Origin of the sequence: Billgrantia campisalis, assembly GCF_022341425.1 — a bacterium.
In the GTDB taxonomy this organism is placed as follows: Bacteria; Pseudomonadota; Gammaproteobacteria; order Pseudomonadales; family Halomonadaceae; genus Halomonas; species Halomonas campisalis.
The window spans coordinates 57,672-113,647 of record NZ_JABFUC010000015.1; the positions used below are offsets into that span (position 1 = coordinate 57,672).

At 66.2% G+C, this 55,976-nt stretch carries 51 protein-coding genes (2 of these 51 cut by a window edge); 34 read left to right on the forward strand and 17 right to left on the reverse strand.

Translation table 11 applies throughout. From position 1 onward, the window contains the following. A protein-coding gene (katG, locus tag HOP52_RS16420; RefSeq protein ID WP_238978492.1) for a catalase/peroxidase HPI crosses the window boundary here: on the forward strand, positions 1–302 show its end. Its footprint begins 1,888 nt before the window's first position; only the last 302 of its 2,190 coding nucleotides appear in the window; its start codon lies off the left edge, out of view; it ends in the stop codon at positions 300–302. A gap of 160 nt (positions 303–462) precedes the next feature. Here katG and HOP52_RS16425 read toward each other — a convergent pair whose 3' ends face one another. After that, positions 463–753: a gamma-glutamylcyclotransferase family protein gene (locus HOP52_RS16425; RefSeq protein ID WP_238978493.1), complete on the reverse strand. Its 291-nt coding sequence runs from the start codon at positions 751–753 to the stop codon at positions 463–465. A gap of 204 nt (positions 754–957) precedes the next feature. Between HOP52_RS16425 and HOP52_RS16430 the strand changes: the two genes are divergently transcribed. Continuing rightward, positions 958–1,284: a nucleotidyltransferase family protein gene (locus HOP52_RS16430; protein WP_238978494.1), complete on the forward strand. Its 327-nt coding sequence runs from the start codon at positions 958–960 to the stop codon at positions 1,282–1,284. Further along, positions 1,277–1,624 (forward strand): HepT-like ribonuclease domain-containing protein, encoded by a 348-nt coding sequence (locus tag HOP52_RS16435; RefSeq protein WP_238978495.1) that lies wholly within the window; start codon positions 1,277–1,279, stop codon positions 1,622–1,624. Before HOP52_RS16430 ends, HOP52_RS16435 begins: the two co-directional genes overlap by 8 nt. Here the strand turns inward: HOP52_RS16435 and HOP52_RS16440 are convergent. Next, on the reverse strand, positions 1,614–4,910 hold the full coding sequence (locus HOP52_RS16440) for an AAA family ATPase (RefSeq protein ID WP_238978496.1): 3,297 nt from the start codon (positions 4,908–4,910) through the stop codon (positions 1,614–1,616). The genes HOP52_RS16435 and HOP52_RS16440 overlap by 11 nt on opposite strands. Continuing rightward, positions 4,907–6,199 (reverse strand): exonuclease SbcCD subunit D, encoded by a 1,293-nt coding sequence (locus tag HOP52_RS16445; protein WP_238978497.1) that lies wholly within the window; start codon positions 6,197–6,199, stop codon positions 4,907–4,909. Before HOP52_RS16445 ends, HOP52_RS16440 begins: the two co-directional genes overlap by 4 nt. An 80-nt stretch (positions 6,200–6,279) precedes the next feature. Here HOP52_RS16445 and nfi point away from each other — a divergent pair, with 80 nt between their 5' ends. From nfi to HOP52_RS16460, 3 genes are all read left to right on the forward strand, one after another. Beyond that, positions 6,280–6,978, forward strand: a complete 699-nt coding sequence (gene nfi / locus HOP52_RS16450; RefSeq protein WP_238978498.1) for a deoxyribonuclease V — start codon at positions 6,280–6,282, stop codon at positions 6,976–6,978. A 72-nt stretch (positions 6,979–7,050) separates the two neighbouring features. Next, positions 7,051–7,611, forward strand: coding sequence for a DUF1415 domain-containing protein (locus HOP52_RS16455; protein WP_238978499.1), 561 nt, complete (start codon positions 7,051–7,053; stop codon positions 7,609–7,611). Between the two features lie 161 nt (positions 7,612–7,772). Continuing rightward, the gene (locus HOP52_RS16460; RefSeq protein ID WP_238978500.1) at positions 7,773–8,204 is read left to right on the forward strand and encodes an OsmC family protein; all 432 of its coding nucleotides are present in this window, start codon (positions 7,773–7,775) and stop codon (positions 8,202–8,204) included. Positions 8,205–8,265: 61 nt separating this feature from the next. Here the strand turns inward: HOP52_RS16460 and HOP52_RS16465 are convergent, their stop codons facing one another. Further along, a complete protein-coding gene (locus tag HOP52_RS16465; RefSeq protein ID WP_238978501.1) occupies positions 8,266–8,964 on the reverse strand; it encodes a gamma-glutamyl-gamma-aminobutyrate hydrolase family protein in 699 nt (232 codons plus the stop codon). Continuing rightward, entirely contained in the window at positions 8,961–9,980 is a 1,020-nt protein-coding gene (locus HOP52_RS16470; protein WP_238978502.1) for an amidoligase family protein, read from the reverse strand. The genes HOP52_RS16465 and HOP52_RS16470 overlap by 4 nt, the downstream gene beginning before the upstream one ends. Before the next feature lie 157 nt (positions 9,981–10,137). On the opposite strand from HOP52_RS16470, the gene HOP52_RS16475 reads away from it, so the two are divergent. From HOP52_RS16475 to HOP52_RS16505, 7 genes are all read left to right on the forward strand, one after another. Beyond that, complete coding sequence (locus tag HOP52_RS16475; RefSeq protein WP_238978503.1) at positions 10,138–12,456, forward strand: mechanosensitive ion channel domain-containing protein; 2,319 nt, start codon at positions 10,138–10,140, stop codon at positions 12,454–12,456. 222 nt (positions 12,457–12,678) lie between these two features. Next, positions 12,679–13,458, forward strand: a complete 780-nt coding sequence (locus tag HOP52_RS16480) for a ThuA domain-containing protein (protein ID WP_238978504.1) — start codon at positions 12,679–12,681, stop codon at positions 13,456–13,458. Further along, positions 13,455–14,504, forward strand: a complete 1,050-nt coding sequence (locus HOP52_RS16485) for a Gfo/Idh/MocA family protein (protein ID WP_238978505.1) — start codon at positions 13,455–13,457, stop codon at positions 14,502–14,504. The genes HOP52_RS16480 and HOP52_RS16485 overlap by 4 nt, the downstream gene beginning before the upstream one ends. Positions 14,505–14,548: 44 nt before the next feature. Beyond that, a complete protein-coding gene (locus tag HOP52_RS16490; protein WP_238978506.1) occupies positions 14,549–15,829 on the forward strand; it encodes an ABC transporter substrate-binding protein in 1,281 nt (426 codons plus the stop codon). 103 nt (positions 15,830–15,932) lie between these two features. After that, complete coding sequence (locus HOP52_RS16495) at positions 15,933–16,910, forward strand: LacI family DNA-binding transcriptional regulator (RefSeq protein ID WP_238978507.1); 978 nt, start codon at positions 15,933–15,935, stop codon at positions 16,908–16,910. 122 nt (positions 16,911–17,032) lie between these two features. Continuing rightward, positions 17,033–18,496, forward strand: a complete 1,464-nt coding sequence (locus tag HOP52_RS16500; RefSeq protein WP_238978508.1) for a hypothetical protein — start codon at positions 17,033–17,035, stop codon at positions 18,494–18,496. Positions 18,497–18,687: 191 nt separating this feature from the next. Further along, positions 18,688–19,374 (forward strand): CBS domain-containing protein, encoded by a 687-nt coding sequence (locus HOP52_RS16505; RefSeq protein WP_238978509.1) that lies wholly within the window; start codon positions 18,688–18,690, stop codon positions 19,372–19,374. Positions 19,375–19,459: 85 nt separating this feature from the next. Here HOP52_RS16505 and HOP52_RS16510 read toward each other — a convergent pair whose 3' ends face one another. Together HOP52_RS16510 and HOP52_RS16515 are read right to left on the reverse strand one after the other, a co-directional pair. Beyond that, positions 19,460–20,584 (reverse strand): aminotransferase class V-fold PLP-dependent enzyme, encoded by a 1,125-nt coding sequence (locus tag HOP52_RS16510; RefSeq protein WP_238978510.1) that lies wholly within the window; start codon positions 20,582–20,584, stop codon positions 19,460–19,462. Between the two features lie 150 nt (positions 20,585–20,734). Then, positions 20,735–21,337: a class I SAM-dependent methyltransferase gene (locus HOP52_RS16515; RefSeq protein ID WP_238978511.1), complete on the reverse strand. Its 603-nt coding sequence runs from the start codon at positions 21,335–21,337 to the stop codon at positions 20,735–20,737. 386 nt (positions 21,338–21,723) lie between these two features. Between HOP52_RS16515 and HOP52_RS16520 the strand changes: the two genes are divergently transcribed. From HOP52_RS16520 to HOP52_RS16530, 3 genes are all read left to right on the forward strand, one after another. Next, positions 21,724–22,704, forward strand: coding sequence for a Bug family tripartite tricarboxylate transporter substrate binding protein (locus HOP52_RS16520; protein ID WP_238978512.1), 981 nt, complete (start codon positions 21,724–21,726; stop codon positions 22,702–22,704). A 108-nt stretch (positions 22,705–22,812) separates the two neighbouring features. Further along, positions 22,813–23,328, forward strand: a complete 516-nt coding sequence (locus tag HOP52_RS16525) for a tripartite tricarboxylate transporter TctB family protein (protein ID WP_238978513.1) — start codon at positions 22,813–22,815, stop codon at positions 23,326–23,328. Between the two features lie 66 nt (positions 23,329–23,394). After that, positions 23,395–24,915 carry a tripartite tricarboxylate transporter permease gene (locus HOP52_RS16530; RefSeq protein WP_238978514.1) on the forward strand — a complete coding sequence of 507 codons (1,521 nt, stop codon included), beginning with the start codon at positions 23,395–23,397 and terminating at the stop codon, positions 24,913–24,915. Positions 24,916–25,029: 114 nt separating this feature from the next. Here the strand turns inward: HOP52_RS16530 and HOP52_RS16535 are convergent, their stop codons facing one another. Then, positions 25,030–25,851 carry an IclR family transcriptional regulator gene (locus tag HOP52_RS16535; RefSeq protein ID WP_238978515.1) on the reverse strand — a complete coding sequence of 274 codons (822 nt, stop codon included), beginning with the start codon at positions 25,849–25,851 and terminating at the stop codon, positions 25,030–25,032. A 234-nt stretch (positions 25,852–26,085) separates the two neighbouring features. On the opposite strand from HOP52_RS16535, the gene pta (HOP52_RS16540) reads away from it, so the two are divergent. Beyond that, positions 26,086–27,108: a phosphate acetyltransferase gene (gene pta / locus HOP52_RS16540; RefSeq protein ID WP_238978516.1), complete on the forward strand. Its 1,023-nt coding sequence runs from the start codon at positions 26,086–26,088 to the stop codon at positions 27,106–27,108. A gap of 4 nt (positions 27,109–27,112) precedes the next feature. After that, positions 27,113–27,862 carry a TSUP family transporter gene (locus HOP52_RS16545; protein ID WP_238978517.1) on the forward strand — a complete coding sequence of 250 codons (750 nt, stop codon included), beginning with the start codon at positions 27,113–27,115 and terminating at the stop codon, positions 27,860–27,862. Between the two features lie 49 nt (positions 27,863–27,911). Here the strand turns inward: HOP52_RS16545 and HOP52_RS16550 are convergent, their stop codons facing one another. The 3 genes from HOP52_RS16550 to HOP52_RS16560 form a co-directional block, all read right to left on the reverse strand. Next, positions 27,912–29,501 carry an alanine/glycine:cation symporter family protein gene (locus HOP52_RS16550; RefSeq protein ID WP_238978518.1) on the reverse strand — a complete coding sequence of 530 codons (1,590 nt, stop codon included), beginning with the start codon at positions 29,499–29,501 and terminating at the stop codon, positions 27,912–27,914. 253 nt (positions 29,502–29,754) lie between these two features. Continuing rightward, complete coding sequence (locus tag HOP52_RS16555) at positions 29,755–31,488, reverse strand: cobaltochelatase CobT-related protein (protein ID WP_238978519.1); 1,734 nt, start codon at positions 31,486–31,488, stop codon at positions 29,755–29,757. Beyond that, positions 31,485–32,465 (reverse strand): AAA family ATPase, encoded by a 981-nt coding sequence (locus HOP52_RS16560; RefSeq protein WP_238978520.1) that lies wholly within the window; start codon positions 32,463–32,465, stop codon positions 31,485–31,487. The genes HOP52_RS16555 and HOP52_RS16560 overlap by 4 nt, the downstream gene beginning before the upstream one ends. 254 nt (positions 32,466–32,719) lie before the next feature. On the opposite strand from HOP52_RS16560, the gene xsc reads away from it, so the two are divergent. The 4 genes from xsc to HOP52_RS16580 all read left to right on the forward strand — a co-directional run bounded on the left by xsc (position 32,720) and on the right by HOP52_RS16580 (position 37,908). Next, a complete protein-coding gene (xsc, locus tag HOP52_RS16565) occupies positions 32,720–34,540 on the forward strand; it encodes a sulfoacetaldehyde acetyltransferase (protein WP_238978521.1) in 1,821 nt (606 codons plus the stop codon). Positions 34,541–34,725: 185 nt separating this feature from the next. Beyond that, on the forward strand, positions 34,726–35,868 hold the full coding sequence (gene thiO / locus HOP52_RS16570) for a glycine oxidase ThiO (protein WP_238978522.1): 1,143 nt from the start codon (positions 34,726–34,728) through the stop codon (positions 35,866–35,868). Between the two features lie 161 nt (positions 35,869–36,029). Next, positions 36,030–36,422: a nuclear transport factor 2 family protein gene (locus HOP52_RS16575; protein WP_238978523.1), complete on the forward strand. Its 393-nt coding sequence runs from the start codon at positions 36,030–36,032 to the stop codon at positions 36,420–36,422. Between the two features lie 46 nt (positions 36,423–36,468). Next, a complete protein-coding gene (locus tag HOP52_RS16580) occupies positions 36,469–37,908 on the forward strand; it encodes an NAD(P)/FAD-dependent oxidoreductase (RefSeq protein ID WP_238978524.1) in 1,440 nt (479 codons plus the stop codon). Positions 37,909–37,930: 22 nt separating this feature from the next. Here the strand turns inward: HOP52_RS16580 and pdxR are convergent, their stop codons facing one another. Beyond that, a complete protein-coding gene (gene pdxR, locus HOP52_RS16585) occupies positions 37,931–39,406 on the reverse strand; it encodes a MocR-like pyridoxine biosynthesis transcription factor PdxR (RefSeq protein WP_238978525.1) in 1,476 nt (491 codons plus the stop codon). 369 nt (positions 39,407–39,775) lie between these two features. On the opposite strand from pdxR, the gene HOP52_RS16590 reads away from it, so the two are divergent. The 7 genes from HOP52_RS16590 to HOP52_RS16620 all read left to right on the forward strand — a co-directional run bounded on the left by HOP52_RS16590 (position 39,776) and on the right by HOP52_RS16620 (position 45,488). Beyond that, positions 39,776–40,774 (forward strand): TRAP transporter substrate-binding protein, encoded by a 999-nt coding sequence (locus HOP52_RS16590; RefSeq protein WP_238978526.1) that lies wholly within the window; start codon positions 39,776–39,778, stop codon positions 40,772–40,774. An 86-nt stretch (positions 40,775–40,860) separates the two neighbouring features. Next, the gene (locus HOP52_RS16595; protein WP_238978527.1) at positions 40,861–41,409 is read left to right on the forward strand and encodes a TRAP transporter small permease; all 549 of its coding nucleotides are present in this window, start codon (positions 40,861–40,863) and stop codon (positions 41,407–41,409) included. A gap of 18 nt (positions 41,410–41,427) precedes the next feature. Further along, a complete protein-coding gene (locus HOP52_RS16600; protein ID WP_238978528.1) occupies positions 41,428–42,768 on the forward strand; it encodes a TRAP transporter large permease in 1,341 nt (446 codons plus the stop codon). Between the two features lie 40 nt (positions 42,769–42,808). After that, positions 42,809–43,297, forward strand: a complete 489-nt coding sequence (locus tag HOP52_RS16605) for a universal stress protein (protein ID WP_238978529.1) — start codon at positions 42,809–42,811, stop codon at positions 43,295–43,297. Positions 43,298–43,435: 138 nt separating this feature from the next. After that, complete coding sequence (locus tag HOP52_RS16610; protein WP_238978530.1) at positions 43,436–44,461, forward strand: YeiH family protein; 1,026 nt, start codon at positions 43,436–43,438, stop codon at positions 44,459–44,461. Continuing rightward, positions 44,461–44,661 (forward strand): sulfur carrier protein ThiS, encoded by a 201-nt coding sequence (gene thiS, locus HOP52_RS16615; protein WP_238978531.1) that lies wholly within the window; start codon positions 44,461–44,463, stop codon positions 44,659–44,661. Before HOP52_RS16610 ends, thiS begins: the two co-directional genes overlap by 1 nt. A gap of 23 nt (positions 44,662–44,684) precedes the next feature. Next, complete coding sequence (locus HOP52_RS16620; RefSeq protein ID WP_238978532.1) at positions 44,685–45,488, forward strand: thiazole synthase; 804 nt, start codon at positions 44,685–44,687, stop codon at positions 45,486–45,488. A 50-nt stretch (positions 45,489–45,538) separates the two neighbouring features. On the opposite strand, the gene pta (HOP52_RS16625) is transcribed toward HOP52_RS16620, so the two are convergent. After that, complete coding sequence (gene pta, locus HOP52_RS16625; protein WP_238978533.1) at positions 45,539–47,716, reverse strand: phosphate acetyltransferase; 2,178 nt, start codon at positions 47,714–47,716, stop codon at positions 45,539–45,541. Then, entirely contained in the window at positions 47,713–48,891 is a 1,179-nt protein-coding gene (locus HOP52_RS16630; protein ID WP_238978534.1) for an acetate/propionate family kinase, read from the reverse strand. The genes pta (HOP52_RS16625) and HOP52_RS16630 overlap by 4 nt, the downstream gene beginning before the upstream one ends. 136 nt (positions 48,892–49,027) lie before the next feature. Here HOP52_RS16630 and HOP52_RS16635 point away from each other — a divergent pair, with 136 nt between their 5' ends. The 3 genes from HOP52_RS16635 to HOP52_RS16645 all read left to right on the forward strand — a co-directional run bounded on the left by HOP52_RS16635 (position 49,028) and on the right by HOP52_RS16645 (position 51,743). Next, positions 49,028–49,960 carry an EamA family transporter gene (locus tag HOP52_RS16635; protein WP_238978535.1) on the forward strand — a complete coding sequence of 311 codons (933 nt, stop codon included), beginning with the start codon at positions 49,028–49,030 and terminating at the stop codon, positions 49,958–49,960. A gap of 85 nt (positions 49,961–50,045) precedes the next feature. Beyond that, complete coding sequence (locus HOP52_RS16640; protein WP_238978536.1) at positions 50,046–50,582, forward strand: porin family protein; 537 nt, start codon at positions 50,046–50,048, stop codon at positions 50,580–50,582. 231 nt (positions 50,583–50,813) lie between these two features. Further along, on the forward strand, positions 50,814–51,743 hold the full coding sequence (locus tag HOP52_RS16645; RefSeq protein ID WP_238978537.1) for an HAD-IIB family hydrolase: 930 nt from the start codon (positions 50,814–50,816) through the stop codon (positions 51,741–51,743). An 84-nt stretch (positions 51,744–51,827) separates the two neighbouring features. On the opposite strand, the gene HOP52_RS16650 is transcribed toward HOP52_RS16645, so the two are convergent. Then, entirely contained in the window at positions 51,828–53,036 is a 1,209-nt protein-coding gene (locus tag HOP52_RS16650) for a Card1-like endonuclease domain-containing protein (RefSeq protein WP_238978538.1), read from the reverse strand. A 245-nt stretch (positions 53,037–53,281) separates the two neighbouring features. On the opposite strand from HOP52_RS16650, the gene HOP52_RS16655 reads away from it, so the two are divergent. Continuing rightward, positions 53,282–53,563 carry a type II toxin-antitoxin system Phd/YefM family antitoxin gene (locus HOP52_RS16655; RefSeq protein WP_238978539.1) on the forward strand — a complete coding sequence of 94 codons (282 nt, stop codon included), beginning with the start codon at positions 53,282–53,284 and terminating at the stop codon, positions 53,561–53,563. Next, positions 53,556–53,822 carry a Txe/YoeB family addiction module toxin gene (locus HOP52_RS16660; protein ID WP_238978540.1) on the forward strand — a complete coding sequence of 89 codons (267 nt, stop codon included), beginning with the start codon at positions 53,556–53,558 and terminating at the stop codon, positions 53,820–53,822. The genes HOP52_RS16655 and HOP52_RS16660 overlap by 8 nt, the downstream gene beginning before the upstream one ends. 35 nt (positions 53,823–53,857) lie before the next feature. Here the strand turns inward: HOP52_RS16660 and cas6 are convergent, their stop codons facing one another. Then, positions 53,858–54,808, reverse strand: a complete 951-nt coding sequence (gene cas6 / locus HOP52_RS16665) for a CRISPR system precrRNA processing endoribonuclease RAMP protein Cas6 (protein WP_238978541.1) — start codon at positions 54,806–54,808, stop codon at positions 53,858–53,860. Continuing rightward, positions 54,801–55,976: the 3' portion of an RAMP superfamily CRISPR-associated protein gene (locus tag HOP52_RS16670; RefSeq protein WP_238978542.1), read on the reverse strand. Its footprint extends 519 nt past the window's final position; the window shows 1,176 of its 1,695 coding nt (coding positions 520–1,695); its start codon lies off the right edge, out of view — the gene reads right to left on this strand; its stop codon occupies positions 54,801–54,803. The genes cas6 and HOP52_RS16670 overlap by 8 nt, the downstream gene beginning before the upstream one ends.

The window sequence follows — 55,976 nt, forward strand, 5'->3', positions numbered from 1 at the left end:
AGCACGGGGTGTTCACCGACAAGCCGGGAACGCTGACCAATGACTTCTTCGTCAACCTGGTGGACATGGACACCGAGTGGCAGCCCACCGACGCCGACCCGGACGTGTTCGAGGGCCGCGATGCCAAGACCGGCCAGGTCAAGTGGACCGGTACCCGGGTGGATCTGATCTTCGGCTCCAACTCGCAGCTGCGAGCCCTGGCCGAAAACTACGCCCAGAACGATGCCAAGGAGAAATTCATCCAGGACTTCGTGGCGGCCTGGGCCAAGGTGATGCACGCGGACCGCTTCGATCTGAAGTGATCGCTGCGTTCCATTGACCCGCCAAAAGAGCGTGCGAACGCCCCCGTTTGGGGGCGTTCGTGTGTTTGGGTTGGCACAATCCCGATTACGCTCAGAGCGTAAGACGCTTCATGCATCCTTCTGGGTTCAGCCGAACCGTGCCGTCATGACGGGGTCGCACTCACCCGGGCGCCAGCCGCCCTGGCGGATCGCCGGGTAGCCGGCCACATCGGGATTGTAGAGGTAGAGCCAGGCGGGGCCCGACCCGAAACACCTCCACCTCGACCCCGTCGGAGGGCTCGGACTTGGCGCCCGGGTAGGGGCCCAGGTCGTAGAGGGTGGCGCCGGTCAGCCGGTCGCTGCCCAGGAAGTCGGCGCCCTCCAGCCAGTGGTGATTGCGCAGGCCACGCTTGAGCGTGCCGTAAACGGCGACCAGCGGTGTGCGGGCGACGGCAAGCACGGGGGTGTGCATGGTGGCGGCCTCCTGGCGCTGCGGTGTGTGGCAATATTCTACCTTTTCGGCAGGGCTCGAAGCCACGCGGCCGGGCCGCGAACCCAGAGGGGAATGGCCGCGGTCATGGGATCGGATGTTGCCCGAACCTGGGGCTATCCTCGGCTGGTGCCGATGGCTAAGGTCCGTCGGGGTGATGCTATGCTAGGTTGGTGATATGGGGGCATGGAGTGGATCGGTTGTATGGAGGCCACAATGATTATCAGGAGGCTGGAAACTCTGCAGCTGCTCCAGCAGCGCTTGCCCGATATGGTGCGTGAGTTCGGTGTGCGTGATCTGGCTCTGTTTGGTTCCATGGCACGAGACGAGGCTGAAGCGGGCAGCGATGTCGATATCCTGGTGATCTTCGATGGCCCGGCCACGGCGGATCGTTATTTCGGGCTCCAATTTTACCTGGAGGATCTGCTGGGGCGCCCGGTAGATCTGGTGACCGACAAGGCGCTTCGACCCGAGCTCCGTCCTTATATCGAGAGTGAGGCCATGCATGTCTGAGCGGCGGCCCCGGCGCGAGTGGCGTTTCTACATCGACGACATGATCGGCTTTGCCGAAAAAGTGTTGGCCTATACCGAGGGGCTGGAGCAGGAAGATTTCATCGCCCACGATCTGACTTATGATGCCACGCTGCGTAACCTTGAGCTGCTCGGGGAGGCAGCGACCCACATCCCCGATGCGGTCCGTTCAGCGAATCCCGAGATCCCCTGGCGGATGATTATCGCCACGCGAAATCGTCTGATTCATGCCTACCTCGGCATCGATGATGATACCGTTTGGAGCATCATTCAGGATCATATCCCCGAACTGATAGAACGACTGAAATCTCTCACACGCTGACCAGTGTCGCGCGGCTGGTGCCGTTGCCCAGCGGTTCCACCTGGATCTGTACCGGGATGCGCTCGTGCATCTCCTGCACGTGGGAGATCACGCCGACGCGGCGGCCCAGGGCCTGCAGGCCGTCCAGGGCCTCCATGGCGAGTGCCAGCGACTGGGGGTCGAGGCTGCCGAAGCCTTCGTCGATGAATAGCGACTCGATGGTGAGCTCGCCGGAGGCCATGGAGGCGAGCCCCAGCGCCAGGGCCAGCGAGACCAGGAAGGTCTCGCCGCCGGAGAGCGAGTGCACCGAGCGGCGTTCGTCGCCCATATCCGTGTCCACCACCAGCAGGCCCAGGGGGCTGCCGCCACGCACCAGGCGATAGCGGCGGCTGAGCCCGGCCAGGTGGGCGTTGGCGTGCTCGAGCAGCTGCTCCAGATTGTAGGCCTGGGCGATGCGCCGGAACACCTTGCCGTCGGCGGAGCCGATCAGCTCGCTGATCCGGCCCCAGCGGCGGTGCTCTGCCTGCGCCGCCTCCAGTTCGGCCTGGCCTTCCCGCTGGCGTTCGCGTCGCCGGTCGTCGTCGTTGAGCGCGTAGAGGGCGGCATCCCGGGCCCGCTGGGCCTCCTCCCGCCGCGCAGCCAGCGCCTGCTGCTCCTTGGCCAGGGCCTCTCGGCGCTCGGCCAGCTCGCGATCCATCGCCTCGCTCAGCAGCGACTCGTCATCCGCCTCCGGCGCCTGCTCGCGGCGGTGTGCCAGCAGCGCCCGGCGGCGCTCGGCCAGGGTGGCGGTGGCCCGCTGACGGGCCTGCTCGGCCGCCTCGATCCGCTGTTCTTGCTGTCGGGCCTGCTCCTCGGACTGCTCCAGCAGCCGCGCCAGGGTGGTGTCATCCAGGTCGGGATGGGCCCGGCGCCAGGCGCTCAGCTCGGCGTCGAGGCGCTTGAGCTCCTCCGCTAGCGCCTCGAGCCGCTGGGCCTCGTGCGCCGCCTGCTGAGCGAGACGCTGCTGCGCTTGTTCGGCGGCGTGCCGGCGCTCCTGGGCGCTGTCTTTCGCCAGCTGCGCCTGCTCCTGCCGGGTGTCGAGGTGCTGCTGCCAGGCGTCCGGCGAGGCGTGTTCACCGAGTCGGGCGGCAAGCCGGCGGGCGAGCTCATCGCGCTGAGCGCGAAGCGGTGGCAGCTGCTGTTCCAGCTCGGCCAGCTGCGTGTCGGCTGCGGTCCGCTCGGCCTCCAGGCGCGTCAGCACCAGCTCCCCCTGGCGCAGCGCTTCCTCCAGCGGGGCCAGCTCGGCCTCGGCCCGGGCCAGTTCGTCGAGGGTCTGGCGCGCCTGCTTCCGCTGCGCGTCGCTGGCCTCGCGCTGGGCCTCTAGCCAGTCGTCGCGCTCGGCTTCGCCTACGGAAACCAGCTCACCGTGCAGCGGGTGCTCCGCGAGTGCCGCCTGGGTCGCGTCCCGGTGGCGCTCGGCCTGGGCCAGGTCCTGGCGGCGCTGCTCGAGGGCGGCCTCCACGGCGCGGTATTCCCCCAGCAGGGTGTCGCGCCGCTCCTGAGCCGCGTCGCGGGCCTGGCGGGCGTCGCTGAGCTGGCGCCTCTCTTCGGCTTCCTGGGCGGCGAGCTGAGCGGCCTCGGGAGTGGTTGGCGGCCGGTGGCGCCAGGGGTGGTCGAGCCCGCCGCACACCGGGCAGGGCTCGCCCTCCCGCAGGGCCTCGCGCAGCCTCACCACGCTCTCGCTGCGCACCGCGCGGCTGCGCTCGATCTGCTCGGTGACGATCTCGAGTCGTGCCTGGGCATCGTTCAGGCGCTGGCGGGCGGTCTGGCCCTCGGCCAGCAGCCGCTCCCGGCGCGCCTGCTCCTGGGCGACCTGCGTGGCCAGTCGCTGGCGCGTCGTCGCGGCCCGGACCTGCTCCTGCCAGCGGCTGGCCAGCTCGCCCAGCGCCAGGTGGCGGCGGGCGGCATGGTCGTGGTCCCGCTGGGCGGCCTGGCGCGCGTCATCCAGGCGTGGGTGAGTGCCCACCAGCCGCTTGAGGGTGGCCTGCCAGTCATCGCGCTGACGCTCCCGGGCCTGCTGGGCCTCGCGGGCCTGGCGATGCGCCTCGGCGAGGGTGTCGGCCTGCTCGTGCTGCTGGCGGTGCTGTCGGGTCGTATCGGCGAGCTGCTTCTCCAGGGTGGCCAGCCGCTGGGCCAGCTCGCGGGCCTCGCGCAGGCTGGGTTCGGCCTGGCGGCGCTCCCGGTTGGCGTGAGTGAGTGCTTGCTCGGCCTGTTCGAGGGCCTCGGCGCTGGCGCGCTGCTCGGTGCGGGCCGCCTCCAGGGCGGCGCGGGTCTCGGCGTGGCTCGCCTCCAGCGCGGCGATCTCGTCCGGCAGGGTGGTGCGGCGCGTGAAGGCGTGACGCCGCGGGGCGATCAGCCGGCGCCAGTCGCGGTCGGCACGCCGGTCAGCGAGCGCTTGCCACTCATGCTCGGCCGCCTGTTGCTGGGCCAGGCCGTCGCGGTAGGCGCTGCCCAGGCGCTGATCGGTCTCGTGCCAGCCCTGCTGAGTCTTGAGCGCTTCTTCCTGCTGCTGCAGGTGAGTGAGCGCTTGCCGGGTCGCCTCGGCGCGGCTTTCCAGCTCGGCCCGAGCCTCGGGCTTGGCGGGCAGGTCGTCGGCGAGCCGGGCCTGGAGGGCGTCCACGGCCTTTCGGGCCGCGTTGGCGCGGCGGTAGGCGGCCACCGAGATCCGCGAGTATTCGCCGGTGCCGGTGAGGCGCTCCAGCAGGTCGCTGCGGGCGTTGTCGTCGGCCTGTAGAAAGGCGGCGAACTCGCTCTGGGCCAGCAGCACGGCACGGGTGAACTGATCGAAGGTGAGCCCCAGTCGCTCCGGCAGCAGGCGCTCGAACTCCCGCTTCTGGGCGGTGAGCAGGCGGTCGGCGTCCAGGTCGCGCAGCGACTGCTCGGCAGCCTGCAGGCGGCCGGTGGCTTTCTCACGGGCGCGGCGCACCGCCCAGCGGGCGCGGTAGCGGCGGCCATCGCGGCCCAGGAAGTCCACCTCGGCATAGCCGCTGGCGGTGCCGCGGCGCAGCAGGGTACGCGCATCGCTGGTGGTCAGGGTGGAGTCCGGGGTGTCGTCGATCTGGCTGTCGCGGCTGGGGGCCTGGCGCAGCCGGGGGGTGCTGCCGTAGAGCGCCAGGCACAGGGCGTCGAGCAGGGTGCTCTTGCCCGCCCCGGTGGGGCCGGTAATGGCGAACAGGCCGGCGTCGGCCAGCGGCGCGGCGGTGAAGTCGAGCTCGAGGGGGCCGGGCAGGGAGGCGAGGTTGGCCAGGCGCAGGGCGAGGATCTTCATGAGCGGCCCTCCCCGGGCGGGTCAGCGGCGGTGTCGTCGTCCTCGCTCTCCAGCACGTCCTGGCGCAGCCGCTCGAAGTCGGCCAGCACGTCTTCGCCTGGGGGTTCGCCCCAGCGGGCCTGCCAGGTGCGCTCGAAGAGCCGGCGGGGGCCGAGGGTCTCCAGGTCGACCCGCGCTGAGGCGGCCTCGCCTTCGACTTGGGGCAGGCGGCGCTCCAGGCGCAGCAGGCGCAGGGCGCGACCGTCGAGGGCCGCCTCGACCTGGGCGCGCAGGTCGGGAATCGGAGCGTCCAGCTCCACGCGCACCTCCAGCCAGGGCCACAGCTCGCGGGGCCGGGCGGGGTCGTCCTCCAGCGCGTCCAGCTCGGCCAGCACGGCGTCCAGCGGTGCGGGGCCCAGGCGGTGCATGGCCACCGGGCGCGGCACGGGAATCGCCGTGGTGTCGACTAGTGCTTCACCGTCGAGCCGGGCCTCCACCACCTGGTGGGGGTAGTCCACCTCGCTGAAGTCCAGCGGCAGGGGGCTGCCGCTGTAGCGAATGCGCGCCTCGCCGACCTGCTGGGCGCGATGCAGGTGGCCCAGCGCCACGTAGGCGATGTCGGCGGGGAAGAGGGCGGCGGAGATCGACTCCTCGCCGCCGATCACGATGGGGCGTTCGCTGGCCTCGGACACCGCGGCGCCGTGCAGGTGGGCGTGGCTCATGGTCACCAGCGCCTGGCCGGGCTGGCGCTGGGCGCGAGCGGCTTCGATCAGCTGCCGGTGCACCCGGCTGATACCGGCCACATAGTCATTGCGCCCGGCGTCGTCCGTGGCCTCGTCCCGGGCCAGGCCGGCGCCGGTGACCTCGGCGGGGCGCAGGAAGGGCAGCGCCAGGCACCAGGCGCGGGTTTCGCCCGCCTCATCGGTCAACGGCACCAGCAGCCGTTCGGCGTCCAGGCGGCCGTCGTCCAGCCAGCTGACCCGGCCCAGGGCGTGGGTGCGCAGGCGGCGCATCAGCGGGGCGGGCAGCTCCACGCGGTTGCCGCTGTCGTGGTTGCCGGCGATCAGCACGATATCGAGCATCGGCAGGCGCTGATGGGCGCTGACGATGAAGTCGTAGAGCAGCCCCTGGGCCTGCAGCGAGGGGTTGACCACGTCGAAGAGGTCGCCGGCGACCAGGAGGGCGTCGGCCCGGCGTGCGGCCAGGGTGTCGAGCAGCCAGGTGAGGAAGGCGCGATGCTCGGCGTGGCGCTCCTGGCCGTGGAAGCTCTGGCCGAGGTGCCAGTCGGCGGTATGGATCAGCGTCATCATGGGCGTCGGGGCTCCCTTCCCTGGCGGACGTCGAAAGGGGCTAGTCTACGCCAGTACAGATCGCGATTCAGGAGGGGAACATGACGGCGGTACCGTTGCACGACTGGGACTTGGCGCCCCGCGAGGCCATCGCCCTGCAGCGCCGCCTGGCCGGGCGCGTGGAGCGCGCGGATCGCCTGGGCCCGGTGCGCCATATCGCCGGGGTGGATATCGGCTTCGAGGCCCAGGGCGAGATCACCCGCGCCGCGGTGGTGGTGCTGGCCTGGCCCGGCGCGCCGGGCGGTGAGTTCGCGGTGGTCGAGGAGGCGCTGCACCGCGAGCCAACGCGCATGCCCTATGTGCCAGGGCTGCTGTCGTTTCGCGAGGTGCCGGCGGCGCTGGCCGCCTTCGAGCAATTAACGGTGCGCCCCGACCTGGTGATGGTGGATGGCCAGGGCATCGCGCACCCGCGCCGGCTGGGTGTGGCTTCTCATCTGGGGCTGTGGCTCGACCTGCCGACCATCGGGGTGGCCAAGTCGCGGCTCTGTGGACGCCACGGCGAGCCGGGCCCCGAGCGCGGCGACTGGTCTCCGCTCACCGACGGTCCAGAGGACGAGGTGATCGGCGCGGTGCTGCGCTCGCGGGCGGGCGTCAAGCCGATCTTCGTCTCACCGGGGCATCGGCTCTCGCTGACCACCGCCCTGCACTGGGTGACGGCGTGCCTGGGGCGCACCAAGCTGCCGGAGCCGACCCGGCTGGCTGATCGCCTGGCCTCGCGGCGGGGCGAGAAAAGTCGCTGATGGCCGCCTTGGGCTTTGCATTCCTTGCCGTCGCGTTCGACCATGGGGGTCCGCCACCTGCCGAGCCTTGCCATGCCTGCCTCGATTAGCCCCGCCCTCGCCGCGACCCGTACCTGGGTCGAGAGCTTTGTCGTCGCCCACGACGTTTGCCCCTTCGCCGGTCGTGAGCTTGCCCGTGACACCATTCGCTTTACGGAAGTGGAGGCCAGCGAGTGGGAACCGGCCCTGCTGACGCTGATCGAGGAGTGCCATCGACTCGATGAGACGCCCGCGATCGAGACCACCCTGCTGGTGCTGCGTCATGGCCTGGGGGATTTCGACGACTACCTCGACTTCCTGGCCGTCGCCGAGGCGTTGATGGCCGAGCAGGGCTATACGGGCATCTACCAGCTGGCTAGTTTCCATCCCGACTACTGCTTCGAGGATACCGAGCCGGACGACCCCGCCAACTTCACCAATCGCTCCCCGTGGCCGATGCTGCACCTGCTGAGGGAGGCGAGCCTGGAACGGGCGCTGGCGCACTATGCCGACCCCGAGGCCATTCCCGAGCGCAACATCGAGGTGATGCGCCGGCTGGGCGCGGAGCATCTTGCCGCCAATCTGGTGAGGCTGCGCGACAAGAATGCTGTCTGACCGGAAATTAATTTTTGGAAAAAATTTCCATTATTTTGCGGGCGGCGGCTGACGAAGGCAACGCCATGATCTATGGTGTTGAGGGGAGGTGGCGCGCCGTGCCACCCTGTTCGATCGTGGCCAGTGTTCAGCATGGCCGAGTTTTATCGCAAGGAGTCGACATGAGCATCAAGAAAACCGCAAGCGCCGTCTGGGAAGGCGGTATCAAGGATGGCGAGGGCCGCGTCTCCGCGCAGAGCGGCGTGCTAAAGGACGTGCCCTACAGCTTCGCCAAACGCTTCGAGGATGCCCCGGGCTCCAATCCCGAGGAGCTGATCGGGGCTGCCCACGCCGGCTGCTTCTCGATGGCGCTGTCGCTGATCATGGGCGAGGCGGGGCTGACCCCGGAGCGGATCAGCACCGAGGCGAGCGTCTCGCTGACCCAGGATGACGATGGCTTCAGCATCACCGCCATTCACCTGACCACCCGGGTCAAGAGCCCGGGGGCCGACGCGGCCGCCTTCGAAGAGGCCGCCAACAAGGCCAAGGAGGGCTGTCCGGTGTCGCGGCTGCTAAACGCCGAGATCACCCTGGATGCCGCGCTGGAAAGTTGATACCACCCTGACAATGACTCATTACCGCGGCCACCTTCGGGTGGCCGCTGGCGTTCGGCAGTCATTCGGCTTTCATTGAGCGTTCAGGCGCGGCCATGCCGCGGCGGGCGGCCTTGATCAGGCCGCGAATCAGCCGCTGCTGGGGGCGGTTGAAGATCAGCCACTCGGGGTGCCACTGCACCCCGATCAGGAAGTCGTGGCGACTGGACTCGATGCCCTGCACCAGCCCCTCCCGGTCGCGGGCGACGATCTCGATGCCGTCGCCGGTCTCCTGCACCGCCTGGTGGTGCAGGCTGTTGATACGGCACCAGCTGACCTTGAGCAGGCGGTGCAGGTGGCTGTCGGCGACGATGTCCACCGTCTTGCGCGGCAGCACGGTGCGGCGTCGCTTGAGCCCCTCGTGGGTGGTATAGATGTCGGGGTCCAGGGTGCCGCCCAGGAAGACATTGAGCAGTTGGGCGCCGCGACAGATGCCCAGCACCGGCTTGTCCTGGGGAATGAAGCGCTCGATCAGTTCGAGCTCCAGCTCGTCCCGCTGGGGGTCGACGCGCACGTCGAGCTGCATCTCGCCGCCGTAGAGGTGCGCCTGGATGTCGTCGCCGCCGCCGATAATCAGGCCGTCGAGCCACTCCGGGAGCGGCCGTGAGGGCGACAGCCGCAGCGCTTCGCCGCCATGGCGCCAGACGGCGAACCAGTCGAACCACCAGGCGATGCGGCTCTTGTAGTCGGAGGTGGTGATGCCAATCAGTGGTCGTCTCATGGGCTGACTCGACTCTCCCGAATCCATTCTCGTACCCGGTAGAACAGCCGGGTCAGCGGCGACAGGGTGTGATAGCGCACGTAGCGACGGGCGCGCTGGTGCAGCTGCTCCTGGTCGGCGGCGAGGCGCTCGACTTCCACCCAGCGGTTCCACTCCACGGTGGCTCCCCAGTCGGGCTGGGAGAGCTGGGCGTTGGGCAGCCGATAGTGGAAGGTGGGGCGCGCCTTGACCAGCCTGTCGCTGAACAGTTCGTGGGGATAGTCGGGGCGCAGGTAGGCAAACAGCGGGTAGAGATCGAGCTCGCGATTGCGGGTCGGGTTGTACTCGATGTAGTCGGCGATCAGGCGGTCGAGATTGGGGGCATAGTCCGGGTCGAGCACCTTGAGGGCGTAGTCCTTGGGAAAGGGGTTGGCGTGGGGCAGCACCTCGCGGGTGATGTCGACGTCGATTTCCTGTCGCAGCCACTCGGCCAGCAGCAGGTAGGCGCGCAGCTGATCGAGCAGATGGGGCACTTCCAGGCTGGATACCTCGGGGTTGAGGTGCAGGCCGAAGCCGTAGAGCAGGCTGGCGTCGGTGCCCTTGGCGCCATGAGCGTGCAGGGCGGCGAAGAGGGCGTCGAGTTCGCCGAGCTCGTCCCAGGGCACCGGCGGGCAGACGATCTCGGTGGGTACCAGGCCGGTGACCACGTCACCGATCAGCTCGCGGGTCTTGCTGTGGAAATCCAGGCGCATCCGATGGCGCTGGCGTTCCCACTCGGTATCCTTGCGCGGCACTTCCTCGAGGACCTTGCTGTCAGGGTGGGCATACTGGGTGTCGAGCTCGATGACGAAGCTGCCCCAGCGGGTGTTGACCACCTTCTGGCGGTGGGGGCTGATCAGCTCGATGTCGCCGCCGAACAGCTCACGCACCAGCTCGGAGGTGGCCTGGGGCGGCAGGCCGGCAAACTCGATTTCCACCCCCACGTGGCGGGGCTCTCCTTGGAAATTGAGGGTCTCGGGTGGTGATTGCGGCAACATGGGGGCATCCTGTGCGATTCGAGCAAAGATCGCTGTCAGCCTACCATAGCGTTGTCCCGGCTCGGCAGGCAGCGCGGTAAGAGGCCCGCCAGGCGCCGGGCCGACGCACGGCGACGACACTCGACCAGAGGCGATGACCAAGGGGGATGCAGAGACGATGTCAGCGGATTTTCTGCCGGCGCGGACACCGGCCAGCCGGCCAGCCGGCCTCTGGGCGTGGCTGCTGTGCGTGGCGACGGTGCTGCTGCTGGTCGCCGCCCCGGCAGTTGCCCAGACGCTGCCGATCACCGGCCTGGGCGTTGACGCCGAGGGTGGGGAGCACGACCCCCGCGCCTTTCAGCAGTCCCTGCAGGAGGTGATCGAGACCCTGGAGGACGCCGAGCAGCGCGGGGCGCTGCTCGAGAGCCTGCGCGAGCTACAGCGGGTCCAGGCCGAGGCCGCCGGCGGTACCGGTATCGCGCCGCGACAGGGGCTGCTGGGTGCCCTGGCGGAGACCCTCAGCGACCTGGGCGAGCAGGCCGAGGCGGGGGAGTCGCCCATCGACGACTGGCAGCGGCAGCTGGATCAGGGCTGGGCGGATCTCAGCGAGCTGGTGGGGGAGACCGGCTCTGGCCAACTGATGCATTTCGTGGTCGACAGCACCGTGCTGCTGGGTATCTGGGTGGGCCTGCTGGTGATCCTGATCGCCCTGGGGCGGCTGCTGTTCCTGCGTCGACGGATGCCGCTGGACCTGCCTCGTGACCCACGGGGCTGGCTGCTGGCCCTGCACTTTCTGCGGCGCATGCTGCCCTGGGCGCTGGCGTTCGTGCTGGTGCTGGGGCTGGCACAGCTGCTGCCGCACAGTCCGGGGCGTGCCATGGCGCTGGTCATCGCCTATGTGGCGCTGTGCGGTCGGGCGCTGTCGGTGGTGGTGGAGTGCGTGGTCTCGGTGTTCACCCGCGGGCACCGCTTTATCGCGGTGCAGATCTTGCAGCAGCAGGCCCTGCGCCTGCTGTTCGTGATCGGGGCGCTTATAGCGCTGGGCGATGCGCTCAACTCCGAACGACTCACGCAGATGATCGGCGATGACCTGGCCGCGCTGGGCTCGGTGCTGGCCAATATGCTGGCGGCGCTGCTCAGCGTGCGCTTCATCCTCAAGTTCAAGCGGCCGATCAAGCACCTGATCCGCAACCGGCCCTGGCGGGTGCGCCGGGAAGGCGGTTCCGGGCCCGATCTCGCGCGAATCATCGGCGGACTCTGGCACGTGCCGGCGCTGCTGGTGGTGGGCGGGTCGCTGATGGCGATCTTCGTTACCGTGGGCGACGTGGGCACGGCGCTGGCCCGCTCGATCATCTCCGCCGCGCTGCTGGTGCTGACGCTGGTGGTCACCGGACTGATTCGCCGACACGCCGAGCGTCGCAGCAAGCGGCGGCGGCTCAGCGACTACCGCCGCCGCCTGGAGCGCTTCGGCTATGCGCTCTCGCATATGGTGAGCTGGATCGTCTTCGCCGAGCTGACGCTGCAGGTGTGGGGCGGCTCGCTGTTCGGCCTCGGCCAGGCCGGAGTGGCCGGCGCCCGCATTGGCCAGGCGCTGCTGGCGCTGGGTTTCACCGTGCTGCTGGCGTGGCTGGTGTGGATCTTTGCCGATACCGCCATCCAGCGGGCACTGATCTCCTCGGGGCGTTCGCGGGGGCGGCGGGTCAACAAGGCGCGTGCCCAGACCATCACGCCGATGATCCGCAACGTGATCTTCGCCACCATCGTGGTGATCGCCAGCATCGTCGGCCTGGCCAACCTGGGGGTCAACGTCACGCCGCTGCTGGCGGGTGCCGGCGTCATCGGTCTGGCGCTGGGCTTCGGCGCCCAGACCCTGGTGCAGGATTTGATCACCGGCATCTTCATCATCATCGAAGACTCCCTGGCAGTGGACGACTTCGTGCAGATCAACGGCCACATCGGCACCGTCGAGGGGCTGACCCTGCGCACCGTGCGGCTGCGCGACCTGGACGCGGTGGTGCATATCATCACCTTCAGCCGTATCGAATCGATCCACAACATGTCGCGGCAGTTCGGCATTGCCCTGATGCGGCTGCGCATTCCCCACACCATGAAGATCGATGACGCCATCACCCTGATGCAGGAGACGGCGCTGGAGCTGCGCCAGGACCCGATGATGCGCCACCATATCTGGTCGCCGCTGGAGATGCAGGGCATCCAGGCGTTCGAGGATGGCTGCCCAATCCTGCGCATGCGTTTTCGCACCGCTCCGGAAATGCAGTGGGACGTGGCGCGTGCTTTCAACCTGCTGCTCAAGCAGCGCATGGAGGCCCAGGAGATCGATCTCGATATGCCGCGGCTGAGCATCAGCATGGAAGGTCGCGGTGCCGACAGCCTGGCTGACGACCCGAATCGGGACGGGCCGCGCGATACCGCGGGGCGTGAGCCCGGCGAGGCGAACCGAGCTGACTCTCGTGGCGCCGCCCCCGACCCCAGCTGACCACCCGCCATTCACACCGCCACTCCCTCCTTGCCCCAGGCCGGCACTCGCCGGCCTGGGGCGTTCGTGCCGACGTTGCCTGTCGCCTCCATGCATGGAAATTAGACGAAAGTTTCAATAAGTAAGCGTTTACGGCTCAATGAGTAAACGTTTACTCTTGATCCATCTCCGCGAGGAGCATTCACCCATGCCCACCAGGGCACGACCAGGAGGAGCCAGCTAATGACGATCAAGGTCACGGTCTGGGGCGAGAACGTCCATGAGCAGGCCAACGAAGTGGTAGCGCGGATCTATCCCGATGGCATGCATGCCTGCATCGCCGCCGCGCTCAACGAGGACGAGGCCATCGAGGCCCGCGCGGTCACCCTGCAGGACCCCGAACATGGCCTCACCGAGGAGCTGCTGGAGGACACCGAGGTACTGCTGTGGTGGGGCCATGCAGCCCATGGCGAGGTGCGTGATGAGATCGTCGACCGGGTCCAGGCGCGGGTGCTGCAGGGCATGGGGCTTCTGGTGCTGCACTCCGGGCACTACGCGAAGATTTTCAAGCGGCTGATGGGCACCACCTGCTCGCTGAAGTGGCGCGAGGCCGGCGAGCGCGAGCGGCTCTGGGTGGTCAATCCGGGGCATCCCATCGTGCAGGGCGTGGGCGACTATATCGAGTTGCCCCACACCGAGATGTACGGCGAGCCCTTCGCCGTGCCCAACCCCGACGAGGTGATCTTCATCAGCGCCTTCGAAGGGGGCGAGGTGTTCCGCTCGGGGCTCACCTACAAGCGCGGCAACGGCAAGATCTTCTACTTCCGTCCGGGGCACGAGACCTACCCCATCTACTACGACGCCAAGGTGCGCCGGGTGCTCAGGAATGCCGTGAAGTGGGCGCGCCCCGAGGGCTCATGCTGGATCGACAGCTGCCCCAATGTGCCGCCCGAGCAGGCGCCCGATCCGGTGGTGGTGAAAGGCGAGGGGCTGCACCAGCCCGGCGAGGAGGGTTTCAAATGATTCGACTGGCGATCATCGGTGCCGGCAGCATGGCCGGCGAGCATGCCAAGCATTTCGGGCGGCTTCACGGGGTCGAGGTGGTGGCGGTGTGCGATCTCGACGGCGATCGGGCGCGTGCCTTCGCCGACACCTACGGTATCCCCGAGGCCTATACCGACCTGGAGGCGATGCTGGCCCGGGACGACATCGACGCGGTGAGCAACGTCACCACGGACGCTGCCCACAAGGCGACCTCGCTTGCCGCCATCGCTAGCGGCAAGCACATCCTCTGCGAGAAGCCCCTGGCCACCAACGCTGCCGATGCCGAGGCGATGGCCGCGGCGGCCCGCGAGGCGGGGGTGATCAACATGGTCAACCTGAGCTACCGCAACGCGCCGGCGATACATCAGGCCCGCGAGCTGATCGCCGCGGGAGCCCTGGGGCGCATCATGCATGTGGACGCCAGCTATCGCCAGAGCTGGCTGGTCAGCCACGCCTGGGGGCGCTGGGACCAGGACAGCCAATGGCTGTGGCGGCTCTCCGAGGGACACGGCAGCAAGGGGGTGCTGGGCGACGTGGGGGTCCATATCCTCGATTTCGCCAGCTTCCCGGTGGGTGACATCAGCGCCGTCAACTGCAAGCTCAAGTGCTTCGACAAGGCCCCGGATAACCGCATCGGCGACTATCGGCTCGACGCCAACGACAGCGCCCTGATGCGTGTCGAATTCGCCGGCGGGGCGCTGGGCACCCTCCAGGCCACTCGCTGGGCTACCGGCCACCACAACTCCCTGAGCCTGAGCGTGCACGGCGACCGCGGTGCCCTGCGGGTCGACCTGGATGCGGCCAAGGATCGGCTGCAGGTGTGTCTGGGCGAGGACGTCCACCCGGCCCGCTGGCGCGAGGTCACGGCGCCCGACACCCCGAGCCTCTACCGCCGCTTCATCGCTGGCATCGAAAGCGGCCACAACGACCAGCCCGACTTCGCCCGCGGGGCGGCGCTGCAGCGGGTGCTGGACGCCTGCTTCGTCTCCGACGCCGAGGATCGCAGCCTGGCCCTGGCCGGCTGAGCCCGGGCGTCTCTCCACCAACAACCACAAGAGAGGAAACCACCATGTCCCATCGCCCCCTTGCCACCGGCCTCCTGGCGGGTACCCTGCTGGCCGGTGGCCTGGCCCTGAGCGGCGGCCAGGTCCTGGCCGCCTCGATCACCATCGCCTGCGGCGACGGCGGCGCCGCCGACTATTGTCCGGTGCTGGCCCGTCAGTGGGCCGAGGCGACCGGCCACGAGGTGGCCGTGGTCACCACGCCCAACTCCTCCACCGAGAAGCTGTCGCTCTATCAGCAGTTGCTCGGCAGCCAGTCCGGCGATATCGACGTGCTGATGGTCGATACCGTCTGGCCCGGCCTGCTCGCCCCCCATCTGGTGGATCTTGCCGACTACCTGCCCGAGGACGCCACCGAGGGCTTCTTTCCGGCGATGATCGACAACAACACCGTGGATGGCCGCCTGGTGGCGCTGCCCTGGTTCACCGACGCCGGCCTGCTCTACTACCGCAGCGACCTGCTCGAGCAGTACGGCCATGCGGTGCCCGAGACCTGGGCGGAGCTGACCGAGATCGCCCGCGAGATCCAGAACGCCGAGCGGGCGGCGGGTAACGAGCGCATGCACGGCTTCGTCTTCCAGGGGCGCGCCTACGAGGGGCTGACCACCAACGCCCTGGAGTGGATCGCCAGCCATGGCGGCGGCACCCTCGTCGACGCCGAGGGCAAGGTGACCGTCAACAACCCCCGGGCCGTCGAGGCGATGAGCTTGGCCGCCTCCTGGATCGGCGACATCGCGCCGCGCGGCGTGCGCAACTACATGGAGGAGGAGGCCCGCGGCGTCTTCCAGTCCGGCAACGCGGTGTTCATGCGCAACTGGCCCTATGCCTGGGCGCTTGGCCAGGCCGAGGGCACCGCCATCCAGGGCAGGTTCGGCGCCGCCTCGCTGCCCCGTGGCTCCGAAGGGGAATCAGTCGCTACCCTGGGCGGTTGGAGCTTCGCGGTGTCGCGCTACTCGGCACACCCCGAGGCCGCCGCCGACCTGGTGGCCTATCTGACCGCCGAGGCCAAGCAGAAGGCCCATGCCATTGAGTTCGGCATGAACCCCACCCGCGAGGCGCTCTACCGGGATCCCGAGGTGCTCGAGGCGCAGCCCTTCATCGGCGAGCTCTATGCGACCCTGGTGGGCGGCGTTCCGCGTCCGGCCAGCGTCACCGGCGAGCACTATGCACGGGTCTCCAACGCCTTCTTCAATCGTGTGCACGAGGTGCTCTCCGGCGACCTCGCCGCCGAGCAGGCCCTGCAGCAGTTGGAGGCGGAACTGACCCGGATGGGCCGCCGCGGCTGGTGAGGGGCCCCTGCCTCGCGTCGCTCACGATTTTTCGGCACAATCATCGGCCGTCAAGGGCAGGCGGCGCCGCAGCGCGGCGCCGCGCCAACCGTGAGGCAGGCAGATGAGCAGAGATTCGTCGCGATCGGCGACCATTCGGGAGATCGCCCGGCGCGCGGGGGTCTCCATCGCCTCGGTGAGCCGGGCCCTCAACGGCAAGCCGGGGTTGAGCGAGGCGCTGCGCGAACGCATCCTGGCGATCAGCCGGGAGGTGGCCTACCGGCCCAGCGCCGCCGCCCGTCAGCTGATCAGCGGCAAGGCGGCGGTGGTGGGCATCTCCCTGGGGTGCCAGGACATCGAGCTGCGCCCCTACTACATCCTGCTCTATCAGCACCTGACCCTGGCGCTCCACGAGCAGGGCATGGTGCCGATCTTCTTCGCCCACGACCAGACGGCGACGCTGCCCGAACGGGCCGGCGCCGCCATCCTGCTCGGCGAGTTCCCCGGCGATCACCGCGCGACCCGGCTGGCCGAGGCGGGCGTGCCCTGCGTGCGCATCGGCGAGGCCGGCGAGGGCTTCTCGGTGGCGCCGGACGACCGTCACGGCTTCGCTCGGGTGACCCGCCACCTGATCGAGAGCGGCCGGCAGCGGATCGCCTTCGTGGGCGGCGATCTCGAGCAGCCCCACCCTCACCCACGCCTGGCGGGCTATCGCCAGGCGCTGGCCGAGACCGGCCTGGCCGAGCGGCTCTTCAGCCTGCCCCATGACGTCGCCTCGGCCTCGCTGACCGCCTACCGCTTCTTCGCGCCGCGGCTGGCGAGCTGGGGCGAGCCGCCCTTCGATGCCCTGGTGTGTGCCACCGACGAGATCGCCCTGGGCTGCCTGGCGGCCCTGGAGGATCACGGCATCGCCGTGCCCGGGCGGGTGGCCGTGACCGGCTTCGACGACCTGCCGCTGCTGGCGGCCCGCCTGACCACCCTGCGCCAGGACATCGCCGCCATCGCGGCCATGAGCGTGACGCTGCTGGGCGAGGCGCTGGCCGGAAAGCCGCCGCGCCACGTCTCCATTCCGGTGGAACTGGTGGTGCGCCAGAGCGGCTGATGGTGGGACGGCGCGCTGGCCAGGGACGCCGTGGGCCGCGATGATGGCCAGTCCACGGTGGCGGGCAGTACCATGGGGCAGGAGGGGTGGACAGGCCCTCCGTTGCCAGGAGCCGCGACGCCGTGATCACCGTCGAACGCAAGGACAGCTTCCACCTCAAGATCTCCCGGGTGCTGAAGGAGGAGACCTCCCATCGCCTGGATCTCTTCCTGTTCGTTCCCGGCGAGCTGGGGCTCAACGACCATGTGATTTCCGAAGACGCGTTCTACCACGGCGCCATTCACGTCAAGCGCACCTACTACAGCGACAAGCACCATCTGCCGCTGGTGCTCAGCCGGCTGGCCAGTCGCGGCAAGCTGAGTACCGAGCAGTACCGCCTGAGCCTGAGCCTCTACGCCTACCAGTATGCGGTGGCGCTGGAGCGGGCGACCCAGGAGCTGCTGCATACCGCCCGGGAGACCGCCGAGCGGGCCGAGGCCCTCGCCACGGCCGAGTCGGCAGGCGGCGAGGAGCGTCGCGACCAGGCGCGTGTGCTGGAGCAGGCCGAGCGCTTCAACGCCCAGCTCGAGGAGCTGTGCGAGCTGGCCCAGAGCATCCTGCGACGCTTGCGGCGTCACCGCCCCAGCGAGGAGAGCCTGCACAAGTATTACGCCAATATCGACAACTACCTCTCCTGGTTCACCGAGCAGCAGCTGCTGGCCCTGGTGGCGCACCTGCCCCGTGGCAAGGGGTACCGGTCGATACGCAAGCGCCTGCTGATGATCTGTCAGGCCGAGAGCGAGCATCGCGAGCGGGCCGAATACAACTCGCCGCGGGTCACCCGCGACCCCACCCGGATGTCCAACAAGATGCGGCTGCTAAGGCGGCTGATCGAGTACCCGGTGACCCTCAAGCAGCAGAGCCAGGAGCTGGGCAGCGGCGAGCAGAAGGCGGTCAAGGGCCTGGCCACGGCGGTGGTGATGATCTTCGTGTCGCTGGGGCTGCTGCATGCTCGCGACACCCTGGGGGATATCACCGCGCTGTTCGTGCTGGCCATGGCGGTGCTCTATGCCATGCGCGAGGTGTTCAAGGATGATCTGCGCAACACCCTTTGGCGTTGGTTGCGCAAAGGGCGTCCCAAGTGGCGTCGCCAGTACCTGGATGCCACCAGCAATGCCTTGGTCGGCCGCCAGTTGGAGTGGTTCGACTACAAGCGCTTCACGCGGCTTGACGAGGAGATTCAGCGGGTTCGCAAGCGTAACGTCGCCCAGCGCGAAGAGGTGGTGCTGCACTACCGCTCCAGTTCACGGATGTCGCCGACGCGCTTTCTCAGCGGCTACGAGAAGACCCGCGAAACGCTGTCGCTGGATCTCTCCCTGCTGGCGCGATTGATGGACAAGGGCAAGCACCATGTCTATCGGCTGAAGGAGGGCCAGGTGTCGCGGGAGTCGGTGGAGAAACGTCACCTGTTCAATCTGGTAATTCGCGAGGAGGGCGGCAGCGCTGAGCCGACGCTGCAGCGCTGGAAGATTGTCATGAGTCGTTCGCGGATTGTCGATGTCGAACGGGTCTATCAGGAGGGGGCGGATGACACGCAGCCCCGCTGAACAGGCCCGGGTCGATTCTTCATCGCCATTTCAGTGCCTGAGGCCATTATGGTTGTTCCATGTCAATGGCGAACCGTTGATCTCTTGTTAGGCTGGTACGCAATAGCGCGGATTGTGAGAGCCGCCAACCCGGGCTAGAGTCAAGCTACACAATCCCTTGGCCCAGACGGCCCACTGCTGGAGATGCCACCATGCGAGCTGCCGATGTCATGACGCCCAATGTCATAACCGTATCCCCCGAAGCGGATGTCCAGGAGATTGCCCGCCTGCTGCTCGACAACAACATCAGCGCGCTGCCGGTGGTGGATGATGACCAGAAGGTACTGGGCATCGTCAGTGAGGGGGACCTGATGCGCCGGGTCGAGAACGGCACCCAGCGTCGCAAGTCCTGGTGGCTGCAGCTGTTCGAGGGCAGCAACCCCAGCGAGTACGTCAAGACCCATGCGCGCAAGGCCCGTGAGATCATGACCCCCGACCCGGTGACCGTCGGCGAGGACCAGTCGCTGCGCGAGATCGCCAAGCTGCTGGAGAAACGCCATATCAAGCGGGTGCCGGTGGTGCGCGACGGCCGGCTGGTGGGCATCGTCAGCCGGGCCAACCTGCTGCGCGGCTTCTCCGCCGAGGCCGAGGCAGAACCGATGGCCAGCGCCGATGATCGCCAGATTCGCGACGCCATTCTCAAGGAGATCGACGACAACACTGGGGTCTGGGTCGATCGGATCAACATCATCGTCGCCGATGGCGCAGTGCAGGCCTGGGGCCTGGTGGAGAACCAGGATGAGCGGATGGCCGTTCAGGTGGCCATCGAGAATACCCCCGGGGTGAAGTCGGTGGAGAATAACGTGGGGCTGGTGCCGCGGGGCGTGGGCGGCTACTGACCCTGCAGGGGCGCTTGCGCCATGCCAAACGCAGCGGGGCGGCCATCTGGCCGCCCCGCTGCGTTTATGGCTGGCTTTCAGTGGGTCAGCCGATCTGCTTGAGGGCGGCTTCCAGATTGGCCAGGCTGCGCTGGCGATGGTGTAGCTTGTCGAGGCCGAACAGGCCGATCCGGAAGGCCTGATAGTCCTCACCCTCGTCGCACATCAGCGGCACGCCGGCGGCGATCTGCACGCCGGCGGCGGCGAATTTGCCGGCGATGCCCGGGTCGTCGTTGTAGCACACCACCACCCCCGGCGCCTCGAAGCCGGGTGCGGCCACGCTGCGATAGCCGTATTCGGCCAGCAGGGCCCGCACGGCCTCGCCCAGAGCCAGCTGCTCATCGCGGACCTTGTCGAAGCCGTAGGCGTCGGTCTCGGCCATGATATCGCGCAGCCGGGCCAGGCCATCGGTGGGCATGGTGGCATGGTAGGCGTGGCCGCCGGCCTCGTAGGTCTCCATGATGGTCAGCCACTTCTTGAGGTCGCAGGCGAAGCTGCTGCTGCTGGTGGCCTCGATGCGCTCGCGCGCCTGCTCGGAGAGCATCACCATGCCGCAGCAGGGTAGGCCGCTCCAGCCCTTCTGGGGGGCGCTGACCAGCACATCGACGCCGATGGCCTGCATGTCCACCCACAGGGTGCCAGACGCAATGCAGTCGAGCACGAAGAGCCCGCCCACCGCGTGGACGGCCTTGGCGAGGCGCTCGAGGTAGTCGTCGGGCAGGAGGATGCCCGCCGAGGTCTCCACATGGGGGGCGAAGACCACCTCGGGACGCTGCTCGTGGATGGCCTGCTCGACCTCCTCGATGGGGGCCGGCGCGAAGGGCGACTGCGGGTCGCTCGGGTCCAGTCGGCGAGCCTTGAGCACCGAGATTGAGGCCGGTATGTCGCCCATCTCGAGGATCTGGCTCCAGCGGTAGCTGAACTGGCCGTTGCGCACCACCAGGCAGCGCTTGCCGGCGGCGAACTGGCGCGCCACGGCCTCCATGCCGAAGGTGCCGCTGCCCGGCACGATCACCGCGCTGTGAGCGTGATAGACCCGCTTGAGCGTGGCGGAGATATCGCGCATCACGCCCTGAAAGCGTTGGGACATATGGTTCAGCGAGCGGTCGGTGTAGACCACCGAGTATTCCAGCAGCCCATCGGGGTCGACATCGGGTAGCAGGCCGGACATCTCTCTCTCCCTGTTTCGTTCGGTGTGGGGACTCAAACCACTGAGGATATGCGCAACGCCCGCTGCGGGCCAGCGGGATATGCTGGCCCGCAGCGGGTCGGTCGATGCCGGCGGTCTCACGGCAAGGGCGGGGGCCCTACCGTGAGGGCATCAGGGGCTGCAGTAGTAGAGCCGCGCGGGCAGGATATTGAGCGGTTCGAAGTCGGTCTCCACGGCGGAGAAGACCCGGCGCAGGTCGGGCAGCACCCGCGACGAGAACTGGTAGATCAGCATGGAGCCGGCGGGCGAGAGGGCGTCCACGCTGCCGCTGAGGATTCGCTCGCGAACGTCCTCCGGCATGGTGCTGAAGGGGATGCCCGCCAGGACATAGTCGGCCGGCGGCAGGCCCAGGCGTTCCAGCTCGGCCTGGACGCTCTCAGCCGAGCCCTTGACCACCTGCAGCCGAGGATCGGGCAGTGACTGCTCGAGAAACTCAACGAAGTCCTGGTTGGTTTCCAGCACCAGCAGCGTCGAGTCCGGGGGCATGCGGCGCAGCAGCTCCCGGGTGATGGTGCCAACGCCGGGACCGAACTCGACCACCACCCGGGCCCGCTCCCAGTCGATTCGGTCCAGCAGGCGCCTGACCAGGAAGGGAGAGCTGGGGATGATCGAGCCCAGCATCTTGGGGTGCTTGAAGAAGTTGCGTGCGAAAAGCGAGAGCTGGGCGCGTCGCTGGGGTCCTGCCACGGCCTTGGGTCGGTCTTGCGCCGTCATGGGCCTGCCTCCTGCATGTGGACGAAACATGCTTCCACTCTAGGCCAGTAAAGGCGGCCGTGGAAGAACCGGTTATGTTCCCACTGTAGCTGGCTTCGTCCAGGCGCTGCCGATAGCGCCGCTTGGGTTGCCTGGCATGAGGGGGAAAACCGTGAGCCAAGACGCTCCGGCTCGAGGTTTTGACCGAATGGACAGTGTCTTGCCGCGTGCTTTTCCACTGGCCATGGCATTCAACTGGCCTTACCCACAGGTCATGACTGGTTCTATTGCCCCTGGGAGTTGGCAAGTAGCGTCAAGGGGAGTCAGTGGGTGAAGGGGCTTGACCGCACGGCCTTCGCGACGCTGACGACAGTCACAACAATGCCAACAGAGTCAGGTGACATCAGATGAATATCTCCACTAAATCTCTCCCCCTTGCCGTTGCATCTGCCATGGCGCTGACCTCCTTCGGTGCACTGGCCGACTATCCGGACGGCCCCATTACCGTGGTGGCGCCCTACGGCCCGGGCGGCTCCTCGGACTTGGCCGCCCGCACCATGGCATCCTCTATCCCCGACTACATCGGGGGGAACGTGCTGGTGGTCAACCGCACCGGGGCGGCCGGGGTGGTGGGCTCGAATTTCGTGCGCAATGCCGCTCCGGACGGCGAGACCCTGCTGCTGGCTCGTTACGGGTCCCATGCGACAGGGCCTGCCCTGAACCCGGATGCCCCCTATGACTGGGACGACTTTACCTATCTCGGCATGCTATCGCTGGATGCCTTTGTCTGCATCGTCCCCGCAGACTCTCCCTACGATAACCTGGATGAGTGGCGCGAAGGGGTCGCGGCCAGCCCCGGCAAGTACAGCTACTCGACCTCGGGGTTCGGCACCGGCAATCACCTGGTCGTGTCCCTGCTGCTCGATAGCCAAGGCATCGATCCGGACACCGCCAACCACGTCCCCTATGAAGGCGACGGGGAGGTGGTCTCCTCGGTGGTGGGCGGCCATGTGGACTTCACCTGTGTCAACCTCTCCCCGGCCCTGGGGCAGATCAATTCGGGTACCGTCAAGCCGCTTGGCGTGACGACGCCCGAGCGCGTCGATGACCTGCCGGAGGTGCCCTCTTTCTCAGAGCTGGGCTACGACAGCATGGAAGCCGGGGTCGGCTGGAGTGCACTGGTCGGTCCTCCCGACCTGAATGGCGAAATTGTCGAGGCCTGGACCGCAGCACTGGCCCAACTGAAGGACTCTGAAAGCTGGAACGCCGCTGTGCTTCGTCTAGGCGCGATCCCCAGCGTCATGTCGCCCGAGGAGACCAAGGATTTCGTAGGCAGCCAGGTCGGCGTGATTCGCGATATCGTCGAGCGCCTGGATCTCGCCAACTGAGCCTGTCATTACCGCGTCTGAGGGGGCTGCCGGGCGGCCCCCCGTGACGTTATTCATCATGTTCGGCAGTTCAGCTCTCCGAGATTCCTATCAAGGGCGGGTATTACCATGACCATGAGACTCAAGGAAGTCGGCATTGGCCTATTCGTCTTGGCCCTGGCTTTTCTTCTTCTTATCTTCCTGATTCCAGAGGGCATACCGCAGCCTAGCCGGTTGCGGGAGGGCCAGCTGTCGCCGCGCTTCTGGCCGCTGATCGCTACCTCGATTCTGGTGATGTCAGGGGTGGTGCTGACCGCGATGGCGTGGTTCGAGAAAGGCCAGGGTACGCCAACTGAGAGCGATGAAGATGACGAGCCGCTTCCCTTCACCAGCGCCATTGTCGGGCTGGTCGTCGGCTTCGTTCTGCTATCCGGCTACTACTGGGCGATGACGCGGCTAGGCATGGTCGTCGCTTCTGCAGTAGGGATTGTGCTGCTGGCATATGCCTACGGCGAACGTCGCTGGCAGGTCCTGATACCCGTGGCGCTGTTGTTGCCGGTGGCCCTCTATCTGTTCTTCGTCTATGTGGCGGGAATCCCCATTCCCGATCCCCTGGCCCGAACGGTTTTCCGCGCGCTTTTCTGAGCGGGCCAATACGGTTCACCTCCCTGAGAACACTGTCGCCTGGCCTGGGCGCAGAAGGACGTATTCATGATAATCGACAACTTTGCTCAAGGCCTCGAGCTCTTCCTGAGCTGGGGCAATGTACTGGCGATATTGATCGGTGTGCTGGCGGGGATCGTGTTCGGTGCCATCCCCGGCCTGACGGGAACCATGGCCGTGGCCCTGGTGCTGCCCTTCACCTTTTCCCTGCCGCCGGTGACCGGCATCCTGCTGCTGGTCGGCGTCTACAAGGGGGCGGTCTACGGCGGCTCGATCCCGGCGATCCTGATCAAGACGCCGGGCACACCCGGCGGTGCCTGCACCGTGATGGATGGCTACCCGCTGGCCCGCCAGGGCAAGGCGGGTAAGGCGCTCAACATGGCGCTCTACTCGTCGGCCTGTGCCGACTTCATCTCCAACCTGGCGCTGATCTTCCTGGCCGGCTTTATCGCGGCCTTTGCGCTGCGCTTCGGCCCGCCGGAGTTCTTTGCCTTGATGTGCTTCTCGCTGACTATCATCGCCGGTGTCTCGGGCAGCTCGCTGATGAAGGGGCTCGCCTCCGCGGCATTGGGCCTGCTGCTGGCCAGCGTGGGCCTGGATATCATCTTCGGTACGCCGCGCTTCGCCTTCGGCGAGGTGGAGCTGACTGCCGGGCTCAATTTCATTCCGATCCTGATCGGCCTGTTCGCCATGCCGGAGATCATCAATCAGTTCACCAAGCGCTACCGGGTCGCTACCCGGATTGCCGAGGCGGCCAATGCGCGGGTCAGCTGGCAGGAGTTCAAGGGGTCGCTGCGCAGCATCCTGCGCGGCAGCGTTATCGGTGTGGTGCTGGGTGCCATTCCGGGCATCGGCGGGGCACCGGCGGCGTTCGTCTCCTATGGAGCGGCGCAGCGCGCTTCCAAGAATAGTGACAACTTTGGGAAGGGAGAACTTGAAGGGGTTGCGGCCTCCGAGGCCGGCAACAATGGGGTCTGTGGCGCGACCATGATTCCGCTGCTGTCGCTGGGGGTGCCGGGGGACGTGATCACCGCGGTGATCCTCGGCGCCTTCATGATTCACGGCCTGACGCCGGGGCCACTGCTGTTTCAGGAGAACATCGACATTGTCTACGCCATCTTCTGCGGCATTCTGCTCAGCTCGGTGTTCATGGTGATGTGGGGCAAGCTGGGTATCCGGGTATTCGCCCGCATTGCCGATATCCCCAATACCGTGCTCTTCCCCGCGGTGCTGGTGCTCTGTGTCTTCGGCGCCTATGCGGTCAACAGCAATCCCTTCGATGTGCTGGTGATGTTTCTGGTCGGCATTCTGGGCTTCGGGATGCTCAAGGCCAATATCCCGCCGGCCCCCTTCCTGATCGCCTTCGTGCTGGGCCCGATGCTGGAGAACAACCTCAGACGCGCCCTGCAAATGTCGAACGGCGATTACTCGATCCTGCTGCGCAACGAGATCACGATCTTCTTCCTGGCGCTGACGGCGCTGTCGCTGATTCTGATCACCATCCGCAACCTGAAGCGCTGGCGGCGGAGAACGGCAGCGCGTCGTGACGATGCATCCTTGGCGGGTTGAGCCCTCGCCGGCACGACTGGCTGGTCCTCAAGGGCCGGCCAGCTTGCCTGTTCGGTTGTGGCTGAGTCTGTCCCAACGCTGGGCGAGTATCGATGGCCTTTTGCCGAGTGAGGCTCAGGCTTCCGAGCCGGCCAGGCTGTCGTCCCGGGGCATGGCCTGCTGGTCGATGGCGGCAATGGCTTTGGCGGCACGCTGCAGGGCCGGAAGACACTCGAGGGCCTTCTCTTTGGTCATGCGCATGATGGGTGCCTGGATGGCGATACCCAGGTTGGATTTGCCCCTTGGGCTGGGGGCCAGCACGGCGATGCAGAGCAGGCCGGGCAGAAACTCCTCGTCATCGAAGGCGTAGCCCTTCTGGCGAACCGTTTCGATCTCGGCCTCGAGAGCCGTGAGGTCGGTCAGCGTATTGCGGGTGAACGGCTTGAGGGGGATTTCACCGAGCAGTCGCCGCCGCTGGGCCGGACCCATCTGGGCCAGGAACAGCTTGCCGCTGGCCGAGCAGTGCACTGGCACCCTGGAGCCGGGCTGCAGGTAGAAGCGCAGGGCCTCAGACGTCTCGACGCGGTCGAGGTAGAGCACTTCACCGCCCGACAGGGCGGTGATGTTGCAGCTCTCGCCGATTTCGTCGACCAACTGGCTGAGCACTGCATGGCGGGCGCCGTGCACGGTGTCGTTGAGCAGCAGATTTTCCGCCAGCCGGCGCAGTCGGCTGCCCTTGCTGTAATGGCGGCTATCGGCCTCGCGCTGCAGCATGCCAGAGCCTTCCAGCTGCTGCAGCATGCGGTGCAGGGTGGGTTTGGGCAGTCCGGTCTCGTCGACCAGGCTCTGCAGGGTAAAGAACTGATCCTTCTCGGCAATCACTTCCAGCAGCGCCAGCAGGCGTTGGGCGGGGGTGTCGCCGTCGAGCTTGGTGATCTCGGATTTTTGGCGGGTCATGGCGTGGTCTCCCTTTGGCGCCAAGGTAAGGGGTTCTTTAAAAGAAATCAATTTGTCCCGTTTTTTGAAATTTACGTTGACGTAGGCGAGCGGGATGGCTAGATTTTGATTAAATTTCGTTATCCGGAACTTTTTGTACCATAAAAATAGTATCGAGTAACACATGCCCTGGAGGATCCCGATGAGAACAGACAGCACTCCCTATACCCGAGCGGCCGCGCAGGGCAAGTCGACATGAAAGCATTGAATCGGATAGTGGAACGGGCGTGTCGGGAGCCCAAGCGCATCGTGCTCTGTGAAGGGGAAGACGAGCGGGTGCTTCAGGCGGCCGTCAAGGCGGCCAGGGCAGGCATCGCTCGCATCCTGCTGGTGGGCAGGCGTCAGGCCATGGTGGACGTGGCGGCCGATCGGGGACTCGACCTGACCGGCATCGAACTGCTCGACCCCGCTGATTCGCCCCTGAGCGAGCCGCTGGCCACGGCGCTGCATGAGCTTCGTCGACGCAAGGGCATGACCCGTGAGCAGGCCGACGCCGCGGTGCGAGAGCCGCTGTGCTTCGCCAACCTGCTGGTGCGTGAAGGGTACGCCGATGGCAGCGTGGCCGGTGCGGTCAACACCACCGCCGATGTGGTACGCACGGCTATCCAGGTCCTCGGCCTGGCACCGGGCTGTCGGCTGGTCTCGAGCTTCTTCCTGATGATGCTGTGCCAGCCATTCCACAGCCTGAAGGGCGGCCTCATCTTTTCCGACTGTGGACTGGTGATCGACCCCGATGCCAAGGAGCTGGCGGAGATTGCCCTGGCCGCGGCGGATAGTGCCGAAGCGCTGCTGGGTGAGGAACCGCGGGTGGCGATGCTGTCGTTCTCTACCAGCGGCAGCGCTCGCCACGGCAGCGTGGAGAAGGTCGTGCAGGCCGCCAGGGAGGTGAAGGCCCGGCGCCCTGCCCTGGCCATCGATGAAGACGTGCAGCTCGATGCCGCCATCGTGGCCGAGATCGCCGAACGCAAACTGCCGGAATCCCGGGTCAAGGGTAATGCCAATGTGCTGATCTTTCCCGACCTGGAAGCGGGCAATATCGGCTACAAGCTGGCTGAGCGCATCGGCGGGGCCGAGGCGATCGGACCGCTGCTCCAGGGGCTGGCGAAACCGGCCAACGACCTGTCGCGGGGCTGCAGCGTTGACGATATCTACCATGTCATCGCCGTGACCGGCGTCCAGGCCCAGGCGGCCGAAGCGCGCCACACCGCGGGCGCCTGATCCCATGGCACTCGAGACGCTGCTGGCGTTCCTGCTGATTGCCGCCCTGGCGGGCTACTTCCAGACGGTGACCGGCTTCGGGCTGGGCATGATCGTGATGGGAGCGACCAGCGGGCTCGGTATCGCGCCGGTGGCATCGGTCGCCGCCGTCGTCAGCCTGATGACGCTGATCAACTGCCTGGTGGCCCTGCCGGGTCGGCTGCAGCATGTCGACTGGCCGTCGGCCTGGGCAGCGGTAGCCGGCATCGTGCCGATGATCATGGTGGGCGTGCTGCTGCTCGACTACCTGAGCGGCAGCGCCGCCACCCTGCTCAGCCTGCTGCTGGGCGTGGTCGTTCTCTATGGTGGTGCCAGCCTGCTGCTCCAGCCGAGCCGTCAGCAGCGGCTCTCCTCACGGCGCAGCTTCGCTCTGTTCGGTGGCCTCTCCGGGCTGCTGGGCGGGCTCTTCGGCATGGCCGGCCCGCCCTTGATCTATCACTGCTACCGTCAGCCCATCGAGCCGATCCGAATCCGCAACCTGCTGATCCTGCTCTTTGCGGCGACCTCCGGCGTGCGCACCCTGTTCGTGGTCTCCCTGGGGCAGATGACCGCTGAGATCCTCTGGCTCACAGTCTGGTCGGTGCCGGTCATCGCGCTTGCCACCTACGCGGGGCGCCGTTTCCCGCTGCCCTTTTCCCCGCTGGTCATGCGCCGCATCGCCTTCCTGGTGTTGCTGGTGATGGGGGTCAGCCTGATCGCCTCCGCGCTTGCCTGATCTTACATCTGAGGAGTGGCCATTTTCCTGGCGTCCGGGGTGAGCCGGCTCAAGGTCCTGTCCGCTCCGAAGCTTTCGCCGCAGCGGCGCCAGCGGCTCGCCGGTAGTCAACGATCTCGCCGCTGGCGAGTCGCTGCCGGTAGCGCTTGAGCTCGCGCTTGACCACCGGGGCAAGCAGATAGATGCCGAGGATATTGGGCACACAGATCACGAAGACCAGCGCGTCGGAGAGTGTGAGCATCGACTGCAGCTGGATCATCGAACCGATCACGATGAAAGTGCAGAACAGCAGCTTGAACAGATTGCGCCCCCACTGGCCTTCGCCGAACAGGTAGCACCACCCCTTGAGGCCGTAGTAGGACCAGGAGACGGCGGTAGAGAAGGCGAACAGCAGTGCGGCCACCGACAGCGGCAGCGGGAACCAGGCGACGTTTCGCTCGAAGGCCTGGGAGGTCATCTGGATGCCGCTGGCGGCTTCAGTCAGGCCCGGGTCGTAGTAGAGGGTGGTAACGATCACCAGGCCGGTGAGGCTGCAGATGATGATGGTATCCACCAGCGGCTCGAGCAGCGAAACATACCCCTCGGTCATCGGATCGCGGGTGCGCACCGCGGCATGGGCGATGGCCGAGGAGCCGATGCCGGCTTCGTTGGAGAATACCGCCCGCTGAAAGCCGATGATCATGGCGCCCAGGGCTCCGCCCGCAACACCCTCGGTCGTGAAGGCACCGTGAAAGATCGCCTGGATGGCGAAGGGAATCGCTTCTGCATTCATGGCCAGGATCAGCAGCGCCATGCTGCAGTAGAGGATGGCCATGACGGGCACCACCTTCTCGGTGACCCGGGCAATGGACTTGATACCGCCGAGAATCACCAGCCCGATGAGCGCGGCCAGGAAGAGGCCGAACAGCCACCCCTTGTCGGCAAACCAGCTGGTGTCGGCGCCGCCGGTGACATTGACGAACTGCATGAAGGCCTGGTTGGACTGGAACATATTGCCGATGCCCAGACAGCCGATCACGATCCCGATCGCATAGAACTTGCCCAACGCCTTGCCGAGGCGGGGCAGGCCGCGCTCGGACAGCCCTCGGGAGAGATAGAACATGGGGCCGCCGGAAACGCTGCCGTCGGCGTTCTGGCGGCGGTAGTGGGTGGCCAGGAAACACTCGACGAACTTGGTGGACATGCCGAGAAAGCCGGCGAGTATCATCCAGAACAGCACGCCCGGCCCGCCCAGGGCGATGGCGATGGCGACCCCGCCGATATTGCCGATGCCCACGGTGCCGGAGACGGCGGTGGCCAAGGCCTGGAAATGCGAGACTTCGCCGCGGGCCCGGGGATGGGCGTAGTCGCCGCGTACCAGCTTAAAGGCGTGGCCCAGGCCGCGTAGATTGATGAAGTTGAAGTAGAAGGTGCTGAACACCGCGCCGGCGATCAGCCACAGCACCACCAGCGGCAGCTCGGCGCCGAACAGCGGCAGGGTGAAGAAAATTAGCGAGGAGACCGCCGATGCCACCGGGGCGATCAGGGTCTCGGCAGCCTGGTCGATGCCGGCCGCCTTGGCGCTGGGTACGACGCCTAGCAGCGGTGCTGCCAGGGCCCCGGCCCAGGCGCGTGACGCGGGCAGGATAGCGAGTCGCATAAACAGGGTGCCTCGGGATCATTGTCGTTGTTATAGCGGGCCGGCCCTTGCCAGGCCGCCCGGTTGGCCGCGATGTGGCCAACCGTGGTGTCGTGCTTTGAGCCTAACAGGCTTGGTGGCGTATGAATGGGACCAGTTTTGGTGTGGCGATGGGGCCAGTTTGGTGTGCCTATGGCGCCAGTTCCGGTGTGGCGATGGGCCACGTCTGGCGTGGCCTTTCCTCGGCCGGTGAGCGGTGATGGCGGCATGCCCGTTAACGGCGGCGTCGACCGCTGATCAGATCGACGATTTCCTCGAACAGGTGGCTATCCAGGGCCTGGGACATGTCGGTGGCCAGGCAGCGACGATAGAAGGGGCTGAGATCCAGGCCCACGCCCAGGCCCAGGATCTCGATCTGGCCTTCCCGGGCGCGCCGGGCGACGACCTCCTTCAGGTGGTTGTCCAGGTAGTAGGCATCGTTGGCCAGGTTGGTGGCGCTGTCTGCCGGGCACCCGTCGGAGATCACGATCAAAATGCGTCGGGTCTCGGAGCGGGTGAGCAGGCGTTCGCAGGCCCACTCCACCGCCTCGCCGTCGATGCCTTCACGAAACAGGTCGGGCTTGAGCAGCGCCGCGATGTCGCTGCGGGCGCGTCGCCAGCTGCGGTCGGCCTCCTTGAATACCATGTGGCACACCTCGTTCAGGCGCCCTGGTCCGCGGGGCCGGCCGCCGCGCAGCCACGCCTGATAGGCGCGACCGCCGTTCCAGGCCCCGGTGGTGAAGCCGAGCAGCTCGGTGCTGGCGCCGATCATCTCCAGGGCGCGCATCACACTCTCGACCATCATCGCCACCGGCATGATGTGGTGCTTCATGGACCCCGAGCAGTCGATCAGCAGGCTGACCGCACAGTCGGTGCCTAGCTTGAGCTGCTGGCGATAGAACAGGCGACGTTCGGTGGGTGAGCTGACCAGCTGGGCGAGTCGACGCCCGTCGATGTGCCCCTCCTCCTCGCCATAGGCCCAGCCGTCGGGGCGCGGCTCCCAAAGCACATGGCCAAGACGGCGAGCCAGGCGCGGCAGGTTGATGGCCTGTTCCGCGGTGGCCTGGTCCAGTCGTTCGCGGTACTCGCGTAGCAGGGCCCGGCGCACCAGGCTGCCGGCTGCGACCTCGCGATCGAAGCGTGTGGTGAATACCCGGTAGGAGAGCGCGGCGTCCTCGAAGACCTTGCTGCGCCCGGATGTTGTCGCCGCGATGCCGTTGTCATCTCCGTCGCCTTCCTCGAAATCGAGCAGCAGGGCGAAGGCGTCGGTGGTCTCCTCTTCTCGCTCCTTGGCATCGTCCTCGCTGGCGCTAGCCGCGCGCGCTGCCCGGACTCGCGCACCGATGATGCGGGCGATGGCCAGGGAGTGCACGGCGTAGGCTGCCTGGTCGTGGCGCTGGCGACGCAGGCCGGCCAGCGGGGTGCCCAGCTCGTCAGCCAGGCCATAGCGGGTGCTCTCGATAAAGCCCTCGGTCTCCTCCAGCACCGGCCGGGCGTGCAGCCGGGACCAGCACATCTGCGCCACGGTGTAGAGCAGGATACCGATGCTTCCCTCGGTCAGCCCGGAGCGGTGGAAGGCGTGGGACCAGCGCTCGAAGCGCTGCCGGAGATTGGCGGCCATGCCGGGCATGTCGTTAGGCGCGAAGGTTTCCACCCGCAGCTGCTCGAGCAGTTCGAAGAACAGCCGCTCGACCGGGTCTTCCGGGCAGAGACGTCGGTGGAGGGCCGCATCGGAGTGCAACAGGCGCAAGGCCATGCCGTCGGCGGCGGCCCGGCAATCGCTGAACGCATCCTGCGCGGGGTCAATGCGCAGGTGCGGCGCATGAGTCGGCAGGCGTATCTCGCCTTGGTAGAGACGCCTTCCGCGGTAGTGCAGATCGGCATCACCGGTCAGGGCGCGCAGGCTGGCCGCGCACAGCTGCTCGATGCGCTCCTGGCGGCGCGCCTGCTGCTGGGGGCTCGTGGTCATGTGGGATCTGCCTCCCGCACCCTGGCCTCGTCGAGCTCCTCGTCGAAGCAGCGCTGGTAATACTCGGCGACGATGGGGCGCTCGGCCTCGTCGCACTTGTTGAGGAACGACAGGCGGAAGGCCAGGGCCGGGCTGCGGAAGATCTCGCAGTTCTCTGCCCAGGTGATCACCGTGCGCGGGGACATCAGCGTCGACAGGTCGCCGGTGGCAAAGCCCTGGCGGGTGAGGTTGGCGACCGCGACCATCGAGGCAATCAGCTTGCGCCCCTTGTCGCTGTCCTTGGACGGTACCCGGCCGAGCACGATGGCGACCTCCTCGTCGCGGGGCAGGTAGTCGAGCTTGGCGACGATGTTCCAGCGGTCGATCTGGGCGTGGTTGAGCACCTGGGTGCCCTGATAGAGCCCCGTGAGGTTGCCCAGCCCCACGGTGTTGGCGGTGGCGAACAGCCGGAAGTGGGGATGGGGATGGATCACCCGGTTCTGGTCGAGCAGGGTGAAATGGCCATCGCGCTCGAGGATGCGCTGGATGACGAACATCACGTCCGGTCGGCCGGCGTCGTACTCATCGAAGATCAGCGCCACCGGACGCTGCAGCGACCAGGGCACGATGCCCTCCTGGAACTCGGTGACCTGCACCCCCTCGCGTACCACGATGGCATCCTTGCCCACCAGATCCAGGCGGCTGATGTGGCCGTCCAGGTTGACCCTCATGCAGGGCCAGTTCAGCCGAGCCGCCACCTGCTCGATATGGGTCGACTTTCCGGTGCCGTGTAGCCCCTGAACCATGACGCGTCGGTTGCGGGTGAAGCCGGCCAGAATCGCCAGGGTCACGTCGGGATTGAAGCGGTAGGCCTCGTCGACATCCGGTACGTAGTCATCACGCTCGCGGAAGGCTGGCACCTGCAGGTCGCTGTCGATGCCAAAGAGTTCGCGGACCGAACGCATGAGATCGGGCTGGATGTTGATCGGATCTGTCATCACTGTCTCCTTGCCCCCCTGGGGTCTGGCCATGGGGCTCTGGCCATGGGGATCGCGGCCTCGCTGTCGGGGAGGGGCCTTGTTGGTGCTCCGTCATCATAGGTCGGTTTCATAAAAAGAGTCAAAGTGTATCGTTTTATGGAATTTAAGCTTGACGGCCGGGCGGCGCGAGCCTAGAGTCAACGTGGATTCCGATAAACGGAATCATAGGTTTCATATAAATCGAAACGGCCAATGTCGCCCGGAGGACTCCCATGAGCACCGACAACACCCCCGATACTCGCCCTGTCGTGCAGGGCAAGCAGACCATGACCCCGTCCGAGGCCTTCGTCGAAACCCTGGTGGCTAACGGCGTCACCGATATGTTCGGCATCATGGGCTCGGCCTTCATGGACGCCATGGATATCTTCGCCCCGGCCGGCATCCGCCTGGTGCCGGTGGTGCACGAGCAGGGTGCCGCCCATATGGCCGACGGCTATGCGCGGGTCTCCGGTCGCCACGGGGTGGTGATCGGCCAGAACGGACCCGGCATCTCCAACTGCGTGACAGGTATCGCGGCGGCCTACTGGGCGCACAGCCCGGTGGTGATCGTCACTCCCGAGGCGGGCACCAACGGGATCGGCCTGGGCGGCTTCCAGGAGTGCCACCAGCTGCCCATGTTCCAGGAATTCACCAAGTACCAGGGCCACGTCACCCACCCGGCCCGGATGGCCGAATACACCGGGCGCTGTTTCGATCGCGCCATGTCGGAGATGGGACCGACCCAGCTGAACATCCCGCGCGACTACTTCTACGGTGAGATCGAGTGCGAGATTCCCGAGCCGTCGCGGCTGGATCGCGGGCCCGGCGGTACCAAGAGCCTCGATGAGGCCGCCGAGCTTCTGGCGGGCGCCAAGTTCCCGGTGATCGTCTCCGGCGGCGGGGTGGTGATGGCCGATGGCGTCGAGGAATGCAAAGCCCTGGCCGAGCGGCTGGGCGCACCGGTGGTCAACAGCTACCAGCACAACGACTCCTTCCCGGCCAGCCATCCGCTGTGGTGCGGCCCACTGGGCTACCAGGGCTCCAAGGCGGGCATGAAGCTGATCGCCCAGGCCGACGTGGTGGTGGCGCTGGGCACGCGGTTGGGGCCGTTCGGCACCCTGCCCCAGCACGGCCTGGACTACTGGCCGAAGAATGCCAAGATCATCCAGATCGACGCCGACCATAAGATGCTCGGGCTGGTGAAGAAGATCGCGGTGGGCATCTGCGGCGACGCCAAGGCGGCGGCCGAGGCGCTCAGCGAGCGTCTGGCCGGTCGCGAGCTGGCCTGCGATGCTACCAAGGCGAGTCGCGCCGACCAGATCGCCAGCGAGAAGGCGGCCTGGGAGAAGGAGCTGGACGAGTGGACCCACGAGAAGGACCCGTTCAGCCTCGACGCCATTGAGGAGGCCAGGGGCGAGCGGCCGTTCTCCGGCGGCGAGTACCTGCACCCGCGTCAGGTGCTGCGCGAGCTCGAGAAGGCCATGCCCGAGGACGTGATGGTCTCCACCGATATCGGCAACATCAACGCCGTGGCCCACAGCTACCTGCGCTTCGAAAAGCCGCGCAGCTTCTTTGCGCCGATGAGCTTTGGCAACTGCGGCTATGCGCTGCCGACCATCATCGGCGCCAAGGCGGCGGCCCCGCACCGTCCGGCGATCGCCTACGCCGGCGACGGTGCCTGGGGCATGAGCCTGATGGAGACCATGACCGCGGTTCGGGAAAACATCCCGGTGACCGCGGTGGTGTTCCACAACCGCCAGTGGGGCGCGGAGAAGAAGAACCAGGTTGAGTTCTACAACCGTCGCTTCGTGGCGGGCGAGCTGGATAACCAGAGCTTCGCCGAGATCGGCCGGGCGATGGGGGCCGAGGGCATCACCGTGGATAGGCTCGAGGACGTGGGTCCGGCGCTGAAGAAAGCGGTGGAGATGCAGATGAACGAGGGCAAGACCTGCATCATCGAGGTGATGTGTACCCGCGAACTGGGCGACCCGTTCCGCCGCGACGCGCTGAAGAAGCCGGTGCGCCTGCTGGAGAAGTACCAGGACTACGTCTGAAGCTGCGCGTCGGACTCGAGCCGCCGATCCGGCGGCTCGAAATTCGGCGCACAAGCTGGCATAACGTTCCATTGGATGATCCCCGGTCGCCGGGCAGTCTGTCGCTGCCGGACCGGGGATCTCGTTTGGTGGGCTGAAACGGTGGCTGCGGGGCAGTCACCCCGGGCCATGAGGGGCAATGCGATATGCAAGACGTCTTGATCATTGGCGGCGGTGTCATCGGCATGATGACCGCCTGGCAGCTGGCCGAGGCCGGCTGTTCCGTCACCTTGCTTGAACGCCGGCGGTGCGGCGAAGAGGCCTCCTGGGCCGGGGGGGGCATCGTCTCCCCCCTGTACCCCTGGCGCTACAGCGAGCCGGTCTCCAGCCTGGCGCGCTTTGCCGAGCATGAGTATCCGCAGCTGGCCGCCCGGCTGCTCGAGGAGACCGGCATCGATCCCGAGTATCGCCAGAAGGGGCTGCTCTATCTGCGCGTTGACGATGGCGACAGGGCCTTCGACTGGGCGCGCCGACTCGGCAAGCCGCTCGAGGCGGTCGGTGCCGATCTCATCTATGCCAAGGAGCCGTGGCTGGCCGAGGGGATCGACTCGGGGCTGTGGATGCCGACCCTGGGCAGCATTCGCAATCCGCGCCTCTGCCAGGCGCTGCGGGCCCGGCTGATGGCGCTTCCGGGCGTGACACTGAAGGAAGGGATGGAGGTCGAGCGGCTGTGCGTCGAAGGAGGGCGGGTGAGCGGGGTGGAGACGCCCCGCGGGCACCTGGCCGCCGGCCGGGTGGTGCTGTGCGGCGGGGCCTGGAGCGGGCAGCTGCTCGGCACGCTGGGCCTGGCGCTGCCGGTTCGCCCGGTGAAGGGGCAGATGATGCTGTTTCTCACCCCGCCGATGGCCGGGGGCAGGCAACTCCTCGAACGGGTGGTGCTGGCCGACGGCCGCTATCTGATCCCCCGCGGGGACGGACGGGTGCTGATCGGTTCGACCCTGGAAGAGGCCGACTTCGACAAGACTCCCACGGATGAGGCTCGCGAGTCGCTGCGCCAAAGCGCACTGGCCATGCTGCCGGCCCTGGCCGACTGCGCCATCGAGCACCATTGGGCTGGGCTTCGGCCGGCCGCGCCCGACGGGATTCCCTTCATCGGTGAGCTGCCGGGGATCCGCGGGCTCTTTGTCAACGCCGGCCACTACCGCAACGGCCTGGTGCTGGCACCGGCATCGACACGGCTGCTGGTCGACCGACTGCTGGGGCGCTCCCCATTGATCGACCCCACGCCGTATACCCCTCACTACCATCCTCTGAAAGCAGTGGCTGATCCTGGCCAAACCATTGAATAACCGGCGAAAAAATCCTGGCCCAATAGGTCGTTCCCAACTGGCGCTAAGCGAGAGCAGAGCACACCAGTAGTCTCGTTGTCAGGCTCTGACCGATGGCACTCGCCATGCAGACAGAGCCTCACTCGCTATCGCGACTATCAGCCAGTTTACGGGAGAGACAAATGCGCCAGCCGGATGTGGAATTTCTCAAGGCCTTCAGCGACGCCCTCAATCGTCACGATATCGATGCGGTCATGGCGATGATGACCGATGACTGCGTGTTTCATGCCGTGGCCGGCCCTGAGCTGGTCGGCAAGAGCTTCGTCGGCCAGGCCGAGGTGCGGCAAGGGCTGGAGAACGCCTGGAAGACGGCTCCCGATGCCTGCTGGGTGGATGGCGAGCACTTCGTGATCGGTGACCGCGGCTTTTCGGAAACCACCTACAAGGGCACGACCACCGACGGGGTTCGCTCCGAGGCTCGGATGATCGATGCCTTCACCTTCCGCGACGGCAAGATTGCCGTCAAGAATGCCTTCCGCAAGAACCGTCCGCCGGTCGCCGGCGGCGACCGCTAAGCCCGTTCCGTCGTCACGGCCCAGCAATGACAGCAAGGAGTCGATCATGGAGACAATCGCCAGCAGGGCGCGAGACGAGAAGTGCCGTGCGACCGCCCCCTCTCAGCCATATGATCCGGCTTACGATCCGCTTAGAAGTGCGACGCCGGGGCAGGGCCGTGACTACGCTCCCACCTACTGGATCGGTACGGCGGGGGAGCCGCCTGCCGACGATGGCCCGGTGACCGCCGACATGGATGTCGACGTGGTGATTGTCGGGGCCGGCTTCACCGGCCTGACGGCGGCTATTTTTCTGGCCCAGGAGTACGGCATTCGCGCCACGGTGCTCGAGGCCAATCGCACCAGCTGGGGCTGCAGCACCCGTAACGGTGGCCAGGCCCAGTGCGCCTCGGGGCGGCTCAAACGCTCCCAGTGGATCGAGCGCTATGGCCTGGATACCGCGCTAAAGCTGCATCGTGAGTGCCTGGCGGGCATGGAGACCTTCAAGTCGCTGATTCGGGATATCGACTGTGAGCCTCAGCATGGCGGGCACCTTTACGTGGCCCACCGCGACAAGGTCATGCCGACACTCGAAAAGGAAGCCAAGCTGCTGCGCGAGATCTTCGACTACGATGCCCAGATCCTGGATGCCGAGACGGTCAAGCGCGACTGGATCGGCGATCAGGAGGCGGCCGGCGCCATGCATGAGCCCGAGGGCATCGGCATTCACGCCGGAAAGCTGGCCTTCGGCTATCTCGAGAAGGCGAGATCGCTGGGGGCCCGTGTACACCCCTCGAGTCCCGTGCAGGGCTGGGAAACCCGCAATGGCGTTCACTACCTGCAAACGCCTGGAGGGGTGGTCAAGGCGCGTGCGGTAGGCATCGCCACCGGCGGCTACACTTCCCAGAGCCTGCACCCCCAGCTCAAGAATCGGCTGCTGCCGATCCTGTCGAACTCGATCGTCACCCGGCCGCTCACCCCGGGTGAAATCGAAGCCTGTAGCCTGCGTACCCACCAGGTCATCACCGATACCCGCGTGCTGCGACACTATTACCGCCTGCTGCCGGACAACCGGCTGCAGATCGGCAGCCGCAGTGCGATCACCGGGCGTGATGCGCCCCAGAAAAAATACGAAAACGTGCTGGTGAGCAACATGGTTCGCAAGTTTCCAGCATTGACAGGGGTCGCGCTGGACTACTCCTGGTGGGGCTGGGTGGATGTCAGCCATGACATGATGCCGCGCATTCACCAGCCGGACCCCAAGGAAGCCATCTTTTATGCCCTGGGGTACGGGGGCAACGGGGTCATGTACTCGGCCCAGGCGGGGCGTCGCCTGGCCCAGTGGATCGCCGGTGACGGCAAGCAGCTCGACCTGCCGATCTTCACCTCCAAGCTGCCGTTCCCGAATATCCGGGAAAAGGTCGAATCCCAGGCCTTCGCCCCCTTCCGGCGATTCGGGCAGCGCTTTCTCTATCGCTGGTACTACCTGAAGGACGAGGTGCTCTAAGTGAGTCGGTGGGGGAGTGGTGCTACTCCCCCGGCGTCATTGCCAGCGGCATCAGTCGGGCCAGGCGTTCAATGCCTGGCTCGATGCGCTCCTCGGGAATGGCTGAGAAGCCCAGGCGCAGGTACTCCCTGGCGGGACGGTCGAAATAGTGCAGGTCGCCGCGTTCCAGCAGGATGCCTTCCTCCCGAGCCAGCGCCTGGAGGCGCTGGCAGTCCAGCCCTTCGGGGCCTCTGATCCAGAAGCAGGAGCCGCCGTAGGTGGAGGGGGTATAGCAGTCGGGGAGATGACGCTCGAGGGCCTCGCTCATGCGCTGCCAGCGCGCTTGGAACGTCTGGTGAATCTGCCGGATCAGCGCATCGTGATAGCCGCGCTCGAGAAACAGCGCCAGGGCGCGCTGGTTGTTGGTAGGCGGGTGGCGCAGCATTAGCCGCCGCAGTGCGCGAGCCTCGCGAATCAACGTCGGGTGGGCAACCATGTAGCCGAGCCGAAGCCCCGGCGCCAGGGTCTTGGAGAGGCTGCCGACATAGATGACCCGACTATGCCGGTCGAGACTCTTGAGGGCAGGCGTGGGGTTGCTGAGGTAATTGGTCTCGCTGTCGTAGTCGTCCTCGATGATCAGGAAGTTATCGATTTCGGCCATGTCCAGCAGCTGTCGGCGGCGCTCCAGCGGCATGGTCACCGTGGTGGGACTCTGGTGGCTGGGGGTCGTGTAGACCAGCTGGCATTGGGTCAGCTCCTCGATGGGCCGCATGCCCTGTTCGTCCACCGGCAGCAGGCGAATGTCGTCGGTGAAGATCCGCGCGATGTTGTACATGTCCACATAGCCGGGGTTCTCCATGCCGAATTGCCGGCCCGGCTTGAGCAGCAGCATGGCGGCGATCCAGAGCGCCTGCTGGGTGCCGACAGTGACCAGAATCTCCTCGGGCTTGGCCCAGACTCCCCGTCGCGGCAGCAGCCGCTGATGAATCTGTTCGACCAGTAGCGGGTCGTCATCGCTGAGATGATCGACCGACCAGCTGCGAATCGCCGGCACGCTCATGGAATCGCGGCTGCATTCCCGCCAGTGCTGGGTGGGAAAGAGTGCGGGATCGATCTGGCCGTAGAGGAACGGATAGTCATAGCGGTGCCAGTCGCTGGGTTTGCGAATGGTTGCCTGCTGGGATGGGCGGACCGTCAGCAGCTCTTCCCAGGGCATGCGCTCGGCATCGATGTCGTTGAGTCGGACCGGCTTCTCGGCACGGCCCTCGAGGATCTCCGGGTTGACAAAATAGCCGCTGCGGCTCTTGGCGATCAGGTAACCATCATCGAGCAGCTGCTCATAGGCCAGCATCACCGTATTGCGCGCGACCTGAAGCTCCTTGGCAAGCTTGCGACTGGAGGGCAGGGCCTCATCCAGGGGGAGATGGCCGTCCAGGATGGCGTGGACGATTTGCTCGCGAAGCTGCTGTTGCAGGCTCGCTGGCTGGTTCGAATCGAGGTGGAACAGAAGCTGGCTCATGAGTCACTCGATCAGGGTGCCGCTCCGCGCCCGGTAGCGGCAGTGAAGGCTGCCCCGCGCGGTACGAAGAGTGGTGCTCAAGGGTTGATCCACATGCCATCGAACATGCCAAGAAAATCGCCGGATGTCCAGTTTGATTATTGTGAAATCAATTGCTTGAAATCGGCAAAGCACGAAGAACAGTGCGGGTGCCGTGGGGGATGATTTGTCGGTGAGCTGGACCAATCGATGGGCGGTGTCTGGCCCTAGTCTCTGTCGGCAGGGGGGATAAAGTGAGAGTCACGGAGCAGCGTAGAACTCACGGAATGATCCGAGCGCCTGTTTCTGGGGAATACAAGCTCAATAACAACACCTTGCTGGGAGAACGACATGAAAAAGATGATGCTTCCTGTAGCCGTAGCGGCCGTCAGTGCCGTCATCAGCCAGAATGCCCTGGCCGAGACCTGGCGCATGGCGCTGGGCGATGCCCAGGGTGGGACCCAGTACGCGATGGGAGAAAAGTTTGCCCAGCTGATTCATGAAAAAACCGATGGTCAGGTCAATGTCGATCTGTTTCCCAATGGTCAGCTAGGCAGTGAGCAGGACACGGTCAGCGGCGCCAGTATGGGTCTGCTGGATTTTTCGGTGCTGGCGATCAATAACATTACGCCTTTCTCGCCCACGGTGGGCGTGTTGACACTTCCCTACGTTATCACGGGACCGGAGGATGCCAAGGTGCTTACCCAGGGTGAGATCGGTGAGCAGCTGACGGAAAATACCATTCGCGATGCCGGCGTCAGGATTCTTTCCTGGGCCTATTCGGGGTGTCGGGTACTGAGCAACTCCAGCAAACCGGTTGCCAGCCCGGACGATCTGCGTGGGCTGACCATCCGCGTGCCGCGTAACGAGATCATGATCGCCTCCTACCAGGAGTGGGGTGTCAATCCGCTGCCCATGGCTTGGTCGGAGACCTTCACGGCCCTGCAGCAGGGCGTCGTGGATGGGCAGGACAACCCTTATATCACCATCAATGCGATGAAGTTCTACGAGGTTCAGGATTACATCACCGATATCTGCTACGTGTTCTCGCTCGAACCGCTGATCATCAGCGAGTCCAAGTTCCAGAGTCTGAGCCCGGACATGCAGGAGATCGTGCTGGAGGCGGGGCGTGAGGCCACTGCCTACAGCTATGACTACCTGCTGGATTCGGAAGAGGCGATCAAGCAGGCATTGGTGGAAGAGCACGGGATGCAAATCATCGAGCCGGCCAATGGCGAGCAGGAGTGGATCGAGCGGGCTTCCAGCATCTGGCCGCGCTTCTACGACAGCATCGGCGGTGAGGAGCGGCTCGAGGCGGCGCTCCAGGCCCTGGGGCGAGACCTCAACTGACCTATACCCCTGAATGCGCTGCACCGGCCTGGGGTCGGTGCAGCGTTCGTACCTTGTGGATAGAACATCGGTGAGGTGTTGGCCAAATGAAACAGGTGATCTTTAAAGTGCTGGACAACCTGGAAAACTATCTGTGCCAGTTTCTCCTGGTGTTCTTCGTAGTGCTTCTGTTTATCCAGATCGTGCTGCGAAATGTGCTCAGCGGCTCTTTGGCCTGGGGGGATGAGTTGGCCACCTACGCCTTCGTGTGGTTTGCCTATATGGGGGCGGTCTATGCGGCCAAGATGTCGGCGCATAACCGCGTCACCTTTCAGTTTCGCTTCTTCCCGCGAGTCGTGGAGAAGGTCTGTAATATCTTCACCGATCTTGTCTGGGTCGGGTTCAATCTCTACTTCGTCTACCTGAGCTACGACTTTGTTTTCAATAAAATGAATGTGTTCTGGAAGTCCCAGACAATGGGGGTTCCGATGAAGTACTTCTACATGATCCTTCCGCTTGCCTTCTTGATCATGTCGATTCGGATTCTGCAGAACATGTATGTAAAACACGTCATGAACAAGCAGGTGATGGATCCGGAAGATGCACAGATAGAAGAGATGAAGCGCATGCAGAACAATACTGACGGTAAGAGCTGAGCGAGCGGAGATAACGTCATGGATCCCACCATTGTCTATGTGCTGTTTGGCACTTTCTTCCTGCTATTGTTGCTGGGGGCTCCCATTACGGCGTCACTCGGCGTGTCGGCCCTGGCAGCCTTTCTCTATATAGGGCAGAACCCAGCTTCTTTCGTGCAGATCGCCTTTACCTCGGTGGGCTCCTTCCCGCTGATGGCGCTGCCGGCCTTCATACTGGCGGGCGCCCTGATGGAAGCCTCGGGGATATCGCGCCGGCTGGTGGATATCGCCGAAGCATTCGCCGGCCCGGCTACCGGGGGGCTGGCGGCGGCAACGGTCTTTGCCTGTATGTTCTTCGGTGCCATCTCGGGGTCTGGGCCGGCTACCACGGCCGCCGTGGGTATGCTGATGATTCCCGCCATGGTGCAGCGTCACTACGACAAGAGCTATGCCTCGGCGATCACCGCGTCTTCCGGGGGGCTGGGCGTGGTGATCCCGCCGTCGATCCCCATGGTCATCTTCGGTATCACCGGCATGGGCATGATGCCACCGCCGGAAGCGATTGCGGAGCATGGCAGCTTCCAGACGCTGTCGATTCCTAAGCTGTTCATCGCCGGCATCTTCCCGGGTATGGTGATCGCCGGCAGCTTGCTGACCATGAATTACCTACTGTCGAAGAAACACGGCTACCGCGGACTGACGGATCACTGGTCGACGGCCTCGATCAAGACGGCGCTGCGCCGCGGTATCTGGTCCATTCTGGCGCCCATCATCATCCTTGGCGGCATCTACTCTGGGGTCTTCACGCCTACTGAGTCGGCCATCGTGGCGATCTTCTACACCCTGGTGGTGGGGATTTTCATCCACAAGGAGCTCAAGTTCCGCCCGGCCATGAAAACCCTGGAGACCACCACCTGGATCAGCGGTCGGGTGCTGCTGATTCTGTTCACCGCCACGGTATTCGGTCGCTTGCTGGTCGAGCAGCGTGTCCCGGCCTATATCGCCTCGGCGATGCTGGACTTTACCCAGAACATGTACCTCATCTGGGCCATGATCATCATGTTCCTGCTGTTCGTCGGTATGTTCATGGAGACCCTGGCGGCCATCATGATCCTGACCCCGGTGCTGCTGCCCATCATGTACATGCTGGGTGCCGATCCCGTGCACGTGGGCATTGTGATGGTCTGCGCCCTGGCGATCGGCTTTCAGACGCCGCCGCTGGGGGAGAACCTGTTCGTCGCCTCGGGTATCGGTGGTGCCTCCATCGAGGAAATCTCCTACCGTGCGCTGCCGTTTGCCGCCGCCTCGATCATCGCGCTGTTCATCATCGCCTATGTCCCGGAGATCGCTCTCTGGCTGCCCAGAGTCATGGGCTACTGATCTGAGTATTGGATCATTTTCAGACTTCACGGGAGGGCGTATGGAAAAATCGATCGAGAACATCCTGTGCTGTGTCGGGCTTCGCAGCGATAGCCAGGTGGTGCTGGAGCAGGCGGTCAGGCTGGCATTGGCCACCGGAGCCAGGCTGCATCTCTTGCATGCCGTCAAGTCCCTGGATGACGACGTGATGAACACCCTGCGCGTCAATATTCGCGACAAGCAGACCCTTCAGGCGCTGATTCGCAAGCGCCTGGAAGATGCCCGCCAGCAGCTGGATGCCAAGCTGGAGAATTTCTTTAGTGCCTGGGGCGAAGACGGTGACGCCTTGGCATCCCGTGTCGCCAGTCGAGACGTGGTCGAAGGCTATCCCGCCAAGGTCATCGTCCAGCGGGCATCGAAGCTGAGCTGTGACCTGATCGTGATGGCCTCCAACAAGCGTGGGTTTACCGCCTCCTACGCCGGCAAGGTGACGCGAGGCGTCCTCAAGCGCAGCCAGGTGCCAGTCGTGGTGGTTCCACCGCCTGAGTAGGGGCGAGCCGGCGGCGTCTATCACTTTTCCATCCATATGAGTGCTCGAATGGTGCCGAAACGGTGCCGGGGGTGCGCTCGTGCCCAGGATCGCTCGAAGGAAGTGCACAACATGATCATCGAACGTGGAAAGCGAGCCATGCGAAGTCCCATCACCCTGTCCCGTGCAGCTGTCGACGGATTTCCCCAGGTCATGCCAGGGGTGCTGATCTGCATCACCATTGCCTTGGCAACGACCTTTATCGCCGATCACTACGGCGGCCCCACGCTGCTCTATGCCCTGCTGTTCGGCATGGCGCTGCATTTCCTCTCGGAGGAGGGGCGCTGCGTGGCGGGTATCGAGTTTGCGGCCCGCACCATCCTGCGTTTCGGGGTTGCCCTGTTGGGGGTGAGGATCACCGTTGAGCAGGTCACGTCGCTTGGCATTGGGCCAATCGTCACGGTGGTGGCCGGTGTGGTGCTGACCATTCTGATAGGGGTCCTGCTGGCCAGGCTGCTTGGGCTGCACCGTGACATGGGGCTATTGACGGGCGGGGCCGTGGCGATCTGCGGCGCCTCGGCGGCGCTGGCGCTCTCGGCGGTGATGCCTCGCGGGGCCAACAGCGAGCGCAATACCATCCTCACGGTGGTGGGGGTCACCACCCTGTCGACGGCGGCCATGGTGCTCTATCCGCTGATTGCCGGCGTGCTGAGTCTCACCGACCAGCAGGCTGGGGTCTTTCTCGGGGGTACCATCCATGACGTGGCCCAGGTCGTCGGTGCGGGCTACATGATCTCGGAGGATGCCGGGGATGTCGCTACCTTCGTCAAGCTGATGCGTGTGGCGATGCTGGTCCCGGTGGTGATGTGCTTCATTCTGCTATTTCGCCATGCGGAAGGCAGCCAGAACAGCAGTAAGATACCCCGCCTTCCCGGCTTTCTGGTCGCCTTCGTGATGCTGGTGATCATCAACAGTTTCGGGGCCATTCCGACGAGCGTTGCCGATGGCATGACGGACCTGTCGCGCTGGTGCCTGGTCACTGCCATTGCGGCCCTGGGGATCAAGACCTCTTTCCAGAAGCTGGCCGTGGTGGGGTGGAAGCCGGTCATCCTGATGGTCTCCGAGACCCTGTTCCTGCTCGGGCTGGTGCTGGCCTTCATCCTGTTTGGCGTGGTGAGTCTGTGATGCAAGTGTGGATCAACGGCGAGAGCCGTCTGCTGAGCCCGGAAACGACGATCCGTCAGCTGCTGGTGGCTAACCGGCTGGAAGGGCGGCGTGTGGCGGTCGAGTTGAACGAAGAAATCGTTCCTCGCAGCCAGCACGAGACTTGCCAGATCCGTCATGGGGATCGCGTCGAAATCGTCCATGCCATTGGCGGCGGCTGAACCTGAACGAGGAGGAGATCGCAATGCATGACCAACCTTTCGATGATGCCCCGCTGGTGGTGGCAGGCAGACGCTTCCAATCGCGCCTGATGGTGGGGACCGGAAAATACCGGGATTTCGACGAGACGGCCAGGGCACTGGAGGCGAGCGGTACCGAGGTGGTGACCTTCGCCGTGCGGCGCACCAACCTGGGCCAGAATACCGATGAGCCCAACCTGCTGGATGCGGTGTCGCCGGAGCGCTATACGCTGTTGCCCAACACCGCAGGCTGCTACGACGCCCGTGCCGCAGTGCGCACCTGCAGGCTGGCCCGCGAACTGTTGGATGGGCATAACCTGGTCAAGCTCGAGGTACTGGGGGACGACACGACCCTGTATCCCAATGTGGTAGAGACCCTGAAGGCGGCCGAGGAGTTGGTAAAGGACGGCTTCGATGTCATGGCCTATACCAGCGACGACCCCATCGTCGCCCTGGAGCTCGAGCGGCTGGGCTGCTGTGCGGTCATGCCGCTGGGGTCGCTGATCGGCTCGGGCTGTGGCATCCAGAACCCGCACAACATCCGCCTGATCATCGAGCGCGCCAGGGTGCCGGTGCTTATCGATGCCGGCATCGGCACGCCGTCCGAAGCGGCCCTGGCCATGGAACTGGGCTGCGATGCGGTGCTGATGAACTCGGCGATTGCCCACTCACCCCGGCCGATTCGCATGGCCCATGCGATGAAACGCGCCGTGGAAGCCGGGCGGACGGCCTTCCTGGCCGGACGCATGCCGCGCCGCGACCGGGCGGAAGCCTCGTCGCCGAAGAGTGGGCGTATTGCTGCCACGTGAGACCTCGACCCCGCTCATGATGAGCGTGGGGCGCGGGCGAGCGAGGTCACCTAGTCCCGCTGCGCCGCCTGGATGGCGGTCAGGGCGATGGTGAAGACGATGTCGTCCACCAGGGCGCCGCGGGAGAGGTCGTTCACCGGCTTGTTGAGGCCCTGCAGCATGGGGCCGACGCTGACCACCCGGGCGCTGCGTTGTACGGCCTTGTAGGTGGTGTTGCCGGTGTTGAGATCGGGGAACACGAACACCGTGGCGCGGCCGGCCACCGGCGAGTCCGGGGCCTTCTGGCGGCCCACGCTCCCGATGGCCGCGGCGTCGTACTGCAGCGGGCCGTCGATCGGCAGCTCCGGGGCCTGCTGCTGGGCCAGGCGGGTGGCCGCGCGCACCTTCTCCACGTCGGCGCCGGAGCCGGATTCGCCGGTGGAGTAGCTGATCATCGCCACCCGCGGCTCGATGCCGAAGGCCTGGGCCGAGCGGGCGCTCTGGAGGGCGATCTCGGCCAGGGCCTCGGCGTCGGGGTCGGGGTTCACCGCGCAGTCGCCGTAGACCACCACCTGCTCGGGCAGCAGCATGAAGAAGATCGACGATACCAGGCGGTAGTCGGGGGCGGACTTGATCAGCTGGAAGGCCGGACGCACGGTGTTGGCGGTGGTGTGCACCGCCCCGGAGACCAGGCCGTCCACCTCGTCGAGGGCCAGCATCATGGTGCCGAGCACCACGCTGTCCTGCAGCTGGGCCTCGGCGGTGAGCGCGTTCAGCTTGCCGCTGCGGCGCTCGACCATGGGGGCCACGTAGCGGGCCCGGATGCGGTCGGGGTCGATGATCTCCAGGTCGTCGGGCAGCTCGATGCCGCGGTTGCGGGCGACTTCCTCGACCTCCTCGCGGCGCGCCAGCAGCACGCAGCGGGCGATGCCGCGGCGCTGGCAGATGGCCGCCGCCTCCACGGTGCGCGGCTCGCTGCCCTCGGGCAGGATGATGCGCTTGTCGGCCTGCTGGGCGAGCTTGACCAGCTGGTGGCGAAAGGCGGAGGGCGAGAGGCGCCGGGCGTAGCCGCGGCTGAGGTGGTCCTTGAGCCACTCGAGGTCGATATAGCCGGCCACGAAGCGAGTCACCTGTTCGGCGCGCTCCAGGTCGTCCATGGGAATGTCGTTGCCCATGGCGGCCAGGTGCTTGGCGGTGGTGAAGCTGTCGGTGTCCACCGCCAGCACCGGCATGCCGGTCTTCAGCGCCGGGCGACACATTTCCACCATGCTGTCGTTGGGCATGAAGCCGTTGGTCAGCAGCACCCCGGCCATGGGCACGCCGTTCATGGTGGCCAGCGCCGAGGCCAGTACGATGTCGTCGCGGTCGCCCGAGGTGACGATCAGGCTGCCGGGACGGAAGGCGTGCAGGGCGTTGGCGGCGCTGCGGGCGCACAGGCTGGTGGAGAGTACCCGGCGGCTGGCGGCGTCGCCCTCGTTGAGAAACTCCGCGCCCAGCGCCCGGGCCACGTCGAGCACCCGCGGGGCGACCAGCGCCGGGTTGTAGGGCACCACGCCGATCAGGTGAAAGCGGTCGGTGGCAAGCGCGGGGGAGTAGCGGCGCAGCTCGGCCAGCAGTTCGTCATCGAGCGTCTTGCTGGCGGTTCCCGGGGCCAGGGCAGGCGCCTTCTCGGGGTCGGGCAGGTTGCGCATGCGCATCAGGATGCAGCCCAGGGTGCGCGTCGAGCCCACCCCGCCGAAGGCTCGGGCATGCATGTCGAGCTGCTCGGCCAGCGCCTGGGGGTCGTGCATGTCACCGCTGCCCACCAGGATGATCCGCGCATTCAGGGCGTGGGCCAACTGGGCGTTGAGTGAGGTGGCATAGGTGCCGTGGGAGGTGGGCACCAGGCCCTCCACCACGATCAGGTCGGGGCGGCTGCCGTCATGTGACTCCATCGCCTGGTCGTGCAGGTCGATCACCTGCTCCATCAGCACATCGAGGCGATCCTGACGCAGCAGGCGCTCCATATGGGCCTGGGCGAGCGGGGGCGGCGGGCGCAGGCCCAGGGTGGTGCCGACCAGCGCCGTGGAGCGGTCGGGGCCGGGGCCATTGAGTTCGTCCTGGCGGAACGGCTTGAGAAAGCCCGCCTTCAGGCCAATGGTGTCCAGCGCCTGGATCAGGCCCAGGCTGGCCGAGGTCAGGCCGACGCCCTCGCTGGTGGGCACCATCAGCAGGACCTGGGGCTGCGGGTGGGCGTTGCGCGGTGTCATGCGTGACCCTCTTGGAGTAGCTGGCGGGTTTCGGCGGCGATGCGCCCCTCTTCATCGGTGGGAATGACCCACAGCTGCGGGCCGCCGGCGTCGATGCGGCCTTCCCGGCCGAGCGTGGTTGACCGGTTGGCGGCGGCGTCGAGACGACAGCCGAAATGCGGCAGCGCCTCGACCACCCGCTGGCGAACCTGGGGCGAGTTCTCGCCGATGCCGCCGGTGAAGACGATGCCGTCCAGCCGCGGCAGGGCGCAGGAGAGGGCGGCCAGCGACTTGGCGATGCGGTAGCAGAACACCTCGATGGCCAGCTCGGCCCCGGCGTGACCCGCCTTGGCGGCGCTCTCCAGCTCGCGCATGTCGTTGGTCAGCCCGGACAGCCCCAGCAGGCCGCTGCCCCGGTTGAGCACCTCGTCGATACGCGCCAGGCTCCAGCCCAGCTGGCGCGCCAGATGGGCGTGCAGGCCCGGGTCCACGTCGCCGCTGCGGGTACCCATCACCAGGCCCTCCAGGGGCGTCAGGCCCATGCTGGTGTCGCGGCTCTGGCCCTCCCACACCGCGGCGGTGGAGCAGCCGTTGCCCAGGTGGGCGGTCAGCCAGCCGCCGCTATCGAGGCCGCTCAAGGCGTCGGCACGGGCACTGACATAGGCGTGGCTGGTGCCATGAAAGCCGTAGCGACGAATGCCATGGTCGCGATAGAGCGCTTCCGGCAGCGCATAGCGGTAGGCGCGCGGGGGCAGCGTCTGGTGAAAGGCGGTATCGAACACCGCTACCTGGGGCAGCGCGGCGAACACCTGGCGGGTGGCCGCGATGCCCTGCAGGTTGGCGGGATTGTGCAGCGGCGCCAGGGCGGCGGTTGCCTCGATGGCGGCCACGACGTCATCGTCGATCCGCGCGGCACGGGTGAAGCGCTCGCCACCGTGGACGATGCGGTGGCCCACGGCGCCGGGACGGCGGCCCTCCAGGCGCGTCAGTATCGCCTCGAGGGCGGCGGTGTGGTCGGCGCCGGAGAGCGCTTGGGTATAGGTCTCCCCCTGGCTGTCGGTGCCCTTGAGGCGGGCGTCGCTGCTGCCCAGCCGTTCGGCCAGTCCGGCCAGCCGCGGCTGGTCGGGGGTGTCTGGCACCAGGGCATACTTGATCGAGGAGGAACCGCAGTTGATGACCAGCACCGGGGCGTTCATCGAGTCTCCACTGGCTAGGGATAATTTAGACCTTAGTCTATCATGTGTTGCGTTGCAGCAGTGAGCATCGGGAGTCGTCTTCCCCGGACAAGGCTGGCATGCTGAGTGCCTTCTCGAAACCCCAGGGAATCCCGCCATGTCGATAGCCTCCGCGACCCAGGCCGCTTCGGGCCCGCTGCCGCGCCATCTCGCCGTGCTGATCCTGGCCAGCGTGGCCACCCTGTTCGCCGGTAATCATGTGGCGGCCCGGCTGGCCTTCGATGACGGTACCGGCCTGCTGTTGGCGGTGCTGGTGCGTTCGGCAACGGCTCTGGCGGTGCTCTCGGTGCTGTTCGTGGCACAGGGCAAGCGCCTGGTGCTGCCAAGGGCGACGTGGCCCTGGCAGCTCGCGGTGGGCGCACTCATTGCCGTGCAGAGCCTGATGCTCTATTCGTCGGTGGCGCGTATTCCGGTCGTGGTGGCGCTGCTCCTGATGAACACCTTTCCGATCCAGCTGGCGCTGCTGACCTGGGCGCTGGGCGGGCCGCGGCCCACGCTGCGGGCGGCGCTGATCATGGCGGTCATCCTGGCCGGTCTGGTGGTGGTGCTCGACGTGCCGACCTGGGTGGCCAATCCCGAGGCGATGGGGCCCGACTGGCGCTCGGGCGTGGCCTTCGGGCTGATTGCCGCGGCGGGGTTGGCCGGTGCCCTGTGGATCACCGAGCACCACCTCGGTGCGGTGGGCAGCACCCTGCGCAGTCTGTTGACCATGCTGACGGTGCTGGTCGCCATGCTGCTGGCCGGCACGCTGAGCCTGGTGCCTGGCGGGATGGCGCTGCCGGCATCCACTACCGGCTGGGTAGGGCTGGGCGCGCTGGCGGTGCTCTATAGCGTGGCCTTCTCCCTGCTGTTCATCAGCGTGCCGCGACTGGATATGGCGCGTAATGCACCGGTGATGAACGTCGAGCCGGTCGCCTCGCTGGCGTTGGGCTACCTTGTGCTGGGGCAGATGCTCTCGGGGGTGCAGCTGCTGGGCGGCGCCATCGTGCTGGGTGGGATCGTGGTGCTGAGCCTGTCGCGGCAGCGCTGAGGCACTTAATCCTTGCGTGCGGCCGGCCTCTGTACCAGACTGTTGTCTGAGTAGGGAAACACTGTTTCCTAATTGGAGGTAGACCATGAAAATTTTTGCTGTTACGTCGATTTCCGCCCTGCTGCTGGCGGGTGCCTTCGCCACCACCGCCCAGGCCCAGCAGCCTTTCTATCCCCAGGCCTATGTGGGGGGTGACGCGATGTTCTGGAGCCTCGATCCGGACGGCGCCTCTTCCTTCGATGGCGTGGGCCTGCGTCTCAACGGCGGTGCTCAGTTCAACGAGTTCTTCGCCGTGGAGGGCCACCTGGGCACCGGCGGCTCCGACACCAACCAGGGGGTGAAGGCAGAGCTCGACTATATCGTGGGTGCCTACGCCAAGGGCATCGTGCCGGTCTCCCAGGAGTTTCGGATCTACGGCCTGGCCGGCGTGACCGAGGTCAAGATGACCGGCTCCGCCGGCGGTTTTTCGGGTAGCGATCGCGAGAGTGACTTCTCCTACGGCGCCGGGGCCGAGTTCGACGTGGCGCCCAACCTGTCGGTCGGCGCCGACTACATGCGCTACCTGGACAAGTCTGACGGCACCTTCGATGCCGCCAGCGTGGGCGTACGCTATCGGTTCTAAGGCGACACACGACGCAGAACTCTCGCCCCCGGCACCCAGGTGTCGGGGGCGTTCTGTCATGGGGTGTGCACAATTTTGGTGCGGGTTCCGGGCGGGCCGTTCCTTCGCGGTGAAAAACGCGCTGGGCGTGTCGCTGGGGGCGCGCGATGGGCCCCGGGCCAAGGTGCTGCGATGAACTGGCATGCCTCGTGCATGACATGACTATCTTCCTTCCGGTCCGAGGGTAATGCCATGCCTGTCCACGATGCTCTGACGCCGCGCCTGCTGTTCACCGACCTGGACGGTTCGCTGCTCGACCCGCACTGCCCAGACGGGTCCCCGGCGCGTCCCTGGCTTGCACGACTCAAGCAGCACGGGGTGCCGGTGATTCCGGTCACCTGCCGGACGCGCAGCGAGCTTGCGCCGCTGCGCCTGGCCCTGGGCCTTGCCGACACCCCCTTCATCGCCGAGAACGGCGCCGTGGTCGGGCTGCCGCCGGCCTGGTGCCATGCCCGGCTGGACCGTCGCCCGGGGCCCGACGGGCTGGTGGTCAAGACCCTGGGGGTGGACATCGGCTTCATTCGCAAGCGGCTCTCGGTATGGCGCCAGCGGCTGGGGGCGGACTTCACCCTGATGAGCGAGATAGCGCTGGAGGAGCTGAGCGTGGTGGCCGGGCTCGAAGAGGGCGAGGCGCGCCTGGCGCGCATGCGCGAGGGCAGCGAGCCGCTGCTGTGGCACGGCGACGACGCCCAGCTCGAGGCCTTGCGCGAGGGGCTGGCGGGTGACGGTCTCAGCCTGCTGCGCGGGGAGCGCTTCTGGCACGTCACCGGCCAGGCCGACAAGGGCCGCGCCGTCGACTGGCTGCTGAGCCGTTTCGAAGCGCTGCGCGGCCGTCGCCCGCACACGCTGGCGCTGGGCGATGGCCCCAACGACGTGGGGATGCTCGAGGCGGTGGACCAGGCGGTGGTGATCCGCAACCGCCACGGCCTCACCGTCGAGCCGGCGCAGCCGGCCCTGTATCGCACCGTGGCCACCGGGGCCGCCGGCTGGGTCGAGGGAGTGGCCCACTGGTGGGGGCGAGCCGACAGCCGGTTGATCCCCCGGGCAGCGGCCGATTCCCGCCGCCACGCAGCGGTGAGTGCCAAGATGCCGGTAATGGCGAGCGCCGAGATGCCGGTGTGAGGGTGGCGAGGCGGTGAGTGGCATCACGCGCCCTGGCTCGGTGCCCTGGCTCGGCGCGAGAGACGGCCTTGCCGTCGGTCGAGTTTAGCCGGCCGGCCAGCGTCCGCTGTCCATCCACTGTTTGAGGCTGGCCGGCAGCCGGGTGAGTTCGTCCCCCTCCAGCACCGCGACCCCCAGGCGCTGGGCGCGGCGCAGATGGGATTCGCGTTGCCCGGCACTGCCCAGGGGGGCGTCGCTCAGCACTACCCGGGTGGCCCCGAGCTCGTCGCCGTGCTCGGCCAGTTCATAGAGGCGGTGCAGCACCGCGGCATCATCGTCGGGGCGTGCCAGGCATTCGAGGATCAGCGGCCGGTTGCGGTGCACGGCGAGGCAGTCGAACACCGTGGGTTCGTCGTTGTGGCGTCCGCTGAGATCGAGCACATGGGCCTCGCCGCAGGCCCTCTGCAGCCCGGCGTCCCGGGCGCTTAGCCAGGCGTATTCGCCGAGCCAGCCCCCCGTCAGGTAGTCGGCCGCCGCCGGGGTGGCCACGCTCAGTGTCCGTGGCTGCTGCTGGGACCAGCCGATCAGCCCCGCCTCGCTGAGCCGCTGCAGGGCGTCGGTCTCGGGAAAGGGCGGGGTGTGGGTGAGCAGGTGCGATGGGTCGGCGGCCCTCCCGGCGGCTTCCGGGGAGGGCGCGAGCAGCCCCTTGAGCTCCACGAGCAGCGCTGCGATGCGCGGCGCCTGATGGGCCAGGAAGCGGGTCAGGGGCCGGCGTGAAATCACTGTCTCCCGCCACTCGGCGCCGTCCGAGGCCGCCCGGATGCGCTTGCGGCCATGGGCCTGAAGGATAAGATCGGCGGTCAGCACCGCGGTGATCGGCAGGCGCTGCAGGGAGTGGGGATCGAGTGTCGGGCCGAGGCGGTGGATGACGTCGCGTTCGGGGTCGAGGTGCAGACAGTCGGCGTCACAGTGGCGCATGGCCTGCTGGAACAGCAGGGCGGTCAAGCGGTCGCCGCCGGCCAGGTCGCAGGTGACCTCGAGTGGCGGCACCTCGCGCTGCTGACTGGCCAGCTCGTCGGCAAGCGCCAGGGCGAGCTCGGCGATGCGCTGCGGGTCGCCTTGGGGCAGGCCTTCATGCAGGCGGATCTCGTGGGCCTCGGGCAGTTCGTGCTGCAACAGGATGCGTAGCCGCTCGGCGGCCTGCTGCCCGCGTCGGCAGGCCACCAGCACGATTCGTTCGGGTCGCAGCTGAAGCAGCGGAATCAGGGTACGCTCGGGATGCTCGTTGACCAGCGCGATGTGCAGGTGGGACATGGCCTCGTTCCTTCTGCGGCGGCGGCGACCGATCGGGGTGGGATGGCCGCCCTCATAGAAGACAGGCTATATCCCTTGCTTGCCGTCTGTCGCCATCGCGGCGAAAAAAACGTTGTCGTGCAAGCCCCCCCATTGCTGAGTCGTGACGGTGGAGCAGGCCGGTCGGGAGAGGTTGTCAGTCAGCGCAGTGCTGGTAAACTTGTACGGTTAGTTGAACATGTGGGGTCGGGCATGTGGAGGAAAACATGAACATCGTCTCCTTTACCGAGGCACGCAACAGTCTCAAGCGAGTGCTGGATCAGGTGGTCAGTGACGCCGACTGCACGGTGATCACTCGGCGCGATGCCGAGGATGCGGTGGTGATGTCGCTGGAGTACTACAACAGCCTGATGGAGACCGTGCATCTGCTGAAGTCCCCGGCCAACGCCGAGCACCTGGCGCGCTCCATCGAGCAGTATCGCCAGGGGCAGGCGAAACAGCGTGATCCGATCGACGACCCGGGCCCCGAGAAGGCTCTCGATGACTAGGCTGCTGGCCTGGACCGACGAGGCGTGGCGGGATTACCTCTACTGGCAGGGACAGGATCGCAAGACGCTGAGGCGCATCAACAAGCTGATCCAGGAGACCCAGCGCACCCCTTTCGAAGGCATCGGCAAGCCCGAACCCCTCAAGGAGAACCTCTCGGGCTTTTGGTCGCGGCGCATCGATGAGTCCCACCGGCTGGTCTATGCCGTGGACGAGGGCTACCTCACCATCCTCTCCTGCCGCTACCACTACCTGAAGTAGCGATAGTATTGAGGATGAGACAATCGAGTTTGGGGTTACGACTGATGTAATCGATAGCGCCCCAGGCCGAAGCTCGTATTCTTTCCCAGGTGCGTGTATTGGCCCAGCCACAGCCAGGGAAGCCAGTGGGCTAGCTGACCATGCAGCGTCAAGGTTCCGACTAGGCCATCCATGGCCATGCGCTGCTGTTGTCGGCTGGAGTAGCGCTGCCATTGATAGAGCCGGGTGCTGGCATCGAGCCGAATGCTTTCCAGGCTTGCGTCTTTCGGTGCTGCTGGCAACGCGCCCAGATAACAGTGGGCATACAGCGCTACCTTACGCTCCAGCGTGCGCAGCACGATAGATGCAGTGAGCTGCCAGCTGTTGCATAGCTTGCCGTGGTACTGAAGTCGCGTGGGAGTGTCCAACTGCAGGGTGACCGTGCTTGTCTCGGCGGGAATCTCCGGCAGTGCCAGCCGGGCACGGTGCGGAGTGACGCTACCGGTGTCGGGAGTGAACACCGTCAGCCAGTCGTCGGGTGTCCGTTCCCACTCGACAGCGGTCAGCGTGGCTCGGGCTCGGCCCTTGCCCAGGCCGTGCCAGGCGGCACGCTGCCAAGCAAGGATCAGCGTTCCCAACTGCGCCTGTGCCGGGCCGAACAGCACCATCTCGAAGTGGAAACGTTCGCCGGGGGCCAAGGTTGTGGGTGTGCCCAGCGGCACCTCGATAACATAAGGTGCGGGTACCTCGGGAAAGCGTGCGGCCAGCTCCGTCGAGGGGCGTGGTTGAAACAGAGCGGGGTATTGGCAGGCTTCCAGCAGTGGGCAGCCCTCGCAGGTGTTTTGACGCGTGATGCAGCTGACCGAGCGCAGCCCATGGCCTAAGCTGCCGCGCAGCATGGAGCCGGGATAGGCGGGAAGATGCAGGGGAGCCTCGGCCTGCAGGGTAAAACGGTAGCGGGCGAGCGGCAGCGTATCGCCCGGGCGGCACAGCGGTAGATCATTCATTCAGCGGTTTCCACAGTTCCTTGAGCTTCTTGTTTTTCTTGCGATCCACGCCCCATAGCTGGCAGCAGGCACTGAATAGTTCGCGGGTTTCGGTCTTCAACTCGGGGTCACCCTCTTCGACTACCTTGGCGACGGCCTGGTTGAGTAGCGTGCGCAGTTCGCCCGAGACATCGCTGATCTTGAAGCGCTGGTCGTTGGCCAGCTTCTCGCGCAACGCTTCCACCGCTCGTCCGGCTGGCGTGAGCCGCTCCATACGCTCGGCTTTCTCGCGCTGGGCACGTTCCATCTCGGCCAGTTCGGCCTCCTGCTGGCGTTGCCTGGCCTGCGCCTCCTTTCGAGCCGCACGCAGCTCGGCCAGTTCGTCCCGGCAGGCGTCAAACTCCGCTGCCCAGCCGACGCTGGTCGCCTTGAGCGGCTCCAGGGCGGATAGGTTCAGCGGTTCATCGGCGTTTTCCACCAGCACCCAGCCAAGGGGCAGACCGAACTGTCCCTGACGTGGGGAAGGGGTTGCAAGCCAGGCGGTACTCGGTGTGTCGGAAAATTTGCGCCTTTTACCTAGTGATACATCGATATCGCGCAGCCCATCCCAGGTCTTGCTCTCGGCACCGGCGTAGTGGCCCAGGCGCATCAGAGCAGCCCGGCCCTCTCGCAGCGGCGATTCCAGCTCGCGCAGCAGGCGGCGCATCAGCGTGATCCAGCTGGTTTCCGGCGCGCAGTAGCAGCCCTGGTGGACATCCTGGCGCTCCAGGCGGGCCAGCTCGGCCTCTAGCTGGGGCAGTGCAAAGCGATTCTGCGCCACAAAGACCTGCTCGAGTGTCAGCTCCGCCAACTGCCGGTCGCCTTTGCCGCCACGCTTCTCGAGGAAGTCGCGGCGAACCGTCAACCGGGTATCGAAGGCACGCACCGCAAAGGGCGGGATGACTTCCAGCGGCACGTGGTTCTTGTAGAAACTATTTCTGCTGTCGCGGGCGTTGGCCTCGTCGGGCGTTTTGCGAGACACCTGTTGGGCAAACAGGATCTGTCGTGGCAGCGCGCGGCTGGTCATGGCATCGGCCAGTTTGATACCGGCAAAGGGGTCCTGATCGATATGCTTGTCATCGTAGTTCAGAAGCCCCTGCTCAATCATGCGTGCCTTCTTGTTCCTGTCAACACGCTGTTTCTCGAGTGC

Bases quoted from the DNA above. Each gene is read 5' to 3' on its own strand.
- HOP52_RS16560 (WP_238978520.1), bottom strand. From the start codon at position 32,465: ATGACAGATCCGATCAACATCCAGCCCGATCTCATGCGTTCGGTCCGC.
- cas6 (WP_238978541.1), bottom strand. From the start codon at position 54,808: ATGAATGATCTACCGCTGTGCCGCCCGGGCGATACGCTGCCGCTCGCC.
- HOP52_RS16525 (WP_238978513.1), top strand. From the start codon at position 22,813: ATGACCATGAGACTCAAGGAAGTCGGCATTGGCCTATTCGTCTTGGCC.
- HOP52_RS16465 (WP_238978501.1), bottom strand. From the start codon at position 8,964: ATGAGACGACCACTGATTGGCATCACCACCTCCGACTACAAGAGCCGC.
- HOP52_RS16495 (WP_238978507.1), top strand. From the start codon at position 15,933: ATGAGCAGAGATTCGTCGCGATCGGCGACCATTCGGGAGATCGCCCGG.
- HOP52_RS16595 (WP_238978527.1), top strand. From the start codon at position 40,861: ATGAAACAGGTGATCTTTAAAGTGCTGGACAACCTGGAAAACTATCTG.
- HOP52_RS16435 (WP_238978495.1), top strand. From the start codon at position 1,277: ATGTCTGAGCGGCGGCCCCGGCGCGAGTGGCGTTTCTACATCGACGAC.
- HOP52_RS16575 (WP_238978523.1), top strand. From the start codon at position 36,030: ATGCGCCAGCCGGATGTGGAATTTCTCAAGGCCTTCAGCGACGCCCTC.
- HOP52_RS16635 (WP_238978535.1), top strand. From the start codon at position 49,028: ATGTCGATAGCCTCCGCGACCCAGGCCGCTTCGGGCCCGCTGCCGCGC.
- HOP52_RS16535 (WP_238978515.1), bottom strand. From the start codon at position 25,851: ATGACCCGCCAAAAATCCGAGATCACCAAGCTCGACGGCGACACCCCC.
- thiO (WP_238978522.1), top strand. From the start codon at position 34,726: ATGCAAGACGTCTTGATCATTGGCGGCGGTGTCATCGGCATGATGACC.
- HOP52_RS16580 (WP_238978524.1), top strand. From the start codon at position 36,469: ATGGAGACAATCGCCAGCAGGGCGCGAGACGAGAAGTGCCGTGCGACC.
- thiS (WP_238978531.1), top strand. From the start codon at position 44,461: ATGCAAGTGTGGATCAACGGCGAGAGCCGTCTGCTGAGCCCGGAAACG.
- HOP52_RS16645 (WP_238978537.1), top strand. From the start codon at position 50,814: ATGCCTGTCCACGATGCTCTGACGCCGCGCCTGCTGTTCACCGACCTG.
- HOP52_RS16605 (WP_238978529.1), top strand. From the start codon at position 42,809: ATGGAAAAATCGATCGAGAACATCCTGTGCTGTGTCGGGCTTCGCAGC.
- HOP52_RS16480 (WP_238978504.1), top strand. From the start codon at position 12,679: ATGACGATCAAGGTCACGGTCTGGGGCGAGAACGTCCATGAGCAGGCC.
- HOP52_RS16520 (WP_238978512.1), top strand. From the start codon at position 21,724: ATGAATATCTCCACTAAATCTCTCCCCCTTGCCGTTGCATCTGCCATG.
- HOP52_RS16650 (WP_238978538.1), bottom strand. From the start codon at position 53,036: ATGTCCCACCTGCACATCGCGCTGGTCAACGAGCATCCCGAGCGTACC.
- HOP52_RS16655 (WP_238978539.1), top strand. From the start codon at position 53,282: ATGAACATCGTCTCCTTTACCGAGGCACGCAACAGTCTCAAGCGAGTG.
- HOP52_RS16660 (WP_238978540.1), top strand. From the start codon at position 53,556: ATGACTAGGCTGCTGGCCTGGACCGACGAGGCGTGGCGGGATTACCTC.
- HOP52_RS16640 (WP_238978536.1), top strand. From the start codon at position 50,046: ATGAAAATTTTTGCTGTTACGTCGATTTCCGCCCTGCTGCTGGCGGGT.
- HOP52_RS16485 (WP_238978505.1), top strand. From the start codon at position 13,455: ATGATTCGACTGGCGATCATCGGTGCCGGCAGCATGGCCGGCGAGCAT.
- HOP52_RS16510 (WP_238978510.1), bottom strand. From the start codon at position 20,584: ATGTCCGGCCTGCTACCCGATGTCGACCCCGATGGGCTGCTGGAATAC.
- HOP52_RS16550 (WP_238978518.1), bottom strand. From the start codon at position 29,501: ATGCGACTCGCTATCCTGCCCGCGTCACGCGCCTGGGCCGGGGCCCTG.
- HOP52_RS16600 (WP_238978528.1), top strand. From the start codon at position 41,428: ATGGATCCCACCATTGTCTATGTGCTGTTTGGCACTTTCTTCCTGCTA.
- HOP52_RS16490 (WP_238978506.1), top strand. From the start codon at position 14,549: ATGTCCCATCGCCCCCTTGCCACCGGCCTCCTGGCGGGTACCCTGCTG.
- HOP52_RS16440 (WP_238978496.1), bottom strand. From the start codon at position 4,910: ATGAAGATCCTCGCCCTGCGCCTGGCCAACCTCGCCTCCCTGCCCGGC.
- HOP52_RS16545 (WP_238978517.1), top strand. From the start codon at position 27,113: ATGGCACTCGAGACGCTGCTGGCGTTCCTGCTGATTGCCGCCCTGGCG.
- HOP52_RS16505 (WP_238978509.1), top strand. From the start codon at position 18,688: ATGCGAGCTGCCGATGTCATGACGCCCAATGTCATAACCGTATCCCCC.
- HOP52_RS16430 (WP_238978494.1), top strand. From the start codon at position 958: ATGGAGTGGATCGGTTGTATGGAGGCCACAATGATTATCAGGAGGCTG.
- pta (WP_238978533.1), bottom strand. From the start codon at position 47,716: ATGACACCGCGCAACGCCCACCCGCAGCCCCAGGTCCTGCTGATGGTG.
- HOP52_RS16470 (WP_238978502.1), bottom strand. From the start codon at position 9,980: ATGTTGCCGCAATCACCACCCGAGACCCTCAATTTCCAAGGAGAGCCC.
- nfi (WP_238978498.1), top strand. From the start codon at position 6,280: ATGACGGCGGTACCGTTGCACGACTGGGACTTGGCGCCCCGCGAGGCC.
- HOP52_RS16475 (WP_238978503.1), top strand. From the start codon at position 10,138: ATGTCAGCGGATTTTCTGCCGGCGCGGACACCGGCCAGCCGGCCAGCC.
- HOP52_RS16630 (WP_238978534.1), bottom strand. From the start codon at position 48,891: ATGAACGCCCCGGTGCTGGTCATCAACTGCGGTTCCTCCTCGATCAAG.
- HOP52_RS16445 (WP_238978497.1), bottom strand. From the start codon at position 6,199: ATGATGACGCTGATCCATACCGCCGACTGGCACCTCGGCCAGAGCTTC.
- pta (WP_238978516.1), top strand. From the start codon at position 26,086: ATGAAAGCATTGAATCGGATAGTGGAACGGGCGTGTCGGGAGCCCAAG.
- HOP52_RS16530 (WP_238978514.1), top strand. From the start codon at position 23,395: ATGATAATCGACAACTTTGCTCAAGGCCTCGAGCTCTTCCTGAGCTGG.
- HOP52_RS16610 (WP_238978530.1), top strand. From the start codon at position 43,436: ATGCGAAGTCCCATCACCCTGTCCCGTGCAGCTGTCGACGGATTTCCC.
- xsc (WP_238978521.1), top strand. From the start codon at position 32,720: ATGAGCACCGACAACACCCCCGATACTCGCCCTGTCGTGCAGGGCAAG.
- HOP52_RS16515 (WP_238978511.1), bottom strand. From the start codon at position 21,337: ATGACGGCGCAAGACCGACCCAAGGCCGTGGCAGGACCCCAGCGACGC.
- HOP52_RS16455 (WP_238978499.1), top strand. From the start codon at position 7,051: ATGCCTGCCTCGATTAGCCCCGCCCTCGCCGCGACCCGTACCTGGGTC.
- HOP52_RS16590 (WP_238978526.1), top strand. From the start codon at position 39,776: ATGAAAAAGATGATGCTTCCTGTAGCCGTAGCGGCCGTCAGTGCCGTC.
- HOP52_RS16425 (WP_238978493.1), bottom strand. From the start codon at position 753: ATGCACACCCCCGTGCTTGCCGTCGCCCGCACACCGCTGGTCGCCGTT.
- HOP52_RS16460 (WP_238978500.1), top strand. From the start codon at position 7,773: ATGAGCATCAAGAAAACCGCAAGCGCCGTCTGGGAAGGCGGTATCAAG.
- HOP52_RS16555 (WP_238978519.1), bottom strand. From the start codon at position 31,488: ATGACCACGAGCCCCCAGCAGCAGGCGCGCCGCCAGGAGCGCATCGAG.
- HOP52_RS16620 (WP_238978532.1), top strand. From the start codon at position 44,685: ATGCATGACCAACCTTTCGATGATGCCCCGCTGGTGGTGGCAGGCAGA.
- pdxR (WP_238978525.1), bottom strand. From the start codon at position 39,406: ATGAGCCAGCTTCTGTTCCACCTCGATTCGAACCAGCCAGCGAGCCTG.